General features: G+C 73.7%; 48 protein-coding genes. 26 read left to right on the top strand and 22 right to left on the bottom strand.

Features of this window, described 5'->3' with window-relative positions:
- Positions 1-127 precede the first annotated feature (127 nt).
- The 3 genes from ACFV9Q_RS12760 to ACFV9Q_RS12750 all read right to left on the bottom strand — a co-directional run bounded on the left by ACFV9Q_RS12760 (position 128) and on the right by ACFV9Q_RS12750 (position 4036).
- Positions 128-2149: an adenylyl cyclase gene (locus tag ACFV9Q_RS12760; protein ID WP_377234715.1), complete on the bottom strand. Its 2022-nt coding sequence runs from the start codon at positions 2147-2149 to the stop codon at positions 128-130.
- Between the two features lie 85 nt (positions 2150-2234).
- Positions 2235-3638, bottom strand: a complete 1404-nt coding sequence (locus ACFV9Q_RS12755) for a class I SAM-dependent methyltransferase (RefSeq protein ID WP_377234714.1) — start codon at positions 3636-3638, stop codon at positions 2235-2237.
- On the bottom strand, positions 3635-4036 hold the full coding sequence (locus ACFV9Q_RS12750) for a DUF5997 family protein (RefSeq protein ID WP_377232158.1): 402 nt from the start codon (positions 4034-4036) through the stop codon (positions 3635-3637). Before ACFV9Q_RS12750 ends, ACFV9Q_RS12755 begins: the two co-directional genes overlap by 4 nt.
- A 112-nt stretch (positions 4037-4148) precedes the next feature.
- Between ACFV9Q_RS12750 and ACFV9Q_RS12745 the strand changes: the two genes are divergently transcribed.
- Both ACFV9Q_RS12745 and ACFV9Q_RS12740 read left to right on the top strand, forming a co-directional pair.
- The gene (locus ACFV9Q_RS12745) at positions 4149-5129 is read left to right on the top strand and encodes a LysR family substrate-binding domain-containing protein (RefSeq protein ID WP_377234713.1); all 981 of its coding nucleotides are present in this window, start codon (positions 4149-4151) and stop codon (positions 5127-5129) included.
- 136 nt (positions 5130-5265) lie between these two features.
- Positions 5266-5967: an LPXTG cell wall anchor domain-containing protein gene (locus ACFV9Q_RS12740; RefSeq protein WP_377234712.1), complete on the top strand. Its 702-nt coding sequence runs from the start codon at positions 5266-5268 to the stop codon at positions 5965-5967.
- Positions 5968-6055: 88 nt separating this feature from the next.
- Here ACFV9Q_RS12740 and ACFV9Q_RS12735 read toward each other — a convergent pair whose 3' ends face one another.
- The 6 genes from ACFV9Q_RS12735 to ACFV9Q_RS12710 form a co-directional block, all read right to left on the bottom strand.
- A complete protein-coding gene (locus ACFV9Q_RS12735) occupies positions 6056-8224 on the bottom strand; it encodes an alpha-galactosidase (protein WP_377234711.1) in 2169 nt (722 codons plus the stop codon).
- 105 nt (positions 8225-8329) lie between these two features.
- Entirely contained in the window at positions 8330-10876 is a 2547-nt protein-coding gene (locus ACFV9Q_RS12730) for a glycoside hydrolase family 2 protein (protein WP_377234710.1), read from the bottom strand.
- A 120-nt stretch (positions 10877-10996) separates the two neighbouring features.
- Complete coding sequence (locus ACFV9Q_RS12725) at positions 10997-11599, bottom strand: pentapeptide repeat-containing protein (RefSeq protein WP_377234709.1); 603 nt, start codon at positions 11597-11599, stop codon at positions 10997-10999.
- A 123-nt stretch (positions 11600-11722) separates the two neighbouring features.
- Positions 11723-12409: a peptide-methionine (S)-S-oxide reductase MsrA gene (msrA, locus tag ACFV9Q_RS12720; protein ID WP_377231313.1), complete on the bottom strand. Its 687-nt coding sequence runs from the start codon at positions 12407-12409 to the stop codon at positions 11723-11725.
- A gap of 48 nt (positions 12410-12457) precedes the next feature.
- A complete protein-coding gene (locus ACFV9Q_RS12715) occupies positions 12458-13261 on the bottom strand; it encodes a hypothetical protein (RefSeq protein ID WP_377234708.1) in 804 nt (267 codons plus the stop codon).
- On the bottom strand, positions 13258-14259 hold the full coding sequence (locus ACFV9Q_RS12710; protein WP_377234707.1) for a hypothetical protein: 1002 nt from the start codon (positions 14257-14259) through the stop codon (positions 13258-13260). The genes ACFV9Q_RS12715 and ACFV9Q_RS12710 overlap by 4 nt, the downstream gene beginning before the upstream one ends.
- Positions 14260-14384: 125 nt before the next feature.
- Here ACFV9Q_RS12710 and ACFV9Q_RS12705 point away from each other — a divergent pair, with 125 nt between their 5' ends.
- From ACFV9Q_RS12705 to ACFV9Q_RS12695, 3 genes are read left to right on the top strand one after another with little or no spacing between them, the layout of a single operon-like run.
- Positions 14385-15164 (top strand): metallophosphoesterase family protein, encoded by a 780-nt coding sequence (locus ACFV9Q_RS12705; RefSeq protein WP_377234706.1) that lies wholly within the window; start codon positions 14385-14387, stop codon positions 15162-15164.
- A 32-nt stretch (positions 15165-15196) separates the two neighbouring features.
- Positions 15197-15412 (top strand): hypothetical protein, encoded by a 216-nt coding sequence (locus tag ACFV9Q_RS12700; RefSeq protein WP_377231311.1) that lies wholly within the window; start codon positions 15197-15199, stop codon positions 15410-15412.
- Positions 15409-15864: a type II toxin-antitoxin system VapC family toxin gene (locus ACFV9Q_RS12695; protein WP_377231310.1), complete on the top strand. Its 456-nt coding sequence runs from the start codon at positions 15409-15411 to the stop codon at positions 15862-15864. The genes ACFV9Q_RS12700 and ACFV9Q_RS12695 overlap by 4 nt, the downstream gene beginning before the upstream one ends.
- 21 nt (positions 15865-15885) lie before the next feature.
- On the opposite strand, the gene ACFV9Q_RS12690 is transcribed toward ACFV9Q_RS12695, so the two are convergent.
- Positions 15886-16449, bottom strand: a complete 564-nt coding sequence (locus ACFV9Q_RS12690) for a hypothetical protein (RefSeq protein ID WP_377234705.1) — start codon at positions 16447-16449, stop codon at positions 15886-15888.
- Positions 16450-16558: 109 nt separating this feature from the next.
- Between ACFV9Q_RS12690 and ACFV9Q_RS12685 the strand changes: the two genes are divergently transcribed.
- Positions 16559-17158 (top strand): YdeI family protein, encoded by a 600-nt coding sequence (locus ACFV9Q_RS12685; protein ID WP_377231308.1) that lies wholly within the window; start codon positions 16559-16561, stop codon positions 17156-17158.
- 116 nt (positions 17159-17274) lie between these two features.
- A complete protein-coding gene (locus ACFV9Q_RS12680) occupies positions 17275-17727 on the top strand; it encodes a helix-turn-helix domain-containing protein (RefSeq protein WP_377234704.1) in 453 nt (150 codons plus the stop codon).
- 57 nt (positions 17728-17784) lie between these two features.
- Here the strand turns inward: ACFV9Q_RS12680 and ACFV9Q_RS12675 are convergent, their stop codons facing one another.
- From ACFV9Q_RS12675 to ACFV9Q_RS12665, 3 genes are read right to left on the bottom strand one after another with little or no spacing between them, the layout of a single operon-like run.
- Positions 17785-18333, bottom strand: coding sequence for a peroxiredoxin family protein (locus tag ACFV9Q_RS12675; RefSeq protein WP_377234703.1), 549 nt, complete (start codon positions 18331-18333; stop codon positions 17785-17787).
- On the bottom strand, positions 18330-18821 hold the full coding sequence (locus ACFV9Q_RS12670; RefSeq protein ID WP_377234702.1) for a hypothetical protein: 492 nt from the start codon (positions 18819-18821) through the stop codon (positions 18330-18332). The genes ACFV9Q_RS12675 and ACFV9Q_RS12670 overlap by 4 nt, the downstream gene beginning before the upstream one ends.
- 47 nt (positions 18822-18868) lie before the next feature.
- Positions 18869-21238 (bottom strand): M6 family metalloprotease domain-containing protein, encoded by a 2370-nt coding sequence (locus ACFV9Q_RS12665; RefSeq protein WP_377234701.1) that lies wholly within the window; start codon positions 21236-21238, stop codon positions 18869-18871.
- Between the two features lie 225 nt (positions 21239-21463).
- Between ACFV9Q_RS12665 and ACFV9Q_RS12660 the strand changes: the two genes are divergently transcribed.
- From ACFV9Q_RS12660 to ACFV9Q_RS12640, 5 genes are all read left to right on the top strand, one after another.
- Positions 21464-22711, top strand: a complete 1248-nt coding sequence (locus ACFV9Q_RS12660) for an AI-2E family transporter (protein ID WP_377234700.1) — start codon at positions 21464-21466, stop codon at positions 22709-22711.
- 29 nt (positions 22712-22740) lie between these two features.
- Entirely contained in the window at positions 22741-24000 is a 1260-nt protein-coding gene (gene ilvA, locus ACFV9Q_RS12655; RefSeq protein ID WP_377234699.1) for a threonine ammonia-lyase, read from the top strand.
- A 131-nt stretch (positions 24001-24131) separates the two neighbouring features.
- A complete protein-coding gene (locus ACFV9Q_RS12650; RefSeq protein ID WP_377230226.1) occupies positions 24132-24476 on the top strand; it encodes a YciI family protein in 345 nt (114 codons plus the stop codon).
- Between the two features lie 10 nt (positions 24477-24486).
- Positions 24487-24855 carry a YciI family protein gene (locus ACFV9Q_RS12645; RefSeq protein WP_377234698.1) on the top strand — a complete coding sequence of 123 codons (369 nt, stop codon included), beginning with the start codon at positions 24487-24489 and terminating at the stop codon, positions 24853-24855.
- A complete protein-coding gene (locus ACFV9Q_RS12640) occupies positions 24852-26303 on the top strand; it encodes an RNA polymerase sigma factor (protein WP_377234697.1) in 1452 nt (483 codons plus the stop codon). Before ACFV9Q_RS12645 ends, ACFV9Q_RS12640 begins: the two co-directional genes overlap by 4 nt.
- 56 nt (positions 26304-26359) lie before the next feature.
- Here ACFV9Q_RS12640 and greA read toward each other — a convergent pair whose 3' ends face one another.
- A complete protein-coding gene (greA, locus tag ACFV9Q_RS12635; protein ID WP_108495916.1) occupies positions 26360-26842 on the bottom strand; it encodes a transcription elongation factor GreA in 483 nt (160 codons plus the stop codon).
- 205 nt (positions 26843-27047) lie between these two features.
- A complete protein-coding gene (locus ACFV9Q_RS12630; protein WP_377234696.1) occupies positions 27048-27557 on the bottom strand; it encodes a DUF4307 domain-containing protein in 510 nt (169 codons plus the stop codon).
- A gap of 171 nt (positions 27558-27728) precedes the next feature.
- Between ACFV9Q_RS12630 and mca the strand changes: the two genes are divergently transcribed.
- The 4 genes from mca to ACFV9Q_RS12610 all read left to right on the top strand — a co-directional run bounded on the left by mca (position 27729) and on the right by ACFV9Q_RS12610 (position 31038).
- The gene (gene mca / locus ACFV9Q_RS12625) at positions 27729-28616 is read left to right on the top strand and encodes a mycothiol conjugate amidase Mca (RefSeq protein ID WP_377230238.1); all 888 of its coding nucleotides are present in this window, start codon (positions 27729-27731) and stop codon (positions 28614-28616) included.
- Entirely contained in the window at positions 28613-29011 is a 399-nt protein-coding gene (locus tag ACFV9Q_RS12620) for a hypothetical protein (protein ID WP_377234695.1), read from the top strand. The genes mca and ACFV9Q_RS12620 overlap by 4 nt, the downstream gene beginning before the upstream one ends.
- Complete coding sequence (locus ACFV9Q_RS12615; protein WP_377234694.1) at positions 29004-29822, top strand: carbon-nitrogen hydrolase family protein; 819 nt, start codon at positions 29004-29006, stop codon at positions 29820-29822. Before ACFV9Q_RS12620 ends, ACFV9Q_RS12615 begins: the two co-directional genes overlap by 8 nt.
- A gap of 85 nt (positions 29823-29907) precedes the next feature.
- The gene (locus tag ACFV9Q_RS12610) at positions 29908-31038 is read left to right on the top strand and encodes a nucleoside hydrolase (protein WP_377234693.1); all 1131 of its coding nucleotides are present in this window, start codon (positions 29908-29910) and stop codon (positions 31036-31038) included.
- Here ACFV9Q_RS12610 and ACFV9Q_RS12605 read toward each other — a convergent pair.
- Entirely contained in the window at positions 31014-31772 is a 759-nt protein-coding gene (locus tag ACFV9Q_RS12605; protein WP_377234692.1) for a hemolysin III family protein, read from the bottom strand. The genes ACFV9Q_RS12610 and ACFV9Q_RS12605 overlap by 25 nt on opposite strands.
- A gap of 297 nt (positions 31773-32069) precedes the next feature.
- Here ACFV9Q_RS12605 and ACFV9Q_RS12600 point away from each other — a divergent pair, with 297 nt between their 5' ends.
- Together ACFV9Q_RS12600 and ACFV9Q_RS12595 are read left to right on the top strand one after the other, a co-directional pair.
- Positions 32070-32831 (top strand): isoprenyl transferase, encoded by a 762-nt coding sequence (locus tag ACFV9Q_RS12600; RefSeq protein WP_377230233.1) that lies wholly within the window; start codon positions 32070-32072, stop codon positions 32829-32831.
- A 137-nt stretch (positions 32832-32968) separates the two neighbouring features.
- Positions 32969-33436 carry a MarR family winged helix-turn-helix transcriptional regulator gene (locus ACFV9Q_RS12595; RefSeq protein ID WP_377234691.1) on the top strand — a complete coding sequence of 156 codons (468 nt, stop codon included), beginning with the start codon at positions 32969-32971 and terminating at the stop codon, positions 33434-33436.
- A 37-nt stretch (positions 33437-33473) separates the two neighbouring features.
- Here the strand turns inward: ACFV9Q_RS12595 and ACFV9Q_RS12590 are convergent, their stop codons facing one another.
- Positions 33474-34373 (bottom strand): LysR substrate-binding domain-containing protein, encoded by a 900-nt coding sequence (locus ACFV9Q_RS12590; RefSeq protein ID WP_377230235.1) that lies wholly within the window; start codon positions 34371-34373, stop codon positions 33474-33476.
- Between the two features lie 86 nt (positions 34374-34459).
- Between ACFV9Q_RS12590 and ald the strand changes: the two genes are divergently transcribed.
- Positions 34460-35578 carry an alanine dehydrogenase gene (ald, locus tag ACFV9Q_RS12585; protein WP_377234690.1) on the top strand — a complete coding sequence of 373 codons (1119 nt, stop codon included), beginning with the start codon at positions 34460-34462 and terminating at the stop codon, positions 35576-35578.
- Positions 35579-35604: 26 nt separating this feature from the next.
- Entirely contained in the window at positions 35605-36756 is a 1152-nt protein-coding gene (locus tag ACFV9Q_RS12580) for a glycerate kinase (protein WP_377234689.1), read from the top strand.
- A gap of 416 nt (positions 36757-37172) precedes the next feature.
- On the opposite strand, the gene ACFV9Q_RS12575 is transcribed toward ACFV9Q_RS12580, so the two are convergent.
- The gene (locus ACFV9Q_RS12575; RefSeq protein ID WP_377234688.1) at positions 37173-38483 is read right to left on the bottom strand and encodes an MFS transporter; all 1311 of its coding nucleotides are present in this window, start codon (positions 38481-38483) and stop codon (positions 37173-37175) included.
- 72 nt (positions 38484-38555) lie between these two features.
- On the opposite strand from ACFV9Q_RS12575, the gene ACFV9Q_RS12570 reads away from it, so the two are divergent.
- The 3 genes from ACFV9Q_RS12570 to hemQ all read left to right on the top strand — a co-directional run bounded on the left by ACFV9Q_RS12570 (position 38556) and on the right by hemQ (position 41518).
- A complete protein-coding gene (locus ACFV9Q_RS12570; RefSeq protein ID WP_377234687.1) occupies positions 38556-39434 on the top strand; it encodes a LysR family transcriptional regulator in 879 nt (292 codons plus the stop codon).
- Between the two features lie 136 nt (positions 39435-39570).
- The gene (locus ACFV9Q_RS12565) at positions 39571-40725 is read left to right on the top strand and encodes a ferrochelatase (RefSeq protein ID WP_377234686.1); all 1155 of its coding nucleotides are present in this window, start codon (positions 39571-39573) and stop codon (positions 40723-40725) included.
- 43 nt (positions 40726-40768) lie between these two features.
- Positions 40769-41518 (top strand): hydrogen peroxide-dependent heme synthase, encoded by a 750-nt coding sequence (hemQ, locus tag ACFV9Q_RS12560; protein ID WP_377232339.1) that lies wholly within the window; start codon positions 40769-40771, stop codon positions 41516-41518.
- Between the two features lie 236 nt (positions 41519-41754).
- Here the strand turns inward: hemQ and ACFV9Q_RS12555 are convergent, their stop codons facing one another.
- The 3 genes from ACFV9Q_RS12555 to ACFV9Q_RS12545 all read right to left on the bottom strand — a co-directional run bounded on the left by ACFV9Q_RS12555 (position 41755) and on the right by ACFV9Q_RS12545 (position 45225).
- Positions 41755-42792, bottom strand: a complete 1038-nt coding sequence (locus ACFV9Q_RS12555) for a putative protein N(5)-glutamine methyltransferase (protein WP_377234685.1) — start codon at positions 42790-42792, stop codon at positions 41755-41757.
- 84 nt (positions 42793-42876) lie between these two features.
- Positions 42877-44184: a Glu/Leu/Phe/Val dehydrogenase gene (locus tag ACFV9Q_RS12550; protein WP_377234684.1), complete on the bottom strand. Its 1308-nt coding sequence runs from the start codon at positions 44182-44184 to the stop codon at positions 42877-42879.
- 276 nt (positions 44185-44460) lie between these two features.
- Entirely contained in the window at positions 44461-45225 is a 765-nt protein-coding gene (locus ACFV9Q_RS12545; protein WP_377234683.1) for a TetR/AcrR family transcriptional regulator, read from the bottom strand.
- A gap of 90 nt (positions 45226-45315) precedes the next feature.
- On the opposite strand from ACFV9Q_RS12545, the gene ACFV9Q_RS12540 reads away from it, so the two are divergent.
- Together ACFV9Q_RS12540 and ACFV9Q_RS12535 are read left to right on the top strand one after the other, a co-directional pair.
- Positions 45316-46332, top strand: a complete 1017-nt coding sequence (locus ACFV9Q_RS12540) for an ATP-binding cassette domain-containing protein (protein ID WP_377234682.1) — start codon at positions 45316-45318, stop codon at positions 46330-46332.
- Positions 46329-47120: an ABC transporter permease gene (locus ACFV9Q_RS12535; RefSeq protein WP_377231719.1), complete on the top strand. Its 792-nt coding sequence runs from the start codon at positions 46329-46331 to the stop codon at positions 47118-47120. The genes ACFV9Q_RS12540 and ACFV9Q_RS12535 overlap by 4 nt, the downstream gene beginning before the upstream one ends.
- Before the next feature lie 18 nt (positions 47121-47138).
- Here the strand turns inward: ACFV9Q_RS12535 and ACFV9Q_RS12530 are convergent, their stop codons facing one another.
- Complete coding sequence (locus ACFV9Q_RS12530; RefSeq protein ID WP_377234681.1) at positions 47139-47909, bottom strand: AraC family transcriptional regulator; 771 nt, start codon at positions 47907-47909, stop codon at positions 47139-47141.
- Between the two features lie 109 nt (positions 47910-48018).
- Between ACFV9Q_RS12530 and ACFV9Q_RS12525 the strand changes: the two genes are divergently transcribed.
- Complete coding sequence (locus tag ACFV9Q_RS12525; RefSeq protein WP_377234680.1) at positions 48019-51558, top strand: bifunctional proline dehydrogenase/L-glutamate gamma-semialdehyde dehydrogenase; 3540 nt, start codon at positions 48019-48021, stop codon at positions 51556-51558.
- Positions 51559-51638: the final 80 nt, after the last annotated feature.

Raw genomic sequence — 51638 nt, 5'->3', positions numbered from 1 at the left:
GCCCTTCGTGGCCCTCAAGTGCCCCCGTCCAAACAAGGCTGAGCCGCGGGTTTCGTGGCCCTCCCCCGCCTGCCCCCCGTCGGCCGGGACATCCCCTCCACTCAGCGGTTTTGGTTTCGGGGGTGGGTCAGGGGTAGCTGACCACCTGGGACCGCTGCGTGCCCTGCTGGACCGCGCCACCGGTGCCGTTGATGACGTGGTTGATGCCGCCCGAGCCGTTGAGGAAGATGGCGGTCAGCGACCGGAACGTCACGCCCGGGGTGTCCGGCGCCTGGATACCGGACTCCAGGCGGATGTCCTGGCCCTGGTTGAAGAACGAGTACGTGCCGGTGCCGATCGCGGAGTGGTTCTGCACGTCGTCGGCGACGCGGTAGGCGGCGTAGCCGAGGCGGTCACCGTCCATCCACGCGGCCTGGTTCGGCACGTCGTACGGGATCTCGTTCTGGTAGAAGAGCGTCTGACCGTCCTCGCCGTTCCAGATGGTCTGCTCCTCCTGGTAGTGCTCCACGAACAGCCCCGTCGCGGTGACGCGGTCACCGTTGACGACGACGCCGTGGGCGCCGGTGTTGACGTCCCAGCCGATGCCGTTGCCGTGGTCGCCGCGCCAGGCCCAGATGTGGTCCAGGAGCGTGTCGGGGCTGTTCACCTCGATGGAGGTGACGGCCTTGCCCGCCCAGGGGCCGCCCACGCGGACGAAGACGTCGGTCAACGTGGTCGGGTCGGCGGCGTCGGAGACGGTGGCCCCCTGCGGGCCGACCTGGATGAGCGTCTCCGACTCGGGGACGTTGGCGTCGGCGGTGATGCCGGCGATCTTGACGCCCGCCACGTCGCCGACCTCGACGACGGCGTTGCCGGCGGTCGGGGTGAGCGAGGCGTAGCCCAGGCCGAGCACGACGGTGTCGGCGCGGTCGACCTGCAGGGGTGCGTCGAGCTCGTACACGCCGGGGGTCAGGACGAGGTTCTTGCCGCTGGCGAGCGCGGCGTTGATCGACGCGGCGTCGTCCGTGCCCTCCTTGGCGACGTAGAAGTCGGAGATGCCGATCGACTGGCCGGCGTCCGATCCGGTGGACCAGTCGGTACCGCTGCTGTCCGTCTTCGCGTTCGGCACGAACACGGACAGCTCGCCGTTGTCGCCCCGGTACAGGAACGGGGCCTCGCGGCTGACCGGCGTGGAGCCGATCGTCGTCGTCACGCCGACGTTCTCGCCCACCGGCTGGCCGAAGTTGGTGGCGGGCGCGCCCTGGACCCCGGCGAAGACCATGTTCCACACGCCGCCGTCCCAGGCGCCCACCTCGGAGTTGCGGGTGAACCACTGCTGCTGGGAGCCGGACACGATGGTGCCCGAGACGCGTGAGTTGGCGAGATAGCCGCCCGAGGCGAACTCGCCGTACCGGCCGAAGATCGTCAGGTTGCCCTGGATGTCCATGCGGCGCATGGGCGCCGCCTGCGAGACGGCGAACCGCATCTGGTGCGGCTCGGTCACGCCCGCGGGGTACGGCAGGGCCGCGTCCTCGCCGACCGGGCGCTGGATCGGGTTGATGCCCATGTTGGAGATCGACCGCCAGAAGCGGGTCAGGGAGCCGGGGTCGGCGCAGGCCCAGGGCTGGTTGGGGCAGCCCACCACGGGCTCCACGTGCAGGGCGCCGTTGATGTGGACGTCGTCGGGCTGCGCGCCGAGGCCGGCGATGGACTCGTAGTAGCCCACGTGGGCGTTGACGATCCCGGTGGCCGTGGCCGGGTCGTCCTGGCCGGCGGCGCTCCCGTAGGTGCCGGGCTCGAAGAAGACCTGGTGCCGGTTCTGGCTGAACTCCGCCTCGTCGTTCACCGTGTCGAGGAAGGAGTTGATCTGGTCGGCGGTCCAGGTCTCGTCGATGAACGTGACGTTGGGGCCGAAGTCGGGGTCGGCGGCCGCCTTCTTCGGCTTGGGCGTCTTCGGCCTGGTGGGCTTGTGCTTGCCGGGCGTGTGCGCGGCGGGCTGGTGCGCGGCCGGTCCGGCCTGCTTCGTCGCGGAGGCCTTTGCCATGGCCCTGCCTTCGGCGGCGGTCGGTGCGGCCGAGGCGGGTAGCGCCGTGACCGCGGCTCCCGCGGCGAGCGATGCTGCGACCGCCGCGACGGCGGCGCCGCGCAGGGTGGTGCGAAGTGTCCTCATCGACAGTTCCTTACGTGCTCGGGGCAGGCCGGCCGAGGCCGGGCGTGCTGCCGTGCGGGTGCGCCCGGGCGAGCGCCCAGCCAGGCTAACCGCCGGTCACTGACATGTCGGTAAGTAGTTTCCGCACGCTCCGGGTCACGGTGAACCGCCGGTCCTGGGCCACGTGCTCGGTGGGCCCGACGGCGCGCTCCAGCGCGCGGCGATAGTGCAGCCCCGTGTTGAAGACGGTCCACAGCTCGCCGCCGTCGCGCAGCACGCGGCCCGCCGTGGCGAACATCCGGTGCGCCGCGTCGGTGCTCAGCGCGGCGCGGTCGTGGAAGGGCGGGTTGAGCAGCACCAGGTCGGCCGAGCCGTCGGGGACTGGGAGCAGTGCCCCGGCGTCGTCCCGCACGATCCGGGCCGTGCGGACGCCGTTCGCGGCGAGCGTCGCCCCGGCCGAGTCGCAGGCGGCCCGGCTCCGGTCCGACGCGATCACGTGCGCGGTGGGGTACCGGAGGGCCAGGACGGTGGCGAGGATGCCGGTGCCGCACCCGAGGTCGATCGCGACCGGGTGGGCGTCCATGCCGGGGACCGGCGCCGCGGGGGTGTCGGACGTGTCAGCCGTGTCGGACGTGGAGGTCACCGGAGGGACCTGGAGGTCTGACAGGTGGGGCCAGCGGTGCGCCTGGGCCAGGAGGAAGCGTGTGCCGTGGTCCAGGGTGGCGCCGGCGAACGCGGCGCCGTGCGCGACGACGGTGAGGCCGGTGGGCCGGTCCTGGCCGGCGGCGTCCGGGGCCTGGCTCTCCGGGGCGGTGCCCGGCGGGACGATCGCGTCCAGGATCTCCCGGTCGGTCAGCCGCGCCGTGACGGGGTAGGTGAGCGGTCCGACGTCGGCCCGCGGCTCCCGCGCGACGAGCAGCCGCGACTTCTGCCGGGCGAGCGACGCGCTGACCTGCGTGAACGACGCGCCCAGCACGTCGTTCATCGCGTGCGTCATGTGCTTGACCCGGCCGCCCGCGAGGAGCGTGACCGACGGGTCGGCGTACCGGGCCACGTGCTCGGCGATCTCGGTCAGCTCCGCGAGCGACGCCGGGAGCTGGAGCAGCACGAGGCGGGCGCCCTCGAACAGCCGCGGCTCCAGCCGGTCGTGCTGGGTGAACCCCGGTCCGGCCGGTTCGTGCGGGACGGGAACGCTCGCAGTGGCCCGGGCACGCCCGTCCCACAGGGCCTTGCTCACCAGGCTGGAGTTGGCGGAGAGCGCCGCCTCGGCCGTGACCGCGTCCATCTGGGTGCGGACCTTGTGAGCCCCGCTCGCCAGCGCGCCCAGGGTCAGCGCGCCGAACCGGTCGCCGACCACCACGACGTCGTCGGGGAACTCACGGACGAGCGCGGCGGCCTCGTCGAGCAGGAGCCGGTCGGTCGCGTCGGCCGCGACCGGGCCGTCGGCCCGGGAACCGTCCTCGGGGTACGGCCGCAGCCGCGCGAGGACGGCCTCCACCTCGGGGCTCACCGCGCGGAGCGGGCCTTCTTCTCGGCGGCCTTGCGGGCCTCCTCGACGCGCTCCTCCTCGGCCCGCACCTGCTCGGCCGTCTGGCGCTCCTGCGCCAGCCACTCCGGCGGGTTGTCGCGCAGCTCGTTGATCTGCTCGGTGGTCAGCGGGTCGGTGATGCCGCCGCGGGCCAGGCCCGCGATCGAGATGCCGAGACGCCCCGCCACGACCGGCCGCGGGTGCGGGCCGTTGCGGCGCAGGTCGGCCAGCCACTCGGGCGGGTTGGTCTCCAGCTCCTCGAGCTCCGCGCGCGAGATCGGGGTGTCCTGGAACTCCTGCGGCGTGGCAGGCAGGTAGACGCCGAGTCGCTTGGCGGCGTTGGACGGCTTGAACCGCTGCGAGGCGAAGGAGGAACTCATGTTCCCAGGGTATCGGGGTGCGCCCGCCACGCTCTCCATGGCGGGCGTGATCCTCGCCGCTCGTGGCCGCTCGTGCGGGGGCGATCGACCCCGGGCCCCGTAGCCTGGGGGCGTGAACCAGCCCGTACCCGACGTCGGACCCGCCGCTCCCGAGGAGGTCCTTGACGAGACCTCCGACGAGGCCTTCGACGAGACTTCCGACGCCGAACCCGACGCCGAACCCGACGCCGAGCTCGACGGCAGGCCCCGCTTCCGCCTCGCCTACGTGCCTGGCGCGACGCCGGGCAAGTGGGCGAGCGTGTGGCACGAGCGGCTGCCCGACGTGCGCCTGGAGCTGGTCCAGGTCGAGGCCGGCGCGGTCGCGGCCGCGCTGGAGTCGGGCGACGTGGACGCCGCTATCGGCCGTCTCCCGGTGGACAAGGACGTGTTCTCCGCGATCCCGCTCTACGAGGAGTCGTCGGTGGTCCTCTTCTCCCGGGACCACCTGCTCGCCGCCCTCGCCGACGACGAGACCGTCTCCGCCGGCGACATCGCGCAGGACCCCGTCTGGGTGCCCGGCGACGACGTCCTGTTCACCGGAGGCCGCACCGTCCCGGGCACGCTGCCGGCGGACCCGGACGGCAACCCGCTGGAGCGGGTCCCGACCACCGCCGACGTCGTCGCGACCGTCGCCGCGAACGTCGGGGTGGCCGTGCTGCCGATGTCGCTGGCGCGGCTGCACCGCCGCAAGGACGTGACCTACCGTCCGCTCTCCGACGGGCCGACGGCGCCGGTGGGCCTGGTGTGGCCGATCGAGCGCACCACGGACCTCGTCGAGGAGCTCATCGGGATCGTCCGGGGGCGCACGGTCAACAGCTCACGCGGCCGGGGCGCGCCGTCGTCCCGCCAGGGGGCGGACGGGGCGTCCGCCGATGCGCCGACAGCGAAATCCGCCCGGACCGGGGTGAAGAAATCCTCGAAGAGCGTGTCAGGGGCCAAGAAGCGGTCTGGTACGGGGCGAGGTACGGCTGCTGCCGGAGGCCGAGGGGGTGCCCAGCGCGGCAAGGGCGGGCGTTCCGCGTCCCAAGGAAAGAAAAAAGGCAAAGGTCGGTAGAGCGTAAGAAAAGTCGTTGTAAGGTATTTTACTGAGATAAGCGGATATTGGCGATCTGCGCCATTGTCGCTACGCTCCGGGAATCGTGCTCGACGTCGGGCACACCTGCCCCATCCCTTTCCCGAAGGAGCGCTCAGTGCGCAAGATGACCGTCCTGGGAGCATCCGCGCTCCTCGTCGCGGGACTTCTGGTCCCCTCGACCGCCGCGTTCGCCGCGCCGGTCGCCGGCGCTCCTGTCGCGACCACCGGCTCGGCCACCTGCCCGAAGGACGGCAAGGTCGACGTCAGCGGTGAGCACACCACCCTGGTGGTCACCGCGCCCGACGGCTACCTCATCACCGGCTACTGCGTGAAGGCGGGCTCAGCCAACCAGGGCCTCGGCCCGGAGGACGTGGTCGTCGACCCGCCCGCGGCCGAGGTGACGATCTCGCACTCGTCCGGCAAGGCGATCAGCCACTACACGCTCATCACGGTCAAGGCCGAGCCGACGCCGGAGCCGAGCGTGCCGGGCGAGGAGCCGACGGTGCCGGGCGAGGAGCCGACGGTGCCGGGCGAGGAGCCCGGTGAGGAGCCGACCGACGGCACCGGCACCGAGCCGTCGGAGCCCGCCGTCGACGAGCCCGAGGCAGGGGAGCCCGAGGAGGGCAACGCGCCGGCCGAGGAGTCCGCCCCCGCCACGGGCGTCGACGCCACTGCGTCCCCCTCCGCGGAGGAGCCCGGCGAGCTCGCCGCGACCGGTGCCAGCACCGTCATCGGCTTCACGCTGATCGCGCTCGCGCTCGTCGGCGGTGGCGTGACCCTGCTCGTGCTGCGGCGCAAGGGCGCGCTCAGCAGCTGAGCAGCCCGTACACCACCACAGCAGCAGGGCGGGTCGGGACCGGAGCATCGGTCCCGACCCGCCCTGCCTGTGTCAGCCCTGTTCCGCGTCAGTCGGCCGCCGTCACCTGGATGATCAGCGCCTGCATCGGCCACAGCGTGGGGAGCTGCAGCCCGACCTCGGTCAGCACGGAGCCGGGCACGTCAACGGCCTCCTTGCCGAGCCAGCCGGGCGTGATGCCACCCATCCACTTCGCGGAACCCACCTCGTCGCGCACCCGCACGCTGTAGCGCCGGGCCGGGTCGAGCCCGTCGAGCCGCACCCGCTCCGTCAGGGCGTCCTGGAGCGAGGCCACGGTCGCCACCGTCCACACGCCCGCGGCGCGGTCGGGGGAGACGAAGCCCGTGACCCGCAGCGCGGGGTCCACCGTGTCGCCGTGCACGACCGTGCCGGTGTGCACGAGCGACCGGAGCTCCTTGTAGAGCGCCGCGTACGCCGTGACCGCGATCAGCTCGTCGTCCGTGCAGGCCAGCAGGTCCCACTCGAACCCGGCGTGGCCCTGGAGCGCGGTGGCCACGCGGTACGAGAGGTCGGTGGTGCGCCCCGACGAGTGCGCGGGCGACGGGCCGACGTGCGCCCCGATCAGCTCGGGCGGCAGCACGAGCGACGTCCACCGCTGGATGTCCTGGCGCTCCACCGGGTCGTTGGAGTCGGAGGCCCACACGCGGTCGGTGATCTCCAGGATCCCCAGGTCGGTCCGTGCACCGCCCGAGGAGCACGACTCGATCTCCAGCCCCGGGTGATCGGCCTTGAGCCGGGCGATCAGGGCGTACGCGGCCAGCGTCTGCACGTGGGTGCCCGGCCGCCCGACGCCGTCCGTCCCGACGTGGACGGGCTCGGTGAGGTCGCGGTTGTGGTCCCACTTGACGAAGTCGATGCCCAGCTCCGTGACCAGGGCCGAGATCTGGCCGCGCACGTGCTCCCACGCCTCGGGGACGGCGAGGTCCAGCACGTACTGCGTGCGGAACGACAGCCCGTCCGGCGACGGGACGGCCGCGGTGTTCGAGAGGATCCACTCCGGGTGGGCGCGGGCCAGGTCGGAGTCGAGGTTGACCATCTCGGGCTCGAACCACAGCCCGAACTCCATGCCCAGCTCGTGGACCAGACCCGCGAGCGGGCCCAGCCCGTCGGGCCACACGTCGTGGTCGACCACCCAGTCGCCCAGCCCGGTGGTGTCGTCGCGCCGGGAGTGGAACCAGCCGTCGTCGAGCACGAAGCGCTCCACACCCACCGCCGCGGCGCGCCGCGCGAGCCGCTCCAGCTTGGCCGGGGAGTGGTCGAAGTACACGGCCTCCCACGTGTTCAGCACCAGCGGCCGCGGGCTCGTCACGTGCTGCGGACGCGCCCGCATCCAAGTGTGGAACCGGTCCTGGACGCCGTCCAGGCCCCGCGGTGACCAGGCGAAGTACGCGACCGGCGTACGGTACGCCGTGCCGGGCGCCAGCCGGACCTCGCCCGGGCGCACGAGCTCGCCCGCCCCGAGCAGCGTCGCGTGCTCGGTGAGGTGGTCCACGCGGTGCGTCACGTCGGCGCTCCACCCGAGGTGGGTCGCCCAGGCCTCGCCGGTGCGGTGGCGCGGCGTGCCCGACGACGCCACCGTCACCCAGGGCGCGTCGTGACCCGACCGGCCCCGGCGGGTCTGCCGGGCCGTGCTGCCGCCCGGCATCGGCGTGGTCACCGGCGACTTCTCACGGGACCAGCGGCCCGTGAACTGGGTCAGGTGGTCCGCCGCCCGCGGCACGGGCAGCGTGGCCTCCAGCCAGTGCACGTCCACGGGGTCGTGGCCGTCGTTCGCCAGCTCGTGCCACAGCAGGACGAGCCCGCCCGCGCCGACCTCCAGGTGCGAGCGCAGCGTCAGCCCCAGGTCCGGGTCGTGGGCCGTGACCAGCAGGTCGGCGGTGTCCCGCTCCACCTCGGTGACGGTCCAGCGTGGGAACAGCGAGATGCCGCCCGCCGCCACGAGCAGGCCGGGGCGGCCCGCCCAGCCGTCCGACTCCTGCGGCAGCAGGGAGGGCCGCCACGCGGCGTCGAGCGTGCCGGGCGCGGTCTGCCGGCTGGTCGCCGAGTCGAGCGCCTGCAGGTCGGCGGGCGACAGGTCGCCCAGGTCGGGGCCCCAGTGGAGCACGAGCGGCAGCCCGCGCTCGGGGTGGGCCACGACCACGGCGACACCGTCGCGGCGCAGCACCGACCAGCTCGTGACCTCGTCGAACCTGTGCATCGTGCTGTCCTCTCGCCCCCTGAACCACACCGTACGCGCGGTCACTGACAGGGGATCGGGTTTCGTCCTGCTCGTGCGGGTGATGTGCCGCGGGTGGCGACGCGCCTAGCGCGCCACGAGGTCGTTCTCGGTGCGCAGCACCGGCCGCGAGACCAGCGCTGCCGGGTCGAGGTCGCGGCTCGTGGTCACGTGGAACACCGCCGTCGTGCCCGCCGGGAGGTCGACCACCTGCTCGTCCACCTCGGCGTCCGGGTCGAGCCGGTCGGCCAGCACGGACACGCCGAGCGCCAGCGACGTCGCCGTCACCTCGACGCGGTAGCCGCCGTCCTGGGCGGTGACCGCGGTCTCCAGCGGCGCGGCGTCGAGCGCCAGGTCCTTGCTCTCGGACCAGCCGTGCAGCCCGCGCTCCGCGCCGAGGGATACGACCAGCACCTCGTGCGCGGCGTCGGCCACGGCGACCAGGTCGCCCTCGAGCGGGACCAGGGTCACCGAGCGCGGCGGCACCACGACCTCGCTGTCCGACGTCGCCAGCACCTCGCCGCCCAGCGTGGTCCGGGCCGCCGCTACCGGGCCGGCCCACGGCTCGTCGGTGTCGTTGACCAGCGCAGCGACCAGCCCGTCCCCGCGCGGCTGCACCGTGACCGCCCGGTCGGCGAACGCGTTCCGCAGCGCGTACCAGAGCGGCTTGCGCCGGCCGTCGCCGTCCACGGCGGCCCAGGACGTGACGGGCCAGCAGTCGTTGAGCTGCCACACGATCGCGCCCGCGGTGCGCGGCCACCACGACCGGTAGTGCTCCACGGCGTACCGCACCGCGCGCGCCTGGTTGAGCTGCGTGGCCCAGTGCCAGTCGACGAAGTCCTCGGGGACGTCCAGGTGCGGGGCCAGGCCGCGGTCCAGCTTGCCGTTGCCGTCGATCGCCTTCTGGTGCAGCAGGAAGACCTCGGACTCCTTGAAGCCCTCCGGGACGGCCGCGCCGTCCGGCCCGTCAGCGCTGTCAGGAAGGATCGCCCTCGTCAGGGTCGCCCAGGTGGCCGGACCCTGGAAGCCGAACTCCGACGCGAAGCGCGGCACGTCGTCGCGGTAGTGCGAGTAGTCCACGCGGTTCCACACGTCCCACTGGTGGTGCGTGCCGTGGTCCGGGTCGTTGGGGTGCACCTGCTCGGGCGCGAAGCCGGGGGAGTAGGGCGAGCCGTCCGAGTAGGGGCGGGTCGGGTCGACCTCGGCCAGCACCTTCGGGAAGAGCTCGTAGTAGTAGCCGGCGCCCCAGGTCAGGTCGCCCAGCCGCTCCTTCCAGCCCCAGTCCTCGTGGCCCCAGATGTTCTCGTTGCCGCCGTTCCACAGCACCAGCGACGGGTGCGGCGCCAGCCGGGCGGCGTTCTCCCGCAGCTCGGCCTCGAACTCGGACCGGTGGGGCTCCTCCTCGGGGTAGGCGGCGCAGGCCAGCAGGATGTCCTGCCAGACCATGACGCCCTTCTCGTCGCAGACGTCGTAGAAGTCGTCCGACTCGTAGATGCCGCCGCCCCACACCCGCAGCAGGTTGAGGTTCGCGCCCAGCGCCTGGTCCACCCGCCGTTCGAGGCGCTCGCGGGTGATGCGCGTCAGCAGGTGGTCGTCGGGGATCCAGTTGGCCCCGCGCGTGAAGACCCGCCTGCCGTTGATCAGGAACGTGAAGCCCGTGCCGTGCTCGTCGCGCTCGCGGTCCACCTCGACGGTGCGGAACGCGACCCGGCCGGACCACGCGTCCAGCGGGTTCGAGCGGTCCTCGCCGTCGCCCTCGTAGAGGGTGACCTCGATCGGATAGAGGGGCTGGTCGCCGTACCCGGTGGGCCACCACAGGTCGACGTCGCCGGCCTCGACCCGCACGTCCAGGACGCCGCCGGACCAGCCGGCCGGGATCCCCGTGCTGGTCCCGCGGTCCCCGACGGAGACGTCGACGGTCAGCCGCGGCGTGTCGGCCAGGCCGGAGGCCTCGATCTCGACCCGTACGTCGACCAGCCCCGTGCCGTCGTCGGCCACGGTGGCCAGCGGGGTCACCCGGGCCAGCCGGGCCACCCGCCAGCGCTCCACCCGCACGGGCTTCCACAGGCCGGCCGTCTGCAGGTCCGGACCCCAGTCCCAGCCGAACGAGCAGGCCATCTTGCGCACCATGTTGAACGGCTGGTCGTAGGCCATGGGGCGGACGCCGAGCCGCTTCGCCTCGGCCTCGGCCGTCTCGATCGCGGAGTCGAGGTCGACCACCAGGTTGGCCGGCGTGCCGACGAGCTCGCGCACGTCGTAGCGGTAGGAGCGGTGCATGTTCGCGGTGCGGCCGAGCTGGGTGCGGCCCTGGCCGACGGCGGCGTGCTCCACGTCCGTGTCGACCGCCACGCCGGCCACCGTGTCGACGCCCTCGAAGAGCAGGTCGACGCGCTCGTCGTCCGCGGCGGGCGGCTCGTCCAGGACGGTCGCGTACCGCCAGGTGGTGCGCTTCATCCAGGCGACCGAGGTCTCGTTCGTGCCGAGGTACGGGTCGGGGATGAGCCCCTGCTCCAGCAGGGCGGTGTGGCTCGTGCCCGGGACCGTCGCCGGGACGGGGACCCCGGCGAGGTCCGCCGGGACGGGGCCGCCCGTCGCGGTCAGGGTCCAGTCGGTCAGGTCGCGGCTGATCTTCATCGATCCTCGTCCTCCCAGAGCGGTGCGCTCAGTGCGTGTGCGAGCGACCCGAGCATAGGGTGCGCGTCGCCGCGGATCGAACCGATACCACCGGTCGGTTCGCCGCCCCCGGGACGGCGTTCAGTCGGGCCGGACCACCAGGCCGAGCCGCTCGGCGAGGAGGATCGCCTGGGCCTCGCTGACCACCGCTCCGGTGAGGTTCGCCGTCAGGGGGTCGAGCGACGACAGGTCGCTGCCCCGCAGGTCGGCGTTGGTGAGGTCGGCCTCGTGGAGGTCTGAGGCCGACAGGTCGCAGCCGACCAGGACGCCCCCGGCCGCCTTGATCCCCGACAGGTCTGCCTCGCGCAGCCGCACGCCCTCGAGCTGCGCACCGGCGAGAGCCGCGCGGTGCAGGTTGGTGAAGGACCAGTTGCCGCCCTCGACCTTGAGCAGGTCGAACCGGCAGTTGTTGAACTGCGAGCCCACGAGCTTGCAGCGTTCCAGCTTCGCGTCGAAGAAGACGCACGCGTCGAAGACGCACGACGTGAACGCGAACTCCGTCAGGTGGGCGCTGTTGAAGCGGACGCCCCGGAACACGCACGAGTCGAACGTGGCGCCCGTGCCCGTGGTCTCCGTCAGGTCCATGTCGGCGAACAGCGTGGCCATGTGGTCCTCGCCGGACAGGTCGCGGGCGTACCAGTCCTCGCCCCTGACGGTGAGCTCTGTGGCGGGCATCCGGATCATGCGGTCGACCCTACGGGTACCCACTGACAGTGCCCCACCGACTGCGCCCCCACGACGACGCCCCGCCGCTGCGGGCGGCGGGGCGTCGGGTTCACGCGGTCAAGAAGTCAGTCGGTCACACGGTCAGGCGGCGTCCGGGAACGGGACGCCCGTGGTCGCGTGGCAGCGGTAGCCGTTCGGGTTCTTCGCGGCCGACAGGTACTGCTGGTGGTAGTCCTCGGCGTAGTAGAACGGCCCGGCCTCGGCGGCGGGGGCGATCTCCGTGGTGATCGCGTCGTACCCCTTGGCGCTCAGCACCTCGGCGTAGCGCTTCGCCGTCTCCTGCGCGGCCTCGGCCTGCTCCGGCGTGGTCCAGTAGATGCCGGAGCGGTACTGGGTGCCCACGTCGTTGCCCTGGCGGAAGCCCTGCGTCGGGTCGTGCCGCTCCCAGAAGATCTTGAGCAGCTCGGCCTCGCTGACCTTGGTCGGGTCGTACGCCACGAGGGCGGTCTCCGTGTGGCCGGTCCGCGCGGTGCAGACCTCCTCGTACGTCGGGTTGGGCGTGGTGCCGCCCATGTAGCCGACGGCGGTGCTCACGACACCGGGGACCTGCCAGTAGATCTCCTCGGCGCCCCAGAAACAGCCCATCGCCAGGTAGAGCACCCGCGTGCCCGGCTCCCACGGCCCCGTGATCGACGAGCCCAGCACGGTGTGCGGGCGCGGGGCCTGGAGCAGCGGTGCGGAGCGCCCGGGCAGGGCGTCCTCGGGGGCCACCATGGTGGTCTTGCTCGAACCGGAGCCCGGGCCGAAGAGGGAGTTCAGGAAAGTCATCGAACACACATCCTTTGGGTCTGATTCGTGCGGTGGCACGTTTGTCCATCACAACACGCGCGGGATCGGCGGTGTTCCATCGCTCGCACCGGGTCGGGGTACGAGTTTCTGCACGAGGAGCCGGACCCGTGCCTGCGTCCGGGGTACCGGCGACGCGCGCCGTGCGCCCGGTGCGCCTGCGGTGCCGAAGAACTTGTGCAGGTACGCCGCGGTATCGCGCCCGCTCACCCGCGTCGGCCAGTCGCCGACGCCGAGACCCGCGCTCTCCGCGGACTCGAGAAGTCTCCAGATGTCGACGGCGTCCCGGTCCGTGAGCCGTTCCCGGTAGGCGTACGCCTTCAGGACGAGGGCTGCGCGGACGTCGGGGAGCAGCAGGGACAGCTCGACGGTGCTCCCCGAGCTGAGATGGGCCGTAAGCACCACTTCCGTCGCGGGCAGGGCGAGGGCGAGCGACAGCCCGGGCACGGCGTCGACGACCAAGGAGCCCAGCTCCTGGTTGGGTTCGTGCTTTCCGAGATACGACGGGACGAGCACGTCGATGACGCGTCTTTCGCCCGGGGCGTCCCGTGCGAAGCGGCTGCCGTCCTCCCGCGTGTAGCCGAGTCTCGACAGGGCTTCGGGCAAGCGCGGATCCGCACACACCGATGTGGAGACACCCATGTCCGCGTCGGCCGTCTCCCGCGCGGGAACACGGTCCGCGACCCCGTGGACATGGGTCAGGAGGGTGGTGGCGATGCCGCCGACCAGGCGGTACTCGACACCGAGCGCGGCGCTGATCGCGGCGACGTCGGCCGCCGCGAGCCAGGCGCCGTCGGTGGCGGCGGACGATGAGGTCAGCTGGAGGACGGTCATCCCTGTCCCCTGTGCGAGCTGAGGTGTCGTCGAAGGGCGACCGCGGCATCGTCGTGCCCCTGGCGCGCGAGGTCGATCCACACCCGCCACGGAGCGAGTACCGGGTAGCTGTTCTCCGGACGCGCGGCTGACCTCAGGAGGTGGGGGTCGTCGGGGACGGCGAGGAACAGGTTCGCCGCGTCGGCGGTCGTCGGCGTCGCTCCGGCCTCCTGGAGGTCGATCTGCGCCGCTGTCCAGATCCAGGCGCTGGACGGCCGGGCCCAGGGGGCGAGCGAGTCCGCGGCGACGTCGCCGCCTACCGCGTGTTCGATGCCCCGTTCCCGCAGCTCTGTCGTGACACGCTGGGCGGCGGCCACCGGAGCGTCGAGCGTCAGCCACGAGGTGGCGATCCTCGGTTGCCATGGATAACCGGCGAGGATCCAGTCGGCCAGATCGTCGGGAGAGCGCGCTTCCCATCCGGTCCGTGTGCGGCGAACGGCATCGCCGAGGCCCTGCAAGGCCTGGCTGACGCGTGGCTGGGTTACTCCGATCCGGCCCGCCAGGGCGCGCTGGGAGGCAATTGGGGCCTCGAGGAGCTCGAAGGCCAGCGCGTATGTCGCCCAGGGGATACGGCCCGGGCGTCTGCTCGGCTCGCTCGGGGCGACAGGATCGGCAAGATCGCGGCGTCCGGCCGAGGAGAGCAGGAATCCATGAACGGGGCTGCCTGGTGAACCGGGGACGATGAGCAGCGACACGTTCTCTTCCTGTGCGGCTCGGCTGACACCGGCGCTCGCGGACGGCACGACGAGCAGCAGCGAGTGGCCCTCGTTCCTGGCGGACGTGGCGAGGGCGCGCACGGTGGCCGGACGGACCGGGGCGGGGAAGACCTTCGTGCGGTAGGCCGTGGCCGGCCAGCCTGCGCCGGTCAGCACGACGTCGGCTCCGCTGCCGTCCGGCGGTGCCGTGACGACCAGGCCGAGCTGCTCGGCGATCGTGGACCACGGTTCGGTGATAAGCATCAGACGCCTTTCCTGCCTAATGCTTATACTCTAGGCGACTTTGCTGGATCGTGCGAGACGGTCCTGGTGTTCTGCCGTCGGCAGATCCGGTGGCACCACACGCGCGCGCAGGCCATCGTCGGCACATGAGCAGCGAGGTCTCCACGGTAGCGGTCCTGTCTGACGTCCACGGGGTGCTCCCCGTCCTGGAGGCGGTGCTCGCGGAACCCGACGTGGCAGCCGCCGACCGGGTGGTCGTCACCGGGGACCACGCCGCCGGGCCGCAGCCCGTCGAGGTCCTGGACCGCCTCCGGGCCCTGGGGGAGCGGGCCGTGCTGGTCCGCGGGAACGCGGACCGGGAGCTCGTGACGCTCGCGCGAGGCGGCAGCACCGACATCCCGGACCCGGTCGCGCCGTGGGCCGCGTCCCGGCTGCGGCCCGACGACGTCGCGCTGCTCGCCGGCCTGCCGCACCCCGTCGAGCTGGCGGTGCGCGGGTTCGGCCGCGTCGTCTTCTGCCACGGCACCCCGCGCGACGACGAGGAGGTGGTGCTCGTCGACTCCTCGCTGGAGCGCTGGGCCGACGTGCTCGGGGGCCTCGACGCCGACGTGACCACCGTGGTCATGGGGCACACCCACATGCCGTTCGTCCGGCTCGTCGACCGGCGCCTGTGCGTCAACCCCGGCAGCGTCGGCATGCCGTACGGCCGCGCCGGCGGGTCGTGGGCCCTCCTGCGCGACGGCCAGGTCGAGCTGCGGCACACCCCGGTCGACGTCGAGGCGGCCATCGCCGCGATGGCCGCCGGGAGCGCCTACCCCGGGGCGGAGGAGTGGGCGCGGGAGTACGTGACGTCGGCCAACAGCGACGCCGACGCGCTGCGGGCGTTCGGCCCGCGGGACGGGCGAGCCGAAGGCGGCACACCTTGATGTAGGGCATTGGGTAGGGCATCATGTAGGGCATGATGAAGACGAGCATCTACCTGGACGAGCAGCGCAAGGCTGATCTTGACCGTGTGGGCGCGCTCACAGGTCGATCGCAGGCGGATCTCATTCGCGAGGGGATCGACCAGGTGATCCACGACCATCTGCGCACACGCCCGAAGATGAAGGGGCGACTGCGGCAGCACGGCCTGACCCGCCGTGTCGACGAGCTCATGGATGGCTTCGGCGAGTGATCGTCGTCGCCGACACCGGAGGGATCGTCGCGGCCATGGATCCGGGCGAGCCACAGCACGACCAGTTCCGGGAGACGCTCGAGTCGGCCAGAGTCGCGGTCGTTACACCGCTGGTGATCGCCGAGGTCCACTACCTGTTGAGCGCTGCAGGCGAGCACCTGGCGGCGAGCGACTTCCTGGAGAACGTCACGGACGGCTTCTTCGAGGTGGCAGACCCGCGACCGGAGGACTACGGCACCGCGAGGGCTCTTATCAAGAAGTACGAGGGGACGATGCAGCGCAAGCGTCGCAAGCCCGGGTCCTTGGACCTCGCGGATGCCATGAACGTGGTCGTGGCCGGTTCCTTGGGGACCAACCTGGTCGTTGCGACCGATCAGGACTACCGCGTGGTGAGCCCGCTCAGCGGACACGAGTACTTCGCGATCCTTCCGGCAGACGGCGAGCACGTCTGAGCGTCCGATCGGACGGGCCGCTCAGAGCTGAGCCGCGAAGCGCTCCACGGCTCCGGTGACACGCGCGAGGATCTCGTGCGACCGGCGCCAGTCGCCCACCTCGAGCGAGTGGTCCACGCCGTCGACCTCCAGCACCTCCGTGTCCGGGGCGGTCACGACACCGCCGTCCCACAGCGGGTCCGCCGTGCCGCCGGCGAGCAGCGCCGGCGCCCTCCCGGCGGCGATCGCGGCCCGGACCGGCTCGGACGCGTGGCCGGTGAGCACCGGCGTCAGCCAGACCCCCGGGAGGCCGAGGTCCACCGCGACCGGCAGGGCGAACGAGCCGAGCGACTTGGCGACCACGAGGTGCCGGCCGCCGTCGGGCACCGACGCGTCCTGGATCGCCTCCCCGTAGGTCCGGCGGGCCTCGCCCCAGTCCGGGGAGAGCTCGTCCCAGGCGAACGTGCGGACGGTCCAGCCGGCCGCGCGCAACGTCTTGGCGGCGTACCAGAGCAGCGGACCCTGCGCGGTGTACCCGCTGCCCGGGAGGACCGTCGCGACCCGCGCGGGGTCGCCGGCGGTCGTGCTGATCTGCCAGGTCGTCATCCCGTCACCGTAGCCTCGGCGGCCCGCCGGCGTCAGCGTCATTGACGGCGGCGGGGAGGAGGTGTCGGCGTCGGTGGCGATGTCAGTGGCCCGGCGTAGCGTCCTGTCCATGGCCGACACCGACACCGAGGTCCTGTTCACCGACGTCGCGGCATGGCGCGCGTGGCTCGACGAGAACGAGGAGACGTCGGACGGCGTCTGGCTGATCCTCGCGCGCAAGGGCAAGGACGCCCCGACCACCCTGACGTACGACACCGCGCTCGACGAGGCGCTGTGCAGCGGCTGGATCGACGCGCAGGGCCGCAGCCGGGACGACACGACGTCGCTCCAGCGGTTCTGCCCGCGCCGGTCGCGCAGCCGCTGGTCCGCACGGAACGTGCGCATCGTGGCCCGCCTGACCACCGAGGGGCGCATGCGACCCCGCGGCCAGCAGGAGATCGACAAGGCCAAGGCCGACGGCCGCTGGGACGTCGCGTACGAGGGCAGCAAGAACATCGAGGTCCCGCCCGACCTCGCGGAGGCGCTCGCGGCCAGCCCGCGGGCGACGGCGATGTTCGGGATCCTCACGGCGCAGAACCGGTTCGCGATCCTCTTCCGTGTCACCGGCGTCAAGAAGCCGGAGACGCGGGCGCGGAACATCGCCAAGTTCGTGGGCATGCTGGAGCGGGGCGAGACGGTCTACCCGCAGAAGCGGAAGCTGGAGGACTGACCGCGGCCGCGATCTGCCCGGGATCTGCCCTGAAAGTGTCCTTGAGATCCGCTGAGCGGCTTCACTAGGGTTCCTGGCGGCGGCGGTTCCCGCAGCGCCGAGACCGGGGAGGGGCCGTGGACAGCGAGGTCGTACTTCGGCTCGAGACGGGGGACGTGCTGGTCACCTTCGTGCCCAGCACCCCCGGGTCGCCGTCCGGCGCCGCTCGTCCCGAGCGTCCCGCCGGCCGGAGCGCGACGGCGTCCGGCGCGCTCGACGCCGTGGCCGCGCGCCTCGCCGCCGACGGCGCCAGCGTGCACCCGGGCCTCGAGGCGCTGCTCGGCCTGCCGGAGGCGGCCCTCCTGCTGCACACGCTGGAGACGTACCTGGAGCTCGCGGGCAGTGCGCGGGCGACGGCGGCGGCGTTGCATCTGCACCGCACCTCGCTGTACTACCGGCTCCAGCGGGTCGAGCAGCTCGCCGGCACCGACCTCAAGGACGGCACCGAGCGGCTCGCCCTGCACCTGGCGCTCCGGGTCGCCCGGGCGGCGGGCCGGCTCCCCGACCAGGCGGCCGCGCCGGGCGCGTAGCCGGTCCGGCCCGTCACCGCACCGGCACGACGGCACCGGCACGACGGCACCGGCACGTCACCGCACCGCCAGCTCCGCGATGGTGGCACCGAGCTCGCGGCCCGTGACCCCCTCGGGCCAGCCCCGCAGCAGGCCGCCGTCCTTGCCGACCAGGGCCACCAGCGGCGCCTCGGCGACCGCGTACCTGAGCCACGCGTCGCCGGTCGGGTCCACCGCCACGGGATAGGTGATGTCGTTCTCCTCGACGTAGGCGGCGACGTCGCCAGGGTCCGAGAGGTTCGCGACGCCCAGGAACAGCACCTGGTCCTCGTACTCCTCGACCACGTCGTTGATCGGCCCCTGCTGGCCCGTGCAGCGGGTGCACCAGCTCTCGAAGAACACGAGGACGACGGGGCGTTCCGCCCACTGCTCGGCCAGGTCCAGCGTGGTGCCGTCGGTCAGCTCCAGGGTGAGCGGGGGCGCCGGAGGCGCGTCGTCGGGCGCGAGCCGGAACTCCACGCCCGCGGGGACCGGCCCCGGCAGCTGCCCGCGCGGGGTCCCGGCGCAGCCGGCGAGGGCACCGATCACCAGCCCGGTCGCGAGCAGCGCCGCGAGGGCGCGCCTCACCGCAGCACCGCCTCGGGTGCGTCGTCGAGGGCGGGGTTGGGCTCGATCGGCACGGGGCCGTGGCCGTCGATCGTCAGCTCGGCGTCCGCCAGGTCGACCGATGCCGGGACCTCGATCGACATGACGCACACGGTGGGCTGCCGGGCGGTGCCCAGGTCGATCGAGAAGGCCTTCTCGGCGCGGCCCTCGGGCAGCGCGCCGGCGGCGAGCACGTCGCCGTCGGCCACCAGCTCGTACGGCGCCTCCGGGTGCGCGTACCGGAAGGCACGCGCACCCGAGCACGGGTCGGCGGGTTCGCGGATGTTCGCGTCGGGCACCACGAGGCGCACGGCCTGCGTCTCCCCGCCGCCCCCGGCCCCACCCGAGCACCCGGCCACCACCCCGACCAGGCACACACCGACGGCGGCCGCCCGCAACCACTGGGCTGCCCCCGCGAGATCGGTCCGTCGCGCCGAGATCGGTCCGTCGACGGACCGATCTCGTTGCAACCGACCGACCTCGCCGCGCCCGCCCTTCCAGAGAGAGCCCAACGAGCTCACCCCGCGTCCCGCAGGTCGCCGGCCGCCGCGGCCAGCGCCGCGGCGGCGAGGTTGCGCTGCCCGACGTCGGCCAGGCCCGCGGCGTCCTGCGCGAACCGGGCCAGCGCCGCGTCCGCCGCGCCGCCGTGCTCGTGGCCCGCGACGCGGAGCACCGCCGTCAGCCGCTGCGCCTCGGCGCGGGTGAGCACGCCGCGCTCCCGGTAGTCCTCCACCAGGCGGGACAACGAGTGCACCGTCGGAGCCTGAGCGCGCAGCGGCACGCGCACCGTGCTCGACACGGACGGGTCGGACTCGCTGGTGACGGTGAGCGTCAGGGTCGCGGAGCGCGCCGCGCCGTCCGACGCCGTCGCCCAGGCCGACACGGGCAGCGTGCCGCCCGCCTCGACGGCCGTCACCTCGTACGGCAGCGCCACGTCCCAGCCGCGGCCCCGCACGGACGCCGAGACCCGGTACACGTCGGAGCCGTGCACGCCCTCGCCGGCCTCGCCCGGGTTCCGCAGCGGCACGTTCACCAGGGTGGTGCCGGCGCCCACGGGGTGCTGCTCGGCGCGGCCGAGCCGCGCCCCGCGCTCGAACGCGCCCGAGGCCTGACGGTTGCGCACGGCGACGTCGTAGGTGAGCGTGCCGGAGGCGTCGCGGGCGGCGTCCAGCACGTACACGTGCAGGTCGTTCGGCTCGTCCACGTACTCGAAGGAGCTGCCCGAGCCGGTGCCCGCGTGGAACGTCGCGTCGTCGAGCTGGCGAGGGTCGCCGCGCACCACGGGGACAGGCGTGCCGTCCGGCCGGTAGTAGTCGATGCGGCCGATGTCCGCGGGGTTGGCGTCGACGATCCACTCCCGCGGGGTGCTCCGGGGCTGGTTCTGGGCCAGCAGGACGCCGTGGCCGGCGGTGAACGAGTCGTTGCCCACCCGGTCCACGACCTCCATCGTGTAGTCGGTCCAGGCCGTGCCGTCCGGGCACCAGAAGTCGGTGTCCTCCGGCACGTCCACGGCGCACTGGCCCGCGGTGTACCCGCCGTCGAGCGCGACCTCCAGGCCCACCTTGCCGGCGCCGCCCTGCGAGGCCGGCACCGCCGAGCGGGCCTGCAGCGTGGCGACCGCCACGCCCTGCTCCGCGAGCTCCGACCGGGTCAGCAGCACCTGGTCCTCCTCGGTGAGCACGCCGAGGTCCTGCTTGAAGTGGAGCATGTGGTGCGGCCCGAGGGCGGAGCCGCCCGCGTTCGGGATCTGCCACCGGTTGTGGGTGCCGCCCGGCCCGTTGAAGGAGCCGCGGCTCATCATCTCCCAGTAGCCGGTGTAGGCGCGGGTGTTGTCGGCGAACGGGTTGTTGTAGTTGTCCGGGAGGCTGCGCAGGTGGCTGAACTCGTGCGCGAACACGCTGAGGCCGGAGCTCTCCGCCTGCGTCGAGGTGCCGCCGCTCGCGTTGGGCCAGTGGTTGGCCGCCGACTGCCAGGACGTCCATTCCACGTACCGGGTGTGCGCCCAGTTCGGCATCGGGTCGCCGTTCTGGTCCAGGGGCGCCTCGCCGTCCGGGCCGCGCGGCGGGCCCAGCGCATCCGGCACGTCGTCGGGCGACTCGAACATCATCTGCCCGAACTCCTCCCATGTGGAGGTCTCGTCGTGCCCCGCCGTGACCCAGAAGGCGTTGTCGAAGCCGCAGAGCTGCTCCGCGCACCCGCCCAGGTCCTCGTGCCAGGCCGCGAACCCGGCCTGCCGGATGTTCTTGCCGCACTCGTCGCCCTGCGGGCAGAACTCCTCGACGGGCGCGTTGAACGACGCGTCGTAGCCGTACTCGTGCAGCTTGCCCGGCAGCTCGTACGGCCCGAACACCTCGACGTCGACGCCGATCCGACCGTGGCTGTCCTCCATCCAGTACCCGTGCAGGGTCTGGCCGCCGTTGTACTCGTTCGGGGTGGCGTAGTAGTCGTAGAACCACTGGTTGACGTCCTCGGGCGCGACCGGCTGGAACCCGCTCGCGGGGTTGCCGAAGGGGTGCGACTGCGGGTCCTGCGTGATGAGGAACGGCTGGTCCTCGAACTCCAGCAGGATCACCGCCGTCCGGTACTGCACGTCGCTGCCCGACGAGGTCTCCGCCGAGTCCCACTCCGCCGGACGCACCGGCGTGTAGTCCTCCCAGGTCATCTCCGCCTGGTCGGTCCAGTCCTGCGGGTCCGGCGCAGCGACCGGGCTGCCCGACGCCGGACCGGTCGCCTCCGCGGTCGACGTCGCCCCCGCCAGCGGCAGGGTGAGCGGGACGGCGAGCGCGGCGGCGGCCGCGACGGCCACCGTGCGCCGGACGGCTCTGCTGCTGGTCCGGCCGCTGGTCGTGCTGGTCGGTGCCGGTCGTGTGCCTCGTCGGAGCCTCATGCGGGTCGCCCTCCCGATCGTCCGTGGCACGACCCGGACCGGGCCGTGCCGCGAGGCTACGAGGGCCCGCGCGCGGCGTCATCGGTCAGGTGTCGGGCGTTGCCTCCGACATCTGTCGGATCCGTGTGCGCCCGGTGCACCTTCCGTGCGGCGCGTGAACGCGCCTGCCGGGTGTCGGTGTGCTCCCCTAGGGTGTTGTCCGTGCCGCAGACCGAGGAGACAAGCGTGACGTCGAGCCAGACCACAGCGCCGCCCCGCACCGACGAGTCGGGTGCCGTCCCGCCGGCCATCCGGGCCGCCGCCTCCTGGTCGTGGCGCATGCTGCTGATCGGCGCGTTCGTCGCGGCGGTCCTGTGGCTGCTCGCGCTGCTCAAGACGATCGTGGTCCCGGTGGCGGTCGCGCTGCTGCTGACGATCATGCTGACGCCGGTGCGGCGCGTGCTCAACGAACGGCTCCGGGTCCCGCGGGGGCTGTCCGCGGGGCTCTCCCTGATCGGCCTGATCCTGGTCGTCGCGGGCCTGATCACGCTGGCGGGGCAGTCGATCGCGAACGGCTTCGCCGACCTGCGCACGCAGGCCATCAGCGGGTTCAACGAGCTGTGGTCGCAGCTCTCGGCCACGTTCGGGCTCGAGAACGAGCTGGAGAGCTACAGCAAGGACATCCTCGACCAGCTCGAGGCGCAGCAGGGCGCGATCGTGAGCGGCGCCCTGGGTGCCGCGGCGACCGCGGGCAGCGTGCTGGTGGGCGCCCTGATCGCGCTGTTCTGCACCTTCTTCTTCCTGTACGACTCGCGCGGCATCTGGGGCTGGATCGTCGGGCTGCTCCCGCTGTCCGCCCGCGAGCGGGTCAACCAGGCCGGGCGCCGCGGCGCCGTCACGCTCGCCGCCTACACCCGCACGCAGATCCTCGTCGCGGCCGTGGACGCCGTCGGCATCGGCATCGGCGCGGTGTTCTTCGTCCCGTCGCTCGCGCTGCCGATCGCCATCCTGGTGTTCGTCGGCTCGTTCGTGCCCGTGGTCGGTGCCATCGTGACCGGCGCGATCGCCGTCGTCGTCGTGCTCGTCTCGAACGGCTGGGTCGCGGCGCTCATCATGCTCGGCGTGGTGCTGCTGGTGCAGCAGATCGAGTCGCACGCGCTCCAGCCGTTCCTCATGGGCCAGGCCGTCTCGCTGCACCCCGTCGCGGTGATCCTCGCGGTGGCCGCCGGGTCGCTGGCGGCCGGCATCGTCGGCGCCCTGTTCGCCGTGCCGCTCGCGGCGCTCCTGAACACCGTGATCCTCTACCTCAACGGGCACGACAAGTTCCCCGAGCTCGGCGACGAGGACGCGCTACCGATCAGATGGCGCGCCGCCGACGCGCCGCCCATCCCGCTCCGGCTGCGGCGCAGCCCCGGCGTGGTGGCCGAGAACGCCGTCGAGGACGTCTCGACCGACGCAGCGCCGGCCGCCCCGGAGGGTGATCCGAAGCTCTGAACGTGCATCTGGCGGCGCAGTCGGGCAACATGCGCGCTGTGCCACTGGATCCGTTCGACCTGGAGTCCTACGGCGGTCACCTCACGGTGTCCGCCGACGACGCCCGGGCTGCCGCCGAGCTTCTCGACGGCGTCATCACCCGTACCCCCGTGACCGAGAGCCGCGCGCTCTCGACGATCGCCGGGACGAAGGTGCTGCTCAAGTGCGAGAACTTGCAGCGCGCCGGCTCGTTCAAGGTGCGCGGCGCCTACGTGCGGCTCGCGCGCCTGTCGCCCGAGGAGCGCGAGCGCGGCGTCGTCGCGGCCTCCGCCGGCAACCACGCGCAGGGCGTGGCGCTCGCCGCGAGCATGCTCGGCATCGACACCGTCGTCTACATGCCCGTGGACGCCGCCCTGCCCAAGGTCGCCGCGACCCGCGGCTACGGGGCCGAGGTACGGATGGTGGGCACCTCCGTGGACGAGGCCCTCGCCGCCGCGCGGGTCGAGGCCGCCCGCTCCGGGCGGGTGCTCATCCACCCGTTCGACCACGTCGACGTCGTGGCCGGCCAGGGCACCGTCGCCCTGGAGATCCTGGAGCAGGTGCCCGACGTCGCCACCGTCGTCGTGCCGCTGGGCGGCGGCGGGCTGGTCGCCGGGATCGCGGCCGTGCTGGCCGAGGCCGCGCCGCACGTCAAGGTCGTGGGCGTGCAGGCGGCGTCGGCCGCGGCCTACCCCGGCTCGCTGAAGGCCGGCAAGCCGATGGCGGGCAAGCTCGGCGCCACCATGGCTGACGGCATCGCGGTCGGCCTGCCGGGCGACGTGCCGTTCGGGATCGTGCAGAAGGAGGGCGTCGAGGTCCGCACGGTCACCGAGGACCAGCTCTCGCGCGCCCTGCTCGCGGTGCTGGAGCGCTCCAAGCTGATGGTCGAGCCGGCCGGCGCCGCCGGAGTCGCCGGGATCATGGCCGCCGGGCCGGGCGTCTTCCGGGGGCCGGTCGTCGCGGTGCTGTCGGGCGGAAACATCGACCCGCTCGTGCTGCTCCGCGTGGTGCAGCACGGCCTGGTCGCCGCGGGGCGATACCTGAAGCTGCAGGTGCGGCTGATGGACAAGCCCGGCGCGCTCGCGCGGCTCGTGGAGACCATCGCCGCCGCCGGCGCCAACATCGTGGCCGTGGACCACACGCGCACCGACGTCTCGCTCTCGGTGTCCGAGGTGTCGGTCAACCTGCAGCTCGAGACCAAGGGCGAGGAGCACCGGTCCGCCGTCGTGGAGCGGCTGGAGTCCGAGGGGTACGAGGTCGCCGCGTTCTGACCCGTGATCTGACCTGAATCTTGATCGGGTCCGGGTGTCGTGCGGGCGTGCTCCCGTTCGTCGTCAGGGTGACGCGGCCGACCGGCCGCGCCACCATGTGACCGGGGACCACCCCCGGAAGGGAGCACGCCATGCGTTATCTCATGCTCGTCCTGTCCACTCCCGACGCCCCGGCCGAGGCGGAGAACGTGCCCGAGATCGAGGACTGGGTGCGCGACACCTACGGCACCGGCCGCGCCGTGCTCGGCGACCGGCTGCGCCCGCCCGCGGACGCCGTGGGCGTTCAGGTCCGCACCGGCGAGGTGATCGTCACCGACGGCCCGTTCTCCGAGACCAAGGAGGTCATCGCGGGCTTCGACGTGCTCGACGCCCCCGACCTCGACGAGGCCATCCGGATCGCCGCCGCCCACCCGATGGCGCACACGGGCGCGATCGAGCTGCGCCCCTTCTGGCCGCTCGAGCTGGACCAGGCCTGAGGGAGCACCCGTGCGCTACCTGATGCTCACGATCGAGCCTGACGTCCCCGACCGCGGCCCGACACCGGACCTCGACCGCTGGGTGGCCGACCACGACGCGTCGGGCACCCGCGTGACCGGCTCGCGCCTCCGGCCCGCCGCCGACACGCGGCGGGTCACCGTGCGGGACGGCCGGTCCATCGTGACCGACGGCCCGTTCACGGAGTCGAAGGAGGTCATCGGCGGCTTCGACATCATCGAGGCGCCCGACCTGGACGCGGCGCTGGCGATCGCGGCGTCCTACCCCGGGGCCCGCGACGGCCTGGTGGAGGTCCACCCTTACTGGCCGGTCGAGGGGCCGGTCGACGGGCCGGTCGACGACGAGCCGCCCGGGGCATGAGCACCGCCGACGCGTCCGTGGGCGACGCGGTCTCCGCAGCCTTCCGGGACGAGTGGGCCCGGGTGCTCGCCGCCGTCGCGCGCAGCACGGGTGATCTCGACCTCGCGGAGGACTGCGCGCAGGAGGCGTTCGCGGTGGCGCTGCGGACGTGGGAGCGCGACGGCGTCCCGGACCGCCCCGGCGCCTGGCTCACCACGACGGCCCGCAACCGTGCGCTGGACCGGCTGCGGCGCCGCAAGGTGGAGGGGGAGAAGACCGCCACCGCGGCCCGGCTCGCCTACCGGGCCGGCGGGGTGCCCGGGGTCGACGACGCCGCGGCCGAGCCCGACCCGGTGGGCGACGCCGCGGTGAGCACGCTGGACGGCGCGGCGTGGGACGCCGTCGGGCCGGACGAGCCCGACGGCGACCTGCTGCGCCTGGTCTTCACCTGCTGCCACCCTGCGCTGCCGCTGGAGGGCCGCGTGGCGCTCACGCTGCGCTCCCTCACCGGCATGACGACGGCGCAGGTCGCGCGGGCCTTCCTCGTGCCGGAGTCCACCATGGCCCAGCGCCTGACCCGGACCAAGCGCAAGATCCGCAGCACGGGCATCGCGTTCCGGGTGCCGCCGCCCGAGCTGCTGCACGAGCGCGTCTCCGCGGTGCTCGCCGTGCTGTACGTGCTGTTCACCGAGGGCTACGACGCGTGGGCCGAGCCCGCGGACGACGTCGCGGGGGCCGCCGCCCGCCGGGCGCTGGCCGACGACGCCGTGCGGGTGGCCCGGCTCGTCGCCCGCCTGCTGCCCGACGAGCCCGAGGCCCGCGGCCTCCTCGCCCTCCTGCTGCTCCAGCACGCGCGGCGGGCGGCGCGGCTGGGGCCGGTCGCGGCGGCCGGCACCGCGGCCGGCACGCCGCCCGGCACTTCGAACGGCACGACCTCCGGCACCGTGCCCCGCACGCTGGAGGAGCAGGACCGCTTGCTCTGGCGGCAGGACGAGACCGCCGAGGGGCTCGCGGTGCTCGACGACGCGCTCGCGGTACGGCGTCCGGGGCCATACCAGGTGCAGGCGGCGATCGCGGCGCTGCACGCGCGGGCGGCGTCCGCCGACGAGACCGACTGGGCCGAGATCGCCGCGCTCTACGACGTGCTGCTGGACATGACGCGCTCGCCGGTGGTGGCGCTCAACCGGGCGGTCGCGGTGGGGATGCTGCGCGGGCCCGAGGCGGGCCTGGCCGAGCTGGACGCCGTGGCGTCCGCGCCCGAGCTGGCGGCCTACCACCTGCTCCCGGCGGTGCGGGCCGACCTGCTGCGGCGCGCGGGCCGGCCGGACGAGGCCGCCGTCCAGTACGAGCAGGCGCTCGGTCAGGTGGACCGGGAGGGGGACCGCCGGCTCCTGAGCCGGCGGCTCGCGGAGCTCGCAGACGCGGAGCCGGCAGCCGCCGAGCCCGCAGACGCCGACGGGCCCGCCTGACGCTCGTCCCACCGTGCGGTGGGCGGACGCCGGGCGGGCCCGTCGGACTGCCGGGATCAGCCCTGGAAGGGCTTGGCCCCCGTGATCTCCACGGGGATGTCGTTCCCGTTGGGTGCGTGGTAGCTCGTCTTCGCGCCGATCGACTTGCCGTCGATGGCGGCGCCCAGGGGCGACGTCGGCGAGTAGACGTCGAGGTCCGTGGACCCGGCCATCTCGCGCGACCCGAAGAGGAAGTTCATCTCGTCGCCGGCGACGATAGCGGTCACGACCATGCCCGGCTCGACCTTGCCGTCGTCCGCCGGCGTGCCGACGTGGACGTTACGAAGCTTTTCGGTGAGCTCGAGGATGCGTGCCTCGTTCTTCGCCTGCTCCTCGCGTGCGGCGTGATATCCGCCGTTCTCCTTGAGGTCGCCCTCGTCTCGGGCAGCAGCGATGCGCTCGGTGATCTCCGACCGGTAAGGGCCGGAGAGATGCTCCAGCTCAGCCTTGAGCTTGTCGTGCGCCTCCTGGGTGAGCCAGGTGACAGAAGCGTCGGCCACGGGGGCTCTCCTTTCGTCGTTGCTCGTTCGAGCCACAGTTTTGGCAGCGCGCAGATCCCGGCCGACGAAGCGGATCGGGCACGCGCGTCAGCCGGTCAACACAGCGTGTGAAACGACGAGAATACCAATTGCCGGGAAAGACATGCCAAGACATTCCCCGGTTCCGCTCTGAGCGGACGGTGTATCTATTTCCGAGGGCGAACTCTCAGCGCAGGTCACAGTGGTCGACGAGGCCCGTCGTGGCGAGCTCCGTCGTGGCGATCGTCACCACGTGGCGGGTGGTGCGCGCCTCCTCCGGACCCACCTCGACGTCGACCGCGCCGACCTCCGCGAAGTTCCGGGCGAGGGCGGTCACGGTGCACACGGCCTCGGTCCCCGGCGGCATGCTGACGTCGAACGTCACCTCGACCTTCTCCGGGCTCGCCACGGAGAAGCCGACGTCGACGAAGCTGACCGGGTCGCGCTGCGTGTCGACGATCGTGAACCACGCCGCGATCGCGACACCCGCGGCCAGCGCCAGGGCCACGGCGATCCGCGCGCCGACCGACAGCTTGGGCCGCGGGCGGACGCCGTCGGCCTCGTCCCACGGGTCGTCCTGCCCGGCACGCACGGCGGCCTGCCGCGTGCCGGTCCTCCCGCGGCCGTAGCGCGCGGCGAGGTCCGGCGCCGGCTCGTTCGGGTCGCCGGTGGGGACGGCTGGGTCTTGGTCGTTCATCACAGCTCGCTCGGATCGGGGGTGTCGGTGGTTCGTAGCAAGATTGTCCGTGGACCATCATGGTCCATGAGAGTGATTGTCTCTCAGACGCTCCGACTCTCAGACCCAGACCCAGTCCCTGCCCCACAGGAGGACCCAGTGTCCGTACCCGAGCGCGAGCCGCTCCGTCTGATGGCGGTGCACGCGCACCCTGACGACGAGTCGAGCAAGGGGGCCGCGACGACGGCCCGCTATGCCGCAGAGGGGGTGGAGGTCCTCGTCGTGACGTGCACCGGGGGCGAACGGGGCGACATCCTGAACCCGTCGTTCGAGGTGCCCGAGGGGCACGAGTTCGAGTCGATCGAGGGCCGTCGGGCCGTGCGTCGCCTGGAGATGGCCCGGGCCGCCGAGGCGCTGGGCGTGCGTCAGCAGTGGCTGGGCTTCGTCGACTCCGGCCTGCCGGAGGGCGACCCGCTGCCGCCGCTGCCCGAGGGCTGCTTCGGGCTGGTCCCGCTGGAAGAGGCCGCGGAGCCGCTGGTGCGGGCCGTGCGCGAGTTCCGGCCGCACGTCATCACCACCTACGACCCGTCCGGCGGCTACCCCCACCCGGACCACATCAAGTGCCACGAGGTGTCGTTCGAGGCCTTCGCCGCGGCCGGCGACCCGGACCGCTACCCCGGGACGGGCGAGCCGTGGGAGCCGCTCAAGCTGTACTACAACCACGGGTTCTCGATGAAGCGCATCCGCGCGGTGCACGAGGCCATCGAGGGCGCCGGGCTGGAGTCGCCGTTCGGCGAGTGGGTCGAGTCGCGCGACGCGCGCGAGATCCCCGAGCGCACCGTGACCACGCTGGTGCCGGTCGCCGACTACTTCCCGAACCGCGACGCCGCGCTGACGGCGCACGCCTCGCAGATCGACCCCACCGGGTTCTTCTTCGCGGTGCCGCGCGACCTCGAGGTCGACGTCTGGCCCTGGGACGAGTACGAGCTCGCCGAGTCGCGCGTCCCGCTGCCGGAGCGCGCTCCGGGCGAGTACGAGGAAGACCTGTTCGAGGGTGTCCGGTCGGAGGTGCACGCATGAGCCCCCTGTTCGCCGGCGCGCTCGCGCTCGCCACCGAACCGTCGCCCAACCCCACCGAGGGCCAGCTCCGCCCCGGGCTGGAGTCGTGGCAGGTCTCGCCCGGCCTGGTCGGCTTCCTCGTGACGTTCGCGCTGGCCCTCGCGTGCGTGCTGCTCTTCCTCAACATGAGCAAGCACCTGCGCCGGGCCGGGCACAACGCCCGCCAGCAGGGGCTGCCGGTGCCCGAGCCGGAGGTCATCAGCTTCAGCCGTCCGGGCGAGGGCGGCGCGGCGGGCGAGGGCGACGGCCCGGACGCCGGGACCGGCGGCGCCTCGACGCCGGACGGCGACGGCGCTCCCGGCGCCGACGGCGCCGGGAGCGGCAGGACCAAGGGCGGCGGCGGCTCCGTTGGCTGACCCGGCCGGCGCCGTCCGCGTGACCGTCGGCCAGGTCGCGGTCTCGGACGACCACGCGGCCAACCGCCAGACGGTGGCCGACGCGTTCCAGGTCGCCGACCGGGTCGGGTCCGACCTGCTCGTGCTCCCGGAGTACGCGTCGGCCTACGACCCCCGCGGGGTCGGGCCGGAGCACGCCGAGCCGCTCGACGGCCCGTTCGTCACGCTCCTGCGGGACCGGGCGCGCAAGCACGGGATCGCCGTGATCGCCGGCGTCACCCTGCCGGGCTCCGACGGCGTCCGCGCGGCGAACGCCCTGGTGGTGGTCGACGGCGCGGGCGAGCTCGCCGGGGTCTACCGCAAGGTGCACCTGTACGACGCGTTCGGCTACCAGGAGTCGGAGCTGCTCGAACCGGGCCCCGCGGACGCCGACCCGGTCACGCTGCGCCTGGGCGGACTCACCTTCGGCGTGCTGACCTGCTACGACCTGCGGTTCCCCGAGTCCGCGCGCCGCGTGGTCGACGCCGGGGCGGACGTCCTGGTGTACCCGGCGGCCTGGGTCGCCGGCCCGCTCAAGGCGGACCACTGGCGCACGCTGCTGACGGCCCGGGCCATCGAGAACACCGCGGTGGTCATCGGCGTCGGCATGACGGGCAAGGGCGTCACGGGCCGCACGCTGCTCGCGGGTCCGGACGGCGTCGTCGGGCTGGAGATGGGCGAGGAGCAGGCCTACCGGACGGTCGACCTGGACCCCGCGCCGCTCGCCGAGGTGCGCAGGGCCAACCCGTCGCTGGCGAACCGCCGGTACACGGTCGTCCCCACCGGCGCCTGAGCGCCTTCGGACAGCGCCGAATGTCGTGGGCAGGCGCCGGCCGCACGAGCACCATGGCTCCATCCGTCGTCGGAGGGAGAGGGTCATGGTGGTCGCCCGGAGGTTCTCGTCGAGCGTTCGCGCACTCGCGTCGGCGGCGCTCGCCCTCGGCGTGGCCGGTGGCGCGGTGACGCCGGCCGCCGCCGTCGCACGGCCCGGTGCGGCCGACGCCGGCGGGCCCGCCCGGCCCGTGCCCGTCGTCTACGACTCTGACCTGGACTTCGACGACGCCGCGACCCTGCTGTACCTCTGCCAGGCCGACAAGCGCGGGCTGATCGACCTGCGCGCCGTCACGGTCGTGAACAACGGCGTGGGCACGCCGGGGCGCTCGCTCACCCACGCGCGCACCATCCTGGCCGACTGCGGCCTGCCCGACGTGCCGGTCGCGGACGGGTCGCCGGAGTGGGTCAACGAGCCGCCGCCGGAGGCGCGCGAGCTGTTCGAGCAGGTCCTGTCGGGCGCCCTCGGCGACGCGGACGTCCCGGACGTGCCGGGGCCGACGTCGGCCGCAGATCTCATCGCGGCCACCGTCCGCGCCTCGCGGGCGCCGGTGACGGTGCTGGCCACGGGCCCGCTCAGCAACGTGTCGGCGGCGCTGGACCGGATGGGCCCGCGCACGCTGCGCGACCGCCTGGGCCGCGTCGTCGTCATGGGCGGGGCCTTCGACGTGGGCGGCAACCTGTTCGGCTCGACCACCGCCGGGTTCGACAACACCCAGGAGGTCAACATGTGGATCGACCCGCCCGCGGCCGACCACGTGTTCGCCACCGTGCCCCGCGCCCGGGTGAGCATCGTCGGGCTGGACGCGACGAACCACGTGCCGATCACGCCCGCCTTCGTGGACGCACTGGGCGCCGGGGCCGAGACGTACGAGGCGCGCACGGTGCACGCCATCGTGACGCAGCCGGGCATGCCGGAGCTGATCGGGCAGGGGGTCATGTTCTGGTGGGACGCCCTGGCTGCCGTGTCGCTCGTGACCGGGGAGGGTGTCGACTACCGGGTGCGGCCGGTCGACGTCGTGCGCGACGGGCCGTCGTCGGGCCGCACGGTGAGCGTCCCGGGCGGGACGCTCCAGCACGTGGGCACGACGGCGGACGGCGAGCTCTTCGAGGAGCTGTTCCGCGAGGGCCTGAACGGCACCGCGGCCGACGATCAGATGGCGAGGTTGGCCAGGTAGATCGCGACCACGTGGCAGGCGAACCCGAGCACGGTGAACACGTGGAAGATCTCGTGGAACCCGAACCAGGCGGGGCTCGGGTCCGGCTTCTTGGTGCCGTAGACGATCGCCCCGGCGGTGTAGGCCACGCCGCCCGCGGCGATGAGCCACACGACCGCCGGCCCGCCGGTGGCCCAGAACTGGCCCATGTAGGCGACGGCGACCCAGCCGAGCGCCAGGTAGACCGGCACGTAGACCCAGCGGGGCGCGTTCAGCCAGAAGACGCGGGCCAGCAGCCCGACCAGCGCGCCGCTCCACACGATGGCCAGCAGCACGGTGCCCTGGCCCGGGGGCAGGAGCAGCACCGCGAGCGGGGTGTAGGTCCCGGCGATGATCAGGAAGATGTTCGTGTGGTCGAGCCGGCGCAGCACCGCCTCGGTCCGGGGGGACCAGTTGCCGCGGTGGTACACGGCGGAGACGCCGAACAGCAGGCAGGCGCTCAGGCCGAAGACCGACGCGGAGATCTTGCCCGCCGTCGTCGGGGCCAGGGCGATGAGCACGACGCTCGCCGCGAGGGCCAGCGGGAAGGTGCCGGCGTGGATCCAGCCGCGCAAGCGGGGCTTGACCTTCTTCTCGACCTTCTCGACGGTCGAGGACACCGAGGTGGAGATCTCCTGCAGCGTCTCCGAGACCTTGCTCGTGACCTCGTCCAGGCGACCGGCCGAACGGTCGGGCCCGTCTGCTTGCGCTACCACATGGACTCCTCACCGTCGGCGACCGGTGCCCCTCCGGGTGCCGGGACACTACCTACGGTCGCGTAACTTACTCTAGCGTAGGTTAGGTGGTCGCAGGCCGGACAGGGGCCTTGTGAAGATCCTGCGCCGGGTTGGCGGGAGTCGCCCGTCCAGTGCCCTCGAAGGGCCCGGGGCGGCAGGAACATGCGTGTGCGAGGGGTACCTTTGTCCACGTCCTGCCGGGTACGAAGCCCAGCGTCAGAGCTGCCGTCCGGACCGCGCACCGCGGGTCCGACGGCCCGATCCCCTGAGGTATCCGTGCGCCTGCCCAGCCCGCTGTACCGCCTCTACGAGCGACGCCTGGCGTCCGCCCTGCACGGCGCCACGCTGCCCCGGCACATCGGCGTGATGCTCGACGGCAACCGCCGCTGGGCACGCTCGTTCGGTGAGACGGCGGCGACGGGACACCGTCGCGGCGCCGACAAGATCACCGAGTTCCTCGGCTGGGCCGAGTCGCTGGGCATCGAGGTCGTCACGCTGTGGATGCTCTCCACCGACAACCTGAGCCGGTCGGCGGACGAGCTGAGCAACCTGCTGGACATCATCGAGGACGCCGTCTCCGACCTCTCCGAGTCCGGCCGCTGGCGCCTGCGCGTCATCGGGCGCCTCGACCTGCTCCCCGCGCGGCTGGCCGCCGCCCTGCGCGCCGCCGCCGACCGCACCGCCGGGGTCAAGGGCCTCCAGGTCAACGTCGCCATCGGGTACGGCGGCCGTACCGAGATCGCCGACGCCGTCCGCTCCTACCTCACCGAGCGCGCGAAGGACGGGGCCACGCTCGCGGACCTCGCCGAGTCGATCGACGTCGAGCACATCGCCGAGCATCTGTACACCAAGGGGCAGCCCGACCCGGAGCTGGTCATCCGCACCTCCGGGGAGCAGCGCATCGGCGGGTTCCTCATGTGGCAGAGCCAGCACACGGAGTTCTACTTCTGCGAGGCCTACTGGCCCGCGTTCCGCCGTGTCGACTTCTTGCGCGCGCTGCGCGACTTCTCCCTCCGGGAACGCCGCCTCGGGCGGTGACCGGAGCCGTCCCGGACACGGCCCGCTACCACGTTTCGCCTGGAAATTCGCATGGTGAAATTCGCCACCACGCGCCCAGGTAGGTGACTGAAAGTTCAGTCAGGTAGCGTGCCGAAGATGACAAGGTGGGCACGCTGATGACCGAGCGACGGGTGCCCTCGGCGCGGGAGGCCGCCGAGGCGTGGGAGTCGTTGTTTCGCGCCCAGGTGACGGTGATGCGCCGGCTCCTGGCGGACGACATCTGGGGCGATCTGAGCATGCGTGAGTACGACGTGCTGTTCACGCTCGCGCTCGCGCCCGGCGAGACGCTCCGCCTGCGGGAGCTCAACGAGAACATCCTGATGGCGCAGTCCTCGCTGTCGCGCATGGTGGAGCGGCTCGAGAAGCGCGGTCTGGTGCGCCGCCACCCCTCGCCCGACGACGGCCGGGGCGTGCTGGTCAGCCTCACGCCTGAGGGTTCGGAGACCCAGAAGGAGCTCGGACGCCGGCACGTGCGCTCCATCGCCCACTACGTGGGCCCCGCCCTCGACGCGGAGGACCTGGACCACCTGCGCCAGCTCGCCGACGCGCTGCGCGGGGCGCAGGCGGACATCGACGACTTCTGACGGGTCCGGTGACCGGACCCCAGGTCAGGCCCGCTGATCAGGCGTTTCGCGCCTGGCCGCGGAGCGCCTCCACGACGATGCGCACCGCGGCGCGGTCCAGCGTCGTGCGGCGTGCCACCAGGTGGATGTCGCGCCGGGGCGGGTCGACGAGGTCGAGCGTGCGCACGGCGTAGCGGTCGTGCACCGCGAGCAGCGGCAGCAGGGTGATCGACAGGCCCGCCTCGACGTGGCTCAGCAGGGTGCCGTGGCTCTCGAACCGGGCCACGGCCCGCGGCGTGAAGCCCGCGCGCCGGCACAGGCGTTCGGCGAGGTCGGCCAGGTGCGCCCCGGGGTGCTCGAAGGCCCACGGCTCGCCCGCCAGGGTGGTCAGGTCCACGCGTCCCGAGCGCTCGCCCGTCACGGTGTCGCGGGCGGTCACGAGCACCACGCGGTCGCCCGTCAGCGGCAGGCGCGCGAGGTCGGCGTCGGGCGGCACGGGCGCGTCCGGGAAGTCCGCGCAGATCGCGACGTCCACCTCCCCGCGCTGTAGCGCACCCCGGCTGACCTGGGGTTCCGCCTCGGTGAGCTGGACCGAGATGCGGGGGTACTCCTCGGTGAGGGCCGCGACGGCGGGCACGACGATGCCGTGGAACGCGCTGGTGAACGCCGAGAGCCGCACCACCCCGGTGGGCTCCGAGTGCAGGTCCGCGATGTCGGCCTCGGCGGCCGCGATGCGGTCGAGGATCTGCGCGGCGTGGCCCGCGAGCATGACGCCCGCGGGCGTGAGCCGGATGCGCCGTCCGACGCGTTCGAAGAGCTGAGTCCTGGCCTCGGTCTCCAGGGTGGAGAGCTGCTGGGAGACGCTGGAGGGGCTCAGGTGCGTGGCGTCGGCGACGGCGCGCACCGTCCCGAGCAGGTGCAGCTGGTGCAGGAGGCGGAGGCGCCACGGGTTGAGCATGGGCACATCCTTGTGCAGGTTCGCCGAACATTCTATTCAGGAACGTGGTCTGGACCCGCACACCGCGAGGTGCTTACCGTCACCCTATGAACATCGGCGTTCCTACGGAGATCAAGAACAACGAGAGCCGGGTCGCGCTCACGCCCGCCGGTGCTCACGAGCTGGTCCGCCGTGGGCACGACGTGCTGGTGCAGGCCGGCGCCGGGCAGGGCTCGGGCTTCGACGACGACGCCTACCGGCTCGCCGGCGCCCGCACGGTCGCCGCCGCCGAGGAGGTCTGGGCCGAGGCCGACCTGCTCGTCAAGGTCAAGGAGCCGATCGAGCCCGAGTACGCGCTCATGCGCCCCGACCAGACCCTGTTCACCTACCTCCACCTCGCGGCGTCCGCCCCCTGCACCGACGCGCTGCTCGCCGCCGGCACCACCGCCATCGCCTACGAGACGGTGCAGCTCGCCGACCGCTCGCTGCCGCTGCTGAGCCCCATGAGCGAGGTCGCCGGACGCCTGTCCGCGCAGGTGGGCGCCTATCACCTGATGCGGCCGCACGGCGGCACGGGGGTGCTCATGGGCGGCGTGCCCGGCACGCCCCGGGCCAAGGTCGTGGTGATCGGCGGCGGCGTCGCCGGCGAGCACGCGGCCGCGAACGCGCTCGGCATGGGCGCGGACGTCACCGTGCTGGACGTGTCGCTGCCCGCGCTGCGCCGCATCGAGGCGCGGTTCGGCGGGGCCGTGGGCACGCGGGTGTCGACGACGTACGAGGTGGCCGACCAGGTCGCCGCCGCGGACCTGGTCATCGGGTCGGTCCTCATCCCCGGCGCCGCCGCGCCCAAGATCGTCACCGACGCCATGGTCAAGGTGATGAAGCCGGGCGCCGTGCTCGTCGACATCGCCATCGACCAGGGCGGCTGCTTCGAGCACTCGCACCCCACCACGCACGACGCCCCGACGTTCGCCGTGCACGACACCCTCTACTACTGCGTCGCGAACATGCCCGGAGCGGTGCCCGCGACGTCGACCCGCGCGCTCACCAACGCGACGCTGCCGTATGTCGTGGCCCTCGCGGACAAGGGCTGGCGCGACGCGCTGCGGGCCGACGACGCCCTGGCCCGCGGGCTGAGCACCCACGCCGGGCACATCACCAACGCCGGGGTGGCCGAGGCGTTCGGCGCCGAGGCGGTCCCGGTGGCCGAGATCCTGGCGGCGTGACGGCCGCGACGGCCTACGATCGGCGCGTGGAGCCGCTGCACATCGTCGTCTGCCCGGACTCGTTCAAGGGCAGCCTGTCCGCGTCCGAGGTCGCGTCCGCGATCGCCGACGGCGTCCTGGACGCCGCGCCTGGCGCCGTCGTGACCCGCCTGCCCATGGCCGACGGCGGCGAGGGCACCCTCGACGCGCTCCTCGCCGTCTGGGGCGGCGTCGCGGAGGTCACCGCGACGGTGGACGCGATCGGGCGCCCGACGTCGGCCCGGTGGGCGCTCTCGCCCGACGGGCGCACCGCCGTGGTCGAGCTCGCCGAGGCCAGCGGCCTGCCCGGCGTCTCCGACGTGCCCCTGCAGCCGCTGCACGCGAGCACGCGCGGCACCGGCGACCTGGCGCGCGCGGCGCTCGACGCGGGCGCGGCCGAGGTGCTCGTCTGCCTGGGCGGCTCCGCCTCCACCGACGGCGGCGCGGGCATCCTCACCGGCCTCGGCGCCCGGCTCCTCGACGCCGAGGGCGACCAGGTGCCCGACGGCGGCGAGGGGCTGGCCTCCGTCACCGCCCTCGACCTGTCCGGGCTGCATCCGCGGGCGCGCGAGGTGCGCTGGCGGCTCGCCGTCGACGTCACCAACCCGCTGGTCGGCGAGCAGGGCGCCGCCCGCGTGTTCGGCCCGCAGAAGGGCGCCCGGGACGGCGAGGCGGAGTTCCTCGACACCGCCCTCGCGCACTGGGCCGACGTGCTGGAGCGGGAGACCGGGACCGCCGTCGCCGGGCTGCCCGGCACCGGCGCGGCCGGCGGCGTGCCCGCCGGGCTGATCGCGGTGCTCGGCGCCGAGACCACCCCCGGCGCGGAGCTGGTCGCCGAGGCGGTCGGCCTGCCCGCGGCGCTCGCGGACGCGGCCCTCGTGATCACGGGGGAGGGGTCCTTCGACTCGCAGTCGGTCAACGGCAAGGTGGCCGACGGCGTCGCGCGCCTCGCCGCGGCGTCGCCCACCCGGCCGCCCGTCGTGGTGCTGGCCGGCCAGGTGCTGCTGCCGGAGGCGCAGGCCCGGGCCGCCGGGATCGCCGCAGCGTTCTCGATCGCGCCCGGGCCGGTGGGGCTGGACGACCTGATCGGCCGCACCGCGCCCCGCCTGCGGGACCTCGCCGCGGCCGTCACGAGCCTGGTCGGCGCCGCCCGCGGCTAGCGGCCCGGCGGCGAGCGGCCCGGCGGCGAGCGGCGGCCGGCGGCTAACGGCGGCGGCGAGAGGCGAGCGGCGGCCGGCCCTGAGGTCGGCAGGTTGCCGCGCTGGCTGCACCTCGCGGCGTGGGGTCGGCAGTTTGCCGCGCAAAGTCGGCACCTTGCATCGAGGTCGGCACAGGCCTGTGCCGACCTCGACGCAGACTGCCGACCGCCCAAGCAGACTGCCGACCGCCCAAGCAGACTGCCGACCGCCCAAGCAGAGTGCCGACCACCCGAGCAGAGTGCCGACCACCCGAGCAGAGTGCCGACCGGCGAGCAGACTGCCGACCACCCGAGCAGACTGCCGACCGCCCGAGCAGACTGCCGACCGCCCGAGCAGACTGTCGACCGCCCAAGCAGACTGCAGACACGGTGCCAGGCTCACGCCGCCGGGTCGCTCGCCTGCGCCGGTGACGACACCCGGACAGGGGACCGCCGGACGCGTAGCCACACCGCTGCCCCCAGGGCAACGACGACCTGCAGCACGCCGGTGAAGACCAGCACCGGCCCCGCGCCGAGCGCGCCGATCAGCGCCCCGCCGACGAGCAGCCCCAGCGAGGCCCCGCCGGCGTGCAGCACGGTCTCCGCGGTGAATGCCGTGCGGCGCGCGGCGCCCGTGGTGCGCTCCACGATCAGCGCGTTCAGCGCGGCGATCCCGAACGGCATGGCCAGCCCGCCCAACGCGGACACGACGCCGACGGCGAGCAGGTTCGGCGCGGCGGCGGGCAGCGCCACGTACGCGACGCCGAACACCACCCACGACGCGACGATCGCCGGGATGCGCGGCACCCGGTGCACCACGAGCGGCACGACGAACGAGACGCCGACGGTCGCGACGCCGTACCCCGCCATGCCCGCGGCGATGAGCTCGCCGGGCCGGTCCAGCTCGACGCCGAGCAGGGCCAGGCCCAGCGCGAACGCGAACCACGTGACGCCGCCGACGCCCGCCAGCGCCAGGCCCACGGCCAGCTCCCGGTTGCCGCGCAGCACGGTGCGCAGGGGAGGGGCGGGCTCGGCGTCGACGGCGGACTTGCCTGCCCGGGCTGCCTCGCTCTCGCCCGTCTCGCTCTCGCCCTCGCCCTCGCCCGCCACGCCCGCGCCCGCACCGTCGCCCGCCCGGACCGCAGGCACGGTGAGCATCGCGACGGCGGCCAGCGCCACGGCAGCCGCCTCCCACCACAGCAGCGGCTCGGCGCCCCAGGCGACCAGCAACCACGCCCCGAGCGCGGGCGCGAAGATCATGGAGACCCGGTGCGCCAGGTCCTGCCAGGCCAGCGCCTTCGCCCCTACGCCGGGTCCGTTGCCGGGCAGCTCGGCCAGGTCCGCGGTGAGCGCCCGTTGCGCGGGCGAGAGCAGGGCCGACGTCGCGCCCGTGACCAGGCCGGTCGCGCACAGCACCACCGCGCCGACGCCCACGGTCGCCGCGGCGACCGGCACCAGCGCGAGCCCGAGCACCTGGACCGCGAGCAGCAGCGCGAGCGCGCGGCCCGACACCAGGTGCGCGCGCAGGCGCCGCCCCCACCACCCGGAGGTGAGCAGCGGCAGGCCGGCGAACCCGCCGACCAGGCCGGTGGTCCAGGCGTCGCCGGTCTGGTCGAGCGCGACCAGCGGCAGCGCGACGGCGGTGATGCGCTGGCCGGTCCAGGTGATGAACGTCGTGGCGGTCAGCGTGACGAGGTGTGGGTGGCGCACGCTGCCATCCTGCGGCCGTCCCGGGACGGCCGGTAGACGGCTGCCGGACATGGCGGGTCATAGGCTGTCCCTATGGCCTCATATCCCACGGTCGAGGACCTGCGGCTGGTCGACGCCGTCGCGCGGCACGGGTCGCTCGGCGCCGCCGCCCGTGAGCTGCTGGTGAGCCAGCCGTCGGCGAGCCAGCGGCTGGCCGCGCTGGAGCGCCGCGTGGGGACGAGCCTGTTCGACCGCGACACCACCGGCGCCCGGCCGACGGCGGCGGGGCGGGAGTTCTGCGACCAGGCCGCGCACGTGCTGGACCACCTGGGCACCATCGTCGAGCGCGCCCTTGCGGCGGCGCAGTCCCGCACCGTCTCGGTCGGCGCGTTCCCGAGCATCGCGGGCACGCTGTTCGCGGCGCTCGACGTGCTGCTCGACGACGTCGTCGTGCAGCCCGAGGTGGACCACGGCCCGCGGCTGCTGGAGTGGGTCGAGCGGGGCACCCTCGACGCCGCGTTCACGGGGATCGCCAAGCAGGTCCCGATCGCGCGCGGCCTGGTGGTCACCGAGGTGGGGCGACACGACCTGGTCACGCTGCTGCCCGACGGCGCCCCCGTGCCGGGCTCGGGCCGGCGTCCGTACGAGGGGCAGACCGTCGTGTACTGCCCGCTCGACCTGACGGGCGACGTCCTGCACCGGCGGCTCACGGAGCTGGGCGCGCACGCGCGGCCCGGCGCCACGGCGGAGGCCGCGGTCCGGACGGCGCGGGAGCGGCGGTGCGCCGCCGTCGTGCCCGACATGGTGGCCCGTTGGTATGCCGCGCCCGGCGACCGCACCGTTGAGGCGCCGTTCCGCGGGCGCGTCACGCTGTCCATGGTGACGCGGAGCCCCGTGCCGCCGGCCCTCCTGGGCGCCCTCCCGGGGCTGCGCGAGCGGCTGCGGGAGGGCAACGCGCACGCCCGCTCCTGAGTGTCAGACGTGCAGGCCATCCCGGTGACCCGTACGTCTGACGACGGGCGGTTCTGACAGGGCGTCGGTTCGATGTCACGTCCCGTTCGCGCCTCTCCGGTCGGTCCCGCGCGCCGGACGGTGGAAGGATGTGCGCATGCCCGCGATTTCCCCCCAGCCTGCGGCGCACGACGCCGCGCCGTATGACGCCCTCCTGCTCTACTCCTTCGGTGGCCCGAACCAACCCGAGGACGTGGTGCCGTTCCTGCGCAACGTCACCGCGGGCAAGGGCATCCCGGACGAGCGGCTCGAGGAGGTGGGCGAGCACTACTACGGGTTCGGCGGCAAGAGCCCCATCAACGAGCAGAACCTCGCGCTGAAGGCGGCGCTGGAGGCAGAGCTCGCCGCGCGCGGCCTCGACCTTCCGGTCGTGTGGGGCAACCGCAACTGGGCGCCGTACACGAACGACGCGGTCGACGAGCTGGAGGAGCTCGGGGCCAAGCGCGCCGTCGCGCTCGTCACCAGTGCCTTCTCCTCGTACTCCGGCTGCCGCCAGTACCGCGAGGACCTCGCGATCACGCTGGACAAGCGCGGACAGCTCGGCCCCGACGGGTCCACGGGCGTGCAGTTCGACAAGATCCGCTCGTACTTCAACCACCCGGGCTTCGCGCAGGCCAACGCCGACGCCGTCGTGGAGGCGTTCGCCACCCTCGGGGCGGACGGCGGGTCGCCGGAGGCCGCGCGGCTGGTCTTCGTCACGCACTCGATCCCGGACACCATGGAGGCGGCGTCGCGCATCTCGCACGCCACGTACTCCCAGCAGCACCTCGACCTGGCCGCGGTCGTGGCGGCGCAGGTGGCCGAGCGCCTCGGGCACGAGGTCCCGTGGGACCTGGCCTACTGCTCGCGCTCCGGTCCGCCCAGCCAGCCGTGGCTGGAGCCCGACGTCAACGACCGCCTGGAGTCGCTCGCCGCCGACGGCGTCCGCGACGTGGTCCTGTCGCCGATCGGTTTCATCTCCGACCACATGGAGGTCGCCTACGACCTCGACACCGAGGCGCTCGCCACGGCGAAGGACCTCGGCATCACCGCCGTGCGAGCCGGTACCGTCGGCGTGCGGGAGCCGTTCGTCACCGGCCTGGTGGACCTGCTGCTGGAGCGGGCCGCGCTGGCTCGCGACGAGCCCGTCACCGAGGCGACCGTGGGGTCGCTCCCGGCCTTCCGCTCGGTCTGCGCGCCGGGCTGCTGCCTGCGGCGGGACGGCGAGCCGAGCGGCATCCCGGCGCTGTGCGGGCCGGACCTGAGCTCCTGAGGTCCGCACCGCGCCCGTGACCGCCCATGACAGAGAGGCAGACATGAACGACACGCACGTGCACGGGGACACCGGGCACGAGATCGACACCACCTCGATCAACGAGGGCATCCGGTACACGATGTTCTCGGTCTTCTCGCTGACCGAGACGCTCCCGGCGGACGAGAACGAGCGCAAGGCCGTCGTCGCCGACGCCGAGGCCGCCGTCGGCGGCGCCGTCGACCCGGCCGCCACCTCCGGCGACCTCGTGGTCCGCGGCTGGTACGACGTGGGCGGCCTGCGCTCCGACGCCGACCTCATGCTGTGGACGCACGGCCCGTCGATCGAGGCCGTGCAGGGCGCCTACCAGCGGCTGCGCGCGTCCGAGCTGGGCCGCTCCCTGGAGCCGGTGTGGTCGGTCGCCGCCCTGCACCGCCCGGCAGAGTTCAACCGCGGCCATGTGCCCGCGTTCCTCGCCGGCGAGGCGCCGCGCGACTACCTCTCCGTGTACCCGTTCGTCCGGTCCTACGACTGGTACCTGCTGCCCGATGAGGAGCGCCGCACCATGCTGCGCGACCACGGCATGGCGGCGGCCCCCTACAAGGACGTCCGGGCCAACACCGTCTCGGCGTTCGCGCTGGGCGATTACGAGTGGATCCTCGCGTTCGAGGCAGACGAGCTGCACCGCATCGTCGACCTCATGCGCGACCTGCGCGCGACCGAGGCCCGCCGGCACGTGCGCGAGGAGGTCCCGTTCTTCACGGGCCCGCGCACGCTCCTGGCCGACTGGGCGGACCGCCAGCCCCTGAGCTGACCGGGGTCACCACCTCACCTTTGAGGCCCGGGTTTCTTCGCTTTCGACAGCCCGAAAGCGAAGAAACCCGGGCCTCAAAGTGCATCCCGTCCGTGCCCGTGTGAGGGCGAGGCGGCCGAGCAGGCCGACACCCGGCGGCCGGGGCACAGGCTGTCGGGCTTCGGGCGGCCGGGGCTCGGGCGGCCCGGCCTCAGGCTGCCAGGCTTCGGGCGGTCCGGGCTCAGGCGGCCGAGGGCTCAGGCGGTCGGGCGGGTTCCGGCCAGGGCCGTGGCGCCCAGGTCGTCGTCCGACAGGACCGTGGGGATCAGCCCGGCCGCCTCCAGGTGCCCGACGGCGGCGCTCACCTGGGCCTCGCCCGTCTCGACGAGCAGGTGGCCGCCCGGGCGCAGCAGCGCCGGCGCGAGGTCGATCACGCGGCGCAGGATCACCAGGCCGTCGTCCCCGCCGTCGAGCGCGGTGTGCGGCTCGTGCTCGCGCGCCTCGGGCGGCATCATGCCGATCGCCTCCGTGGGCACGTAGGGCGCGTTCGCGACGAGGACGTCGACGCGGCCCCACACCTCGCGCGGGAGCGGATCCGCCAGGTCGCCGGCGGAGGTGTACGCGGTGAGCCGCCCGGGTCGCGCGGGTGCGACGACGTCGTCCGGTGACACGCCCGTCCCAGCGGCGCGCGCGGGCAGGCCCGTCCCCGCGGCGCGGGCGGCGAAGGCCTCGGCGGCCAGCGCGTCCAGGTTCTTGTGCGCGCAGGCCACGGCCACGGGGTCGACGTCGGCGGCGTGCAGCTCGACGTCGTGCCCCGCCGCCAGCAGCCGCGCCGCGACCGCCCCGCCGAGCGCGCCGCACCCGCAGCACAGGTCGACGACAAGGACGGGGGCGGCGGCAGCACCGGGCGCGAAGGTGTCGACGGCAGCACAACCGGGCACGGCCGCACCGGACACGGCACCGCCCGCCTCACCGGGTGCGGCACCAGCTGCAGCACCGGTCGTGACGCCGCCGGCGGCGTCGGACAGCGCGCGCGCCGCCGCCTCCCGGATCAGCAGCTCGGACCGTTGCCGTGGGACGAAGACCCCGGGCGCCACGAGCCAGCGGCGGCCGTCGAGCTCGGCCCAGCCCACCAGGTGCTCCAGCGGGAGCCCGTCGACCCGCGCCGCGACGAGCGACTCCAGCCGGACGGGATCGGTCGTGCCGTCCGACGTCGCGGCCTCCAGCAGGATCCGGGCCTCGTCCTCGGCGAACACGCAGCCGGCGGCGCGCAGGCGCGCGACAAGTTGTTCCACGCCGCAAGCGTAGGCGTACGTGTCAGACCCCCAGGTCACCGGGGTGACCTGGGGGTCTGACACGCTCGTGGAACAGCGGTCCGATCAGGGGTACAGGCCCCGGATCTGGTGCGCCTCCGCGACGCGCTTGACGCCGATGACCAGGGCGGCGTCGCGCAGGGACAGCGCCTCGCGCCGGGCCAGCGCCGACACCTCGGCGTACGCCGTGGTCATGCGGTACTCGAGCTTGTCCGCGATCTCCTGCTCGGTCCACCAGTAGGTCTGGTTGGCCTGGACCCACTCGAAGTACGAGACGACCACGCCGCCCGCGTTCGCGAGGACGTCGGGGACCACGGTGATGCCGTTCTTCGCGAGGATCGCGTCGCCCGCCGCCGTCGTCGGGCCGTTGGCACCCTCGACCACCCAGCGCGCCTTGACGGAGCCCGCGGTGGTCTCGTCGAGCACGCCCTCGATCGCGGCCGGGACCAGCACGTCGACGGGGAGCGCGAGCAGCTCGGTGTTGGTGACCGGGTCGGCGGCGTCGAACCCGACGACCGAGCCGGTGCGCCGCACGTGCTCCATGAGCAGGGGCACGTCGAGGCCGGCGTCGTTCCGGATGCCGCCGTACTGGTCGCTGACGGCGACGACGCGCGAGCCGCGTGCCGCGAAGATCTCCGCGGCGTGCGAGCCCACCTTGCCGAAGCCCTGGACGGCCACGGACACGTCGCTCAGGTCGACGCCCGCCTCGGCGAGCGCGGCACCCGTGACGTGCACGATGCCGGCCGACGTCGCGGTGCCGCGGCCGAGCGAACCGCCGACGGCCAGCGGCTTGCCGGTCACGACCGCGGGGATGGTGTACCCGCGGTTGACCGAGTAGGTGTCCATCACCCAGGCCATCGTCTGGGCGTCGGTGCCCATGTCGGGGGCCATGATGTCGGTGTCGGGGCCGATCATCGGCATGATCTCCGACGTGTACCGCCGGGTCACCCGCTCCAGCTCGGCCTGCGAGTAGCCGCGGGGGTCGATGGCGACGCCGCCCTTGGCGCCGCCGTACGGCAGGTTGACCACCGCACACTTCCAGGTCATCCACATGGCCAGCGCCCGCACCTCGTCGACGTCGACGGAGGGGTGGTAGCGCAGGCCGCCCTTGCCCGGGCCGAGGCTCACGTTGTGCTGCACGCGGAAGCCGTGGAACAGCACGGTCTCGCCCGTGTCCCGCCGCAGCGGCACGGCGACGTGGATCTCACGGCGCGGCGTCGCCAGCATGCGGTGCAGGCCCTCGTCGTAGCCGAGGATCTCGGCCGCGGTGGCGAGCTGCGCGTGCGCGGTCGCGAGCGCGGAACCCTCCGCGGGCGTGTCGGACGGGGCGAAGTTGGGCGGTGGGGTGGTGGTGGACGTCGTTGTCGTCGTCACGTGGGTCCTCCGGGGGAGAACGGCGCCGACCGCCTCGGGGCGGGGGCGCGGGTTTCGCGGCGCGGGGTTTGCGCCTCGGTCTCACCGTATCGCTTCGATGGGCGAATGTGCCCAGCCGTGGGGTGTCGGCCGGTGATTTTCCGGTGATCGTGCCATTGCTTGGGAATCAGCGTTCCTTCAGCCGCCAAGCGCCGGGGAGAAGGACGCCGGTGAGGGCGGCCTTTGAACGCGTCACAGGGTACGCCGGTCGCGTGGCCGGCCGCTCCACCGGTGCCCTCAGCCCGTGGCGGCGCGCTTGTGCTCGATGTGGGCGACGAGGCCGTCGAGGATGCGGGCCAGGCCGAACTCCAGCTCCCGGGCGGGGTCCGTGGCCGCCTGGTACGCCTCGCCCGCGGCGGAGCCGACGCGTCCGGCCAGCGGGTACTCGCGTCCGGCCATCACCACGCCGAGCTCGTCGGCGTTCGCCGCCCACCAGTCGGCCTGGGTCATCCCCGACGCGCGCTCCTCGGCGCGGATGGCCTCCTGGGCGCGCGCGACGTTCCCGGCGAAGCCGATGAGCAGCGCGACGGTCTGGTCCATCTCGATGTCGTCGAGCCCGGCGCCCTCGATCGCGGAGAGCTGCCACTCGTAGAGGTCGGACGCGCCGGGCCCGACCCAGGCGCGCAGCCCGGAGACCTCGAGCAGCCAGGGATGCTGCCGGCACTCCTCGTAGTGGAAGCGGGCGACCAGCGCCATCCGCTCGCGCAGGTCGTCCGGCATCGCGGGCAGCTCCCGGCGGCCCAGCGCCCGGTCCACCATCAGCACCACGAGCTCGTCCCGGCCGGGCACGTAGGTGTACAGGCTCATCGCGCCGAGGCCGAGCTCCGTGGCGAGCAGGCGCATCGACAGGCCGGGCAGGCCGTCGCGGTCGGCGATCCGGATCCCGGCGTCCACGACGTCGTCCACGCTCAGCCGCTGCTTGCGTCCGCGCCGGGGCGCGGACGGCGCGCCGTCGTCGTAGCGCCACAGGAGGCGGAGGACGGGGTCCGGGTGGTCCGACATGGACCCACCGTAACTTTTTCGTACGCCGTACGGAATGAATGCTACGCTGGGCGAGCCGTTAGTCGTACGCTGTACGGAAAAGGAGACGCCATGTCCCTCCCACCCCTGGTCGCCCGTGGACTGCGCAAGCGGTACGGCGACACCCACGCCCTGGACGGGTTCGACCTCGAGATCGAGGCCGGCGCCGTCCACGCGCTGCTCGGCCCCAACGGCGCCGGCAAGAGCACCGCCGTCAACACCTTCGCCACCCTCACCCGCTGCGACGAGGGCGAGGTGCGTGTCGCCGGCCGGGACGTGCGCAAGGAGCCCGCCGCGGTCCGCTCGTCCGTCGGGCTGGTGGGCCAGCACGCGGCGCTCGACGAGATCCTGTTCGGGCGCGAGAACCTCGTGATGTTCGGCCGCCTCCACGGCCTGTCCAAGGCGGCCGCGCGCGAGCGGGCCGACGAGCTGCTCGGCACCTTCGGCCTGCTGGACGCCGCCGACCGCAAGGTGTCCACCTACTCCGGCGGCATGCGCCGCCGGCTCGACATCGCCGCCGGGCTCATCCGCCGTCCGGCGCTGCTGTTCCTCGACGAGCCAACCACCGGGTTGGACCCCCGGGCCCGCAACGAGGTCTGGCTGACGGTGCGGCAGGTCGTGGACGCCGGGACCACCGTGCTGCTCACCACCCAGTACCTCGACGAGGCGGACCAGCTCGCCGACCGGATCACCGTGATGGACGCCGGCAAGGTCGTCGCCGAGGGCTCGCCCCAGCAGCTCAAGCGGCGCCTCGGCGGCGACCGGGTGCTCGTGACGGCCCCCGCGCACGCCGACCTGGACCGGCTCGCCGCGGCGCTCGGCGGCACCGCCGACGCCGAGCTGCGGCAGGTCACCGTCGAGGCCGGGCCGGACGGCGGGGCGGCGGCGCTGACCGCCGTCGTCCGCGCGCTGGACGCCGCAGGCCTGGAGGTCGACGACATCCTGCTGCGCCGCCCGACCCTCGACGAGGTGTTCCTGCACCTCACGGCCCGCGACGCCGCGCCCACGGGCGCCGCGCCCACCGGCCCCGCCCGGACCGAGGACCCCGCACCCACAGATCCCGCCCCGACCGAAGGAGCCCTGCGATGACCGCCGTCGCCGCCACCCTGCGCCAGAGCTGGGTGATCACCCTGCGCGACCTCAAGCACTGGCAGCGCGAACCGTGGACGCCCGTCTTCGGGATCGCGTTCTCGGTGATGCTCGTGCTCGTCTTCGGCTACCTGCTGGGCGGCGCGATCGCCCTGCCCGGCGGCGGGGACTACCTCGCGTACCTGATGCCGGGGATCTTCGCGCTCTCGATGATGTTCGGCATCGAGGCCACGATGAGCGCCATCGCCAACGACTCGAAGAAGGGCGTCACCGACCGGTTCCGCTCGCTGCCGATCAGCGGCGCCGCCGTCCCGCTCGGCCGGGCCGGCGCCGACCTGGTGAACTCCGCGGCCGAGCTCGCGGTGCTCATGGTGGGCGGGCTGCTCATCGGCTGGAGCGCCTCCGGCAGCATCGCCGCCACCGTGCTCGGCGTCGTGCTGCTGCTCTGGCTGCGGTTCGCGATGCTGGTGCTCGGGGTGTTCCTCGGGCTCACGTTTCGCGGCGAGGGCGGCGTGACGGCGGTCCAGGTGCTGGTGTGGCCGCTCGGGTTCCTGTCCAACGTGCTGGTCGCGCCCGAGTCCATGCCCGGGTGGCTGGCCGTCCTGGCGCAGTGGAACCCGATCTCCGCGACGGCGGCCGCCTGCCGCGAGCTGTTCGGCAACCCGACCGGCATCACCGGGGGAGTGCTGGCCGACCACGCCCTGCTCCTCGCGGCGCTGTGGCCGGCCGTGCTCACCCTGGTGTTCCTGCCGCTGACGGCGCGCGCCTACCGGCGGCTTTCGCGGTGAGGCCGGGTGGCCTCCGGCTCAGGCTCCTGAACGGCGGGACCGTCGCCGGAACGACGACGGCGTCTCCCCGGTCAGCCGCGCGAACGTGCGCGTGAACGAGGGCTGGTCGTAGAAGCCGGCCGCGGTCGCGACGTCGGCGAGCGGCACCGTGGTCGACGTGAGCAGGTGGGCCGCGCGGTCCACGCGCAGCCGGAGCACGAGCTGGCGCGGGGAGAGGCCGAAGACCCGGCGCACCCGGCGGTCCAGGGAGGCGGGGGCACACCCGGCGAGCACGGCGAGGTCCGCGACGGACGGCACCTCGCCGTGCTCCAGCAGGTCCTCGACCTGCCCGCGCAGGCGGGCCATGGCCTGGATCGTCGCGTCGTCGGCGTCGCCCGAGCGCAGGTCCTGCGACACGGAGACCAGGCCCACGTAGGCGCCCGACTCGTCGTGCAGCGGCAGCTTGGACGTGAGGAACCAGCCGGGCGCCCCGCCGACGTGCCGGATCAGCTCCAGCTCCCCGCGCAGCGGCTTGTCCGTGGTGCGGACCAGCTCGTCCTGGCTCTCGTAGCGCTCGGCCAGCTCGGGGACGAACAGGTCGACGGCGCGCTTGCCGATCACGTCGCGCCGCGACCGTTCCCGCGTGCGCCCCACGAAGACCTGGTTCACCAGCACGTACCGGCCGTCGGCGTCCTTGGCGCAGAACATGACGCCGGACAGCTCGTCCATGAGGGCGACCATGGCGGGGTGCAGTGCGGCCAGCAGGGCCCGCGCCTCGGGCCGAGCGGCGCCGTTCGGCGGGTTGCTCATCGGGTCCCGATCGTACGCGGCGCACGCCGTCACCCCTTGGCCGAAACCGGTGCGGATCGCGAGTGATCCTGCCAATACACACGAGCGGCACCGGGTGCACCCTGGTGTCATGAAGACCTCTGCCCGGCGCGGGAGCGCCGACACCGCCGACGTCCCGACCGGGGGCGCAGGCGCACCGGACAGCGCGACGCCGCAGGCTCCGACCGAGCCCCCCGCGAAGCCCGCCGCCGACACCCTCGTCGAGGACGCCGTAGCCCTCGCCCGGACCTGGATCGGCACCGCCACGGGAGCCGCCGGCACCACCGGCGCGACCACGACCGGCTCGAAGACCGACAAGGCCGTCGCCCGCGCCTCCGCCGCCCTCGGCGCGCTCGTCTCCGACCCCGCGGGCCTCGAGCTTGCCGTCGGGTTCGTCGACGACGTCGCCCGCCCGCAGGACGTCCACGTCGCCGCCAAGGCCCTGGCCCGGCTCGGCAAGAAGGCCGGCAGCGCCACGTTCCTCAGCGCGAGCGACCGTGCGCTGTTCCGGGCCGGCGCGCTGACCGCCCCCGTGCTCCCCGGCATCGTGGTCCCCGCCGCCCGCGCCCGGCTGCGCCAGCTCGTGGGCCACCTCGTGGCCGACGCCGGCAACGGCCTCACGGCCCACCTCGCGCGCACCCGGGCCGAGGGCTACACCCTCAACGTCAACCTCCTGGGCGAGGCCGTGCTCGGCAAGGACGAGGCCGCCGGCCGCCTGGCCCGCACCGTCGCGCTGGTCGAGCGCCCGGACGTCGACTACGTGTCGATCAAGGTCTCCAGCGTCGCCGCGCAGCTCGTCACGTGGGACCTCGACGGCTCCCGCGACCGCGTCGTCGAGCAGCTCCTGCCGCTCTACCGCGCCGCGCGCGACCACGGCGTCTTCCTGAACCTCGACATGGAGGAGTACCGCGACCTGGCCCTGACCACCGCGGTGTTCACCGACATCCTGGGCCGCGACGAGTTCCGCGACCTCGAGGCCGGCATCGTGCTCCAGGCCTACCTGCCCGACGCCCTCGGCGCCCTGGACGGCCTCACCGAGTTCGCCGCGAAGCGCGTCGCGGACGGCGGCGCGCGCATCAAGGTGCGCATCGTCAAGGGCGCCAACCTCGCGATGGAGCACGTCGAGGCCGCCCTGCACGACTGGGCGCAGGCGCCGTACCCGACCAAGCCCGACGTCGACGCCAACTACGTGCGCATGCTCGACCACGCCCTGCGCCCCGAGCGGGCGCACGCCGTCCGCATCGGCGCGGCGTCGCACAACCTGTTCCACGTGGCGCTCGCGATCCTGCTCGGCCGGGCGCGCGGCGTCTCCGAGGCGCTCGACATCGAGATGCTCCAGGGCATGGCGCCCACCGAGGCCGCCGCCGTGCGCGACGAGGTCGCCAAGGACAGCGGCCGCGTGGTGCTGTACACGCCGGTCGTGCGCGACGAGGACTTCGACGTCGCGATCTCCTACCTGGTGCGCCGCCTGGAGGAGAACGCCACGGAGCAGAACTTCCTGCACGCGGCGTTCGCGCCCGAGGTGGCCGCCGCCGCGGCGGGCTCCGCGATGGACCGGCAGGAGGCCGCGTTCCGCGCCTCCGTCGAGCTGGGCGTGCACTACGGGGCCGACGACGTCGCCCCGCGCCGCCGTCCGCGCCCCGCGCCGGAGCAGGTGACCGGGCCGTTCCACAACGCCGCCGACACCGACCCCGCGGTCGCCGAGCACCGCACCTGGGCCCAGCAGGTCACCAGCACGCGCTCCGGGTACGTCCCGGCGCTCGCCGAGCCGCTGGCGACGTCCGCCCAGGTGGACGACGTCGTGGCGCTCGCCCGCCGCGCGGGCGCGGCCTGGGCCAAGGTGGCCCCGGCGGACCGCGGCCGCGTGCTGCGCTCCGCGGCCCAGCACCTGGAGGCGGCGCGCACCGACCTGGTCGCCGCCATGGTGCACGAGGCCGGCAAGACCGTCGCCGAGGCGGACCCCGAGGTCAGCGAGGCCGTGGACTTCGCCGCCTACTACGCGCAGGCGGCCGAGGCCCTCGACCCGACGTCGGAGGCCTGGCCGGGCGCCCGGTACACGCCGGACGGCGTCACGCTGGTCACGCCGCCGTGGAACTTCCCCGTCGCGATCCCGATCGGCGGCGTGCTCGCAGGCCTCGCGTCCGGCTCCTCCGTGATCGCCAAGCCCGCGCCGCCCACGCCGCGCTGCCTGGAGATCGCCGTCGAGGCCGTGCACGCGGCGCTCGACGAGGTGGCGCCGGAGATCGGCCTGGACCCGGCCATCGCGCGCGACGTCGCGCAGTTCGTCCGCGTGCCGGACGGCGACCTCGGCCGCCGCCTCGTGACGCACGACGGCGTGTCCCGCGTGATCCTCACGGGCGCGATCGAGACCGCGGAGATGTTCGCGTCCTGGCGCCCCGAGCTCCCGGTGCTCGCGGAGACGTCCGGCAAGAACGCGATCGTCGTGACGCCGTCGGCGGACCTCGACCTGGCCGTCGCCGACGTGGTGCGCTCGGCGTTCGGGCACGCGGGGCAGAAGTGCTCCGCCGCGTCGCTCGTGATCCTCGTCGGCTCGGTGGGCGACCCGCGCACCGTGACCGGGGAGCGGTTCCGCCGCCAGCTCGTCGACGCGGTGTCGTCGCTCGCCGTCGGCCCCGCGACCGACCTGGCCACCGTGATGGGACCGCTCACCGAGCCCGCGCAGGGCAAGCTGCTGCGCGCGCTGACCACGCTGGAGCAGGGCGAGAGCTGGCTCGTGCGGCCGCGCCGGCTGGATGCGGTGGCGCAGGAGGCGGGGCTCGGCAAGGGCCGCCTGTGGACCCCGGGCGTGCGCGACGGCGTCCGGCCGGGCTCGTTCTTCCATCTCACCGAGGCCTTCGGCCCGGTGCTGGGCATCATGACAGCCCGCACGCTGGACGAGGCGCTCGCGCTGCAGAACGCGGTGTCGTTCGGCCTCACGGGCGGCATCCACTCGCTGGACGACACCGAGGTGGAGCACTGGCTCGACCGCGTCGAGGTCGGCAACGCGTACGTGAACCGGCACATCACCGGCGCGATCGTGCAGCGCCAGTCGTTCGGCGGCTGGAAGGCCTCCGTGGTGGGCTCCGGCGCCAAGGCGGGCGGCCCGAACTACGTGGCGCAGCTCGGCCGCTGGGCCGACGCGCCCGACGTGCCGTCGCGCACCGAGGACCCGGCGGGCTGGCTCGCCTGGGCCCGGGCCGACGACGCCCGCGTCTGGCTCACCGAGTTCTCGCAGGCGCACGACCCGTCCGGGCTCGGCGTCGAGTCCAACGTGTTCCGCTACCGGCCCGTCCCGGGCATCACGGTGCGCGTCGGCGCGGGCGCGCCCGACGCCGAGGTGCAGCGCGTGCTGGCCGCGGCCGCGCGGGCGGGCGTCGACGCGACCGTCGTCGGGCAGGAGACCTCGGACGAGGCGTTCGCCGAGTCTGTCGCCGACGGCGTGGTGACCGGCCGGATCCGCGTGGTGGGCGAGGCCCCCGGGCTGCGCGACGCCGCGGCGAGCCGCCTCGGCTCGGTGACGGTGCTGGACGGCCCCGTCCTGGCGAGCGGCCGCCGCGAGCTCCTCACGATGCTCCGCGAGCAGGCGGTCAGCCGCACGATGCACCGCTACGGCCACCAGCGCACCGCCTGACCCCCGACCTCGTTGGGTGGTGGGTGTTTTTTTTTCTGGGCCCCCGAAAAAAAAAAAAAAACAACACCCCACCAAAAAAG

It is taken from the genome of Promicromonospora sp. NPDC059942 (genome assembly GCF_042731755.1).
In the GTDB taxonomy this organism is placed as follows: domain Bacteria; phylum Actinomycetota; class Actinomycetes; order Actinomycetales; family Cellulomonadaceae; genus Promicromonospora.
This window is presented reverse-complemented; position numbering and strand designations above follow the sequence as displayed.

Excerpts from the sequence above, each read along its gene's own strand:
- ACFV9Q_RS12540 (WP_377234682.1), top strand. The coding sequence starts at position 45,316 with ATGTCCCTCCCACCCCTGGTCGCCCGTGGACTGCGCAAGCGGTACGGC.
- ACFV9Q_RS12620 (WP_377234695.1), top strand. The coding sequence starts at position 28,613 with ATGAGCCCCCTGTTCGCCGGCGCGCTCGCGCTCGCCACCGAACCGTCG.
- ACFV9Q_RS12750 (WP_377232158.1), bottom strand. The coding sequence starts at position 4,036 with ATGAGTTCCTCCTTCGCCTCGCAGCGGTTCAAGCCGTCCAACGCCGCC.
- ACFV9Q_RS12730 (WP_377234710.1), bottom strand. The coding sequence starts at position 10,876 with ATGAAGATCAGCCGCGACCTGACCGACTGGACCCTGACCGCGACGGGC.
- ACFV9Q_RS12545 (WP_377234683.1), bottom strand. The coding sequence starts at position 45,225 with ATGTCGGACCACCCGGACCCCGTCCTCCGCCTCCTGTGGCGCTACGAC.
- ACFV9Q_RS12525 (WP_377234680.1), top strand. The coding sequence starts at position 48,019 with ATGAAGACCTCTGCCCGGCGCGGGAGCGCCGACACCGCCGACGTCCCG.
- ACFV9Q_RS12530 (WP_377234681.1), bottom strand. The coding sequence starts at position 47,909 with ATGAGCAACCCGCCGAACGGCGCCGCTCGGCCCGAGGCGCGGGCCCTG.
- ACFV9Q_RS12650 (WP_377230226.1), top strand. The coding sequence starts at position 24,132 with ATGCGTTATCTCATGCTCGTCCTGTCCACTCCCGACGCCCCGGCCGAG.
- ACFV9Q_RS12715 (WP_377234708.1), bottom strand. The coding sequence starts at position 13,261 with ATGACCGTCCTCCAGCTGACCTCATCGTCCGCCGCCACCGACGGCGCC.
- ACFV9Q_RS12685 (WP_377231308.1), top strand. The coding sequence starts at position 16,559 with ATGGCCGACACCGACACCGAGGTCCTGTTCACCGACGTCGCGGCATGG.
- ACFV9Q_RS12565 (WP_377234686.1), top strand. The coding sequence starts at position 39,571 with ATGCCCGCGATTTCCCCCCAGCCTGCGGCGCACGACGCCGCGCCGTAT.
- ACFV9Q_RS12535 (WP_377231719.1), top strand. The coding sequence starts at position 46,329 with ATGACCGCCGTCGCCGCCACCCTGCGCCAGAGCTGGGTGATCACCCTG.
- ACFV9Q_RS12725 (WP_377234709.1), bottom strand. The coding sequence starts at position 11,599 with ATGATCCGGATGCCCGCCACAGAGCTCACCGTCAGGGGCGAGGACTGG.
- ACFV9Q_RS12570 (WP_377234687.1), top strand. The coding sequence starts at position 38,556 with ATGGCCTCATATCCCACGGTCGAGGACCTGCGGCTGGTCGACGCCGTC.
- ilvA (WP_377234699.1), top strand. The coding sequence starts at position 22,741 with ATGCGCGCTGTGCCACTGGATCCGTTCGACCTGGAGTCCTACGGCGGT.
- hemQ (WP_377232339.1), top strand. The coding sequence starts at position 40,769 with ATGAACGACACGCACGTGCACGGGGACACCGGGCACGAGATCGACACC.
- ACFV9Q_RS12630 (WP_377234696.1), bottom strand. The coding sequence starts at position 27,557 with ATGAACGACCAAGACCCAGCCGTCCCCACCGGCGACCCGAACGAGCCG.
- ACFV9Q_RS12700 (WP_377231311.1), top strand. The coding sequence starts at position 15,197 with ATGATGAAGACGAGCATCTACCTGGACGAGCAGCGCAAGGCTGATCTT.
- ACFV9Q_RS12610 (WP_377234693.1), top strand. The coding sequence starts at position 29,908 with ATGGTGGTCGCCCGGAGGTTCTCGTCGAGCGTTCGCGCACTCGCGTCG.
- ACFV9Q_RS12590 (WP_377230235.1), bottom strand. The coding sequence starts at position 34,373 with ATGCTCAACCCGTGGCGCCTCCGCCTCCTGCACCAGCTGCACCTGCTC.
- ACFV9Q_RS12710 (WP_377234707.1), bottom strand. The coding sequence starts at position 14,259 with ATGCTTATCACCGAACCGTGGTCCACGATCGCCGAGCAGCTCGGCCTG.
- mca (WP_377230238.1), top strand. The coding sequence starts at position 27,729 with ATGGCGGTGCACGCGCACCCTGACGACGAGTCGAGCAAGGGGGCCGCG.
- ACFV9Q_RS12690 (WP_377234705.1), bottom strand. The coding sequence starts at position 16,449 with ATGACGACCTGGCAGATCAGCACGACCGCCGGCGACCCCGCGCGGGTC.
- ACFV9Q_RS12735 (WP_377234711.1), bottom strand. The coding sequence starts at position 8,224 with ATGCACAGGTTCGACGAGGTCACGAGCTGGTCGGTGCTGCGCCGCGAC.
- msrA (WP_377231313.1), bottom strand. The coding sequence starts at position 12,409 with ATGACTTTCCTGAACTCCCTCTTCGGCCCGGGCTCCGGTTCGAGCAAG.
- ACFV9Q_RS12665 (WP_377234701.1), bottom strand. The coding sequence starts at position 21,238 with ATGAGGCTCCGACGAGGCACACGACCGGCACCGACCAGCACGACCAGC.
- ACFV9Q_RS12760 (WP_377234715.1), bottom strand. The coding sequence starts at position 2,149 with ATGAGGACACTTCGCACCACCCTGCGCGGCGCCGCCGTCGCGGCGGTC.
- ACFV9Q_RS12640 (WP_377234697.1), top strand. The coding sequence starts at position 24,852 with ATGAGCACCGCCGACGCGTCCGTGGGCGACGCGGTCTCCGCAGCCTTC.
- ald (WP_377234690.1), top strand. The coding sequence starts at position 34,460 with ATGAACATCGGCGTTCCTACGGAGATCAAGAACAACGAGAGCCGGGTC.
- ACFV9Q_RS12595 (WP_377234691.1), top strand. The coding sequence starts at position 32,969 with ATGACCGAGCGACGGGTGCCCTCGGCGCGGGAGGCCGCCGAGGCGTGG.
- ACFV9Q_RS12705 (WP_377234706.1), top strand. The coding sequence starts at position 14,385 with ATGAGCAGCGAGGTCTCCACGGTAGCGGTCCTGTCTGACGTCCACGGG.